At 40.8% G+C, this 57,671-nt stretch carries 48 protein-coding genes, 2 pseudogenes and 1 riboswitch (2 of these 51 running past the window's edge); of the genes and pseudogenes, 44 read left to right on the top strand and 6 right to left on the bottom strand.

Translation table 11 applies throughout. The annotated features are described in order from the left end of the window. The 3 genes from Q4557_RS00740 to Q4557_RS00730 form a co-directional block, all read left to right on the top strand. On the top strand, positions 1–885 hold the 3' portion of the coding sequence (locus tag Q4557_RS00740; protein WP_102531576.1) for a porin. The gene continues 306 nt to the left of window position 1, outside the view; the window shows 885 of its 1,191 coding nt (coding positions 307–1,191); the start codon falls outside the window, past its left edge; its stop codon occupies positions 883–885. 280 nt (positions 886–1,165) lie between these two features. Further along, positions 1,166–2,791 carry a hypothetical protein gene (locus Q4557_RS00735; RefSeq protein ID WP_303410058.1) on the top strand — a complete coding sequence of 542 codons (1,626 nt, stop codon included), beginning with the start codon at positions 1,166–1,168 and terminating at the stop codon, positions 2,789–2,791. A gap of 203 nt (positions 2,792–2,994) precedes the next feature. Continuing rightward, the gene (locus Q4557_RS00730; RefSeq protein ID WP_102438020.1) at positions 2,995–3,588 is read left to right on the top strand and encodes a pentapeptide repeat-containing protein; all 594 of its coding nucleotides are present in this window, start codon (positions 2,995–2,997) and stop codon (positions 3,586–3,588) included. A 99-nt stretch (positions 3,589–3,687) separates the two neighbouring features. Here the strand turns inward: Q4557_RS00730 and bioA are convergent, their stop codons facing one another. After that, the gene (gene bioA / locus Q4557_RS00725; RefSeq protein ID WP_303410054.1) at positions 3,688–5,061 is read right to left on the bottom strand and encodes an adenosylmethionine--8-amino-7-oxononanoate transaminase; all 1,374 of its coding nucleotides are present in this window, start codon (positions 5,059–5,061) and stop codon (positions 3,688–3,690) included. 111 nt (positions 5,062–5,172) lie between these two features. Here bioA and bioB point away from each other — a divergent pair, with 111 nt between their 5' ends. From bioB to Q4557_RS00625, 20 genes and pseudogenes are all read left to right on the top strand, one after another. After that, positions 5,173–6,225 (top strand): biotin synthase BioB, encoded by a 1,053-nt coding sequence (gene bioB / locus Q4557_RS00720; protein ID WP_102438017.1) that lies wholly within the window; start codon positions 5,173–5,175, stop codon positions 6,223–6,225. 34 nt (positions 6,226–6,259) lie between these two features. Further along, positions 6,260–7,444 (top strand): 8-amino-7-oxononanoate synthase, encoded by a 1,185-nt coding sequence (locus Q4557_RS00715; RefSeq protein WP_303410050.1) that lies wholly within the window; start codon positions 6,260–6,262, stop codon positions 7,442–7,444. Then, entirely contained in the window at positions 7,444–8,235 is a 792-nt protein-coding gene (locus Q4557_RS00710; RefSeq protein WP_303410048.1) for a methyltransferase domain-containing protein, read from the top strand. Before Q4557_RS00715 ends, Q4557_RS00710 begins: the two co-directional genes overlap by 1 nt. 45 nt (positions 8,236–8,280) lie before the next feature. Then, positions 8,281–8,997 (top strand): dethiobiotin synthase, encoded by a 717-nt coding sequence (bioD, locus tag Q4557_RS00705; RefSeq protein WP_198589311.1) that lies wholly within the window; start codon positions 8,281–8,283, stop codon positions 8,995–8,997. 143 nt (positions 8,998–9,140) lie between these two features. Then, complete coding sequence (locus Q4557_RS00700; protein WP_303410046.1) at positions 9,141–9,560, top strand: hypothetical protein; 420 nt, start codon at positions 9,141–9,143, stop codon at positions 9,558–9,560. A 521-nt stretch (positions 9,561–10,081) separates the two neighbouring features. Further along, the gene (locus tag Q4557_RS00695) at positions 10,082–10,774 is read left to right on the top strand and encodes a hypothetical protein (RefSeq protein ID WP_303410044.1); all 693 of its coding nucleotides are present in this window, start codon (positions 10,082–10,084) and stop codon (positions 10,772–10,774) included. Then, a complete protein-coding gene (locus tag Q4557_RS00690; protein WP_303410042.1) occupies positions 10,746–11,771 on the top strand; it encodes a hypothetical protein in 1,026 nt (341 codons plus the stop codon). The genes Q4557_RS00695 and Q4557_RS00690 overlap by 29 nt, the downstream gene beginning before the upstream one ends. Before the next feature lie 795 nt (positions 11,772–12,566). Beyond that, complete coding sequence (locus Q4557_RS00685) at positions 12,567–14,816, top strand: TonB-dependent hemoglobin/transferrin/lactoferrin family receptor (RefSeq protein WP_303410040.1); 2,250 nt, start codon at positions 12,567–12,569, stop codon at positions 14,814–14,816. Between the two features lie 656 nt (positions 14,817–15,472). Further along, on the top strand, positions 15,473–16,336 hold the full coding sequence (gene htpX / locus Q4557_RS00680; protein ID WP_102438007.1) for a protease HtpX: 864 nt from the start codon (positions 15,473–15,475) through the stop codon (positions 16,334–16,336). Positions 16,337–16,622: 286 nt separating this feature from the next. Then, the gene (locus Q4557_RS00675; RefSeq protein ID WP_102438005.1) at positions 16,623–16,958 is read left to right on the top strand and encodes a cytochrome c3 family protein; all 336 of its coding nucleotides are present in this window, start codon (positions 16,623–16,625) and stop codon (positions 16,956–16,958) included. Positions 16,959–17,335: 377 nt separating this feature from the next. Beyond that, positions 17,336–20,140 (top strand): nitrate reductase, encoded by a 2,805-nt coding sequence (locus Q4557_RS00670; protein ID WP_102531571.1) that lies wholly within the window; start codon positions 17,336–17,338, stop codon positions 20,138–20,140. Next, positions 20,140–20,997, top strand: a complete 858-nt coding sequence (cobA, locus tag Q4557_RS00665) for a uroporphyrinogen-III C-methyltransferase (protein WP_102438001.1) — start codon at positions 20,140–20,142, stop codon at positions 20,995–20,997. Before Q4557_RS00670 ends, cobA begins: the two co-directional genes overlap by 1 nt. Further along, entirely contained in the window at positions 20,990–22,165 is a 1,176-nt protein-coding gene (locus Q4557_RS00660) for a glycosyl transferase (RefSeq protein ID WP_102476413.1), read from the top strand. Before cobA ends, Q4557_RS00660 begins: the two co-directional genes overlap by 8 nt. Before the next feature lie 4 nt (positions 22,166–22,169). Next, complete coding sequence (locus Q4557_RS00655) at positions 22,170–22,814, top strand: ANTAR domain-containing response regulator (protein ID WP_102476412.1); 645 nt, start codon at positions 22,170–22,172, stop codon at positions 22,812–22,814. A gap of 398 nt (positions 22,815–23,212) precedes the next feature. Then, positions 23,213–25,822 (top strand): nitrite reductase large subunit NirB, encoded by a 2,610-nt coding sequence (nirB, locus tag Q4557_RS00650; RefSeq protein WP_303410037.1) that lies wholly within the window; start codon positions 23,213–23,215, stop codon positions 25,820–25,822. Continuing rightward, positions 25,819–26,142 carry a nitrite reductase small subunit NirD gene (nirD, locus tag Q4557_RS00645; RefSeq protein ID WP_303410036.1) on the top strand — a complete coding sequence of 108 codons (324 nt, stop codon included), beginning with the start codon at positions 25,819–25,821 and terminating at the stop codon, positions 26,140–26,142. The genes nirB and nirD overlap by 4 nt, the downstream gene beginning before the upstream one ends. A 13-nt stretch (positions 26,143–26,155) precedes the next feature. After that, positions 26,156–27,621, top strand: a pseudogene (locus tag Q4557_RS00640) (NarK family nitrate/nitrite MFS transporter). A gap of 72 nt (positions 27,622–27,693) precedes the next feature. Then, positions 27,694–29,568, top strand: coding sequence for a bifunctional protein-serine/threonine kinase/phosphatase (locus tag Q4557_RS00635; RefSeq protein ID WP_303410034.1), 1,875 nt, complete (start codon positions 27,694–27,696; stop codon positions 29,566–29,568). A gap of 171 nt (positions 29,569–29,739) precedes the next feature. Next, the gene (locus Q4557_RS00630; protein ID WP_303410032.1) at positions 29,740–30,294 is read left to right on the top strand and encodes a curlin; all 555 of its coding nucleotides are present in this window, start codon (positions 29,740–29,742) and stop codon (positions 30,292–30,294) included. A gap of 28 nt (positions 30,295–30,322) precedes the next feature. Continuing rightward, positions 30,323–34,054, top strand: a complete 3,732-nt coding sequence (locus Q4557_RS00625; protein WP_303410030.1) for a hypothetical protein — start codon at positions 30,323–30,325, stop codon at positions 34,052–34,054. 798 nt (positions 34,055–34,852) lie between these two features. On the opposite strand, the gene Q4557_RS00620 is transcribed toward Q4557_RS00625, so the two are convergent. Beyond that, positions 34,853–35,023 (bottom strand): hypothetical protein, encoded by a 171-nt coding sequence (locus Q4557_RS00620; protein WP_303410028.1) that lies wholly within the window; start codon positions 35,021–35,023, stop codon positions 34,853–34,855. Between the two features lie 638 nt (positions 35,024–35,661). Here Q4557_RS00620 and Q4557_RS00615 point away from each other — a divergent pair. From Q4557_RS00615 to Q4557_RS00540, 17 genes and pseudogenes are all read left to right on the top strand, one after another. Beyond that, the gene (locus Q4557_RS00615; RefSeq protein ID WP_303410026.1) at positions 35,662–36,192 is read left to right on the top strand and encodes a curlin; all 531 of its coding nucleotides are present in this window, start codon (positions 35,662–35,664) and stop codon (positions 36,190–36,192) included. A 33-nt stretch (positions 36,193–36,225) separates the two neighbouring features. Then, complete coding sequence (locus Q4557_RS00610) at positions 36,226–37,809, top strand: curlin (protein WP_303410024.1); 1,584 nt, start codon at positions 36,226–36,228, stop codon at positions 37,807–37,809. Between the two features lie 123 nt (positions 37,810–37,932). Then, complete coding sequence (locus Q4557_RS00605) at positions 37,933–38,565, top strand: LuxR C-terminal-related transcriptional regulator (protein WP_102439587.1); 633 nt, start codon at positions 37,933–37,935, stop codon at positions 38,563–38,565. Continuing rightward, entirely contained in the window at positions 38,562–39,215 is a 654-nt protein-coding gene (locus Q4557_RS00600; protein WP_241901032.1) for a curli production assembly/transport protein CsgE, read from the top strand. Before Q4557_RS00605 ends, Q4557_RS00600 begins: the two co-directional genes overlap by 4 nt. 15 nt (positions 39,216–39,230) lie before the next feature. After that, complete coding sequence (locus Q4557_RS00595; RefSeq protein WP_102439588.1) at positions 39,231–39,638, top strand: curli assembly protein CsgF; 408 nt, start codon at positions 39,231–39,233, stop codon at positions 39,636–39,638. A 2-nt stretch (positions 39,639–39,640) separates the two neighbouring features. Next, positions 39,641–40,492 carry a CsgG/HfaB family protein gene (locus Q4557_RS00590; RefSeq protein WP_076536135.1) on the top strand — a complete coding sequence of 284 codons (852 nt, stop codon included), beginning with the start codon at positions 39,641–39,643 and terminating at the stop codon, positions 40,490–40,492. A 581-nt stretch (positions 40,493–41,073) separates the two neighbouring features. Then, on the top strand, positions 41,074–41,430 hold the full coding sequence (gene hinT / locus Q4557_RS00585; protein ID WP_102439590.1) for a purine nucleoside phosphoramidase: 357 nt from the start codon (positions 41,074–41,076) through the stop codon (positions 41,428–41,430). A gap of 10 nt (positions 41,431–41,440) precedes the next feature. After that, a pseudogene (locus Q4557_RS19910) lies at positions 41,441–41,824 on the top strand (PaaI family thioesterase); the annotation flags it as partial. Positions 41,825–41,995: 171 nt separating this feature from the next. After that, the gene (locus Q4557_RS19905; RefSeq protein ID WP_347230783.1) at positions 41,996–42,466 is read left to right on the top strand and encodes a PaaI family thioesterase; all 471 of its coding nucleotides are present in this window, start codon (positions 41,996–41,998) and stop codon (positions 42,464–42,466) included. A gap of 88 nt (positions 42,467–42,554) precedes the next feature. Further along, positions 42,555–42,944 (top strand): YcfL family protein, encoded by a 390-nt coding sequence (locus Q4557_RS00575; RefSeq protein WP_102439592.1) that lies wholly within the window; start codon positions 42,555–42,557, stop codon positions 42,942–42,944. A 158-nt stretch (positions 42,945–43,102) separates the two neighbouring features. After that, positions 43,103–43,211, top strand: a riboswitch (TPP riboswitch). Positions 43,212–43,359: 148 nt separating this feature from the next. After that, positions 43,360–45,546, top strand: a complete 2,187-nt coding sequence (locus Q4557_RS00570) for a TonB-dependent receptor (protein WP_303410016.1) — start codon at positions 43,360–43,362, stop codon at positions 45,544–45,546. A 170-nt stretch (positions 45,547–45,716) separates the two neighbouring features. Further along, a complete protein-coding gene (locus Q4557_RS00565; RefSeq protein ID WP_076536145.1) occupies positions 45,717–45,977 on the top strand; it encodes a hypothetical protein in 261 nt (86 codons plus the stop codon). 40 nt (positions 45,978–46,017) lie between these two features. Beyond that, on the top strand, positions 46,018–46,668 hold the full coding sequence (pnuC, locus tag Q4557_RS00560; protein WP_102439594.1) for a nicotinamide riboside transporter PnuC: 651 nt from the start codon (positions 46,018–46,020) through the stop codon (positions 46,666–46,668). A gap of 14 nt (positions 46,669–46,682) precedes the next feature. After that, positions 46,683–47,693 (top strand): phosphotransferase, encoded by a 1,011-nt coding sequence (locus Q4557_RS00555; protein WP_102439595.1) that lies wholly within the window; start codon positions 46,683–46,685, stop codon positions 47,691–47,693. A gap of 44 nt (positions 47,694–47,737) precedes the next feature. After that, entirely contained in the window at positions 47,738–48,586 is an 849-nt protein-coding gene (locus Q4557_RS00550; protein WP_102531781.1) for a DUF6279 family lipoprotein, read from the top strand. Between the two features lie 80 nt (positions 48,587–48,666). Continuing rightward, positions 48,667–49,254, top strand: coding sequence for a DoxX family protein (locus Q4557_RS00545; protein WP_102476402.1), 588 nt, complete (start codon positions 48,667–48,669; stop codon positions 49,252–49,254). A 138-nt stretch (positions 49,255–49,392) separates the two neighbouring features. Next, the gene (locus tag Q4557_RS00540) at positions 49,393–49,941 is read left to right on the top strand and encodes an NAD(P)H nitroreductase (protein ID WP_303410138.1); all 549 of its coding nucleotides are present in this window, start codon (positions 49,393–49,395) and stop codon (positions 49,939–49,941) included. Between the two features lie 187 nt (positions 49,942–50,128). Here Q4557_RS00540 and Q4557_RS00535 read toward each other — a convergent pair whose 3' ends face one another. Both Q4557_RS00535 and Q4557_RS00530 read right to left on the bottom strand, forming a co-directional pair. Beyond that, the gene (locus Q4557_RS00535; protein ID WP_076536156.1) at positions 50,129–50,335 is read right to left on the bottom strand and encodes a hypothetical protein; all 207 of its coding nucleotides are present in this window, start codon (positions 50,333–50,335) and stop codon (positions 50,129–50,131) included. Between the two features lie 202 nt (positions 50,336–50,537). Next, positions 50,538–51,227 (bottom strand): glutathione S-transferase, encoded by a 690-nt coding sequence (locus Q4557_RS00530; RefSeq protein WP_102439598.1) that lies wholly within the window; start codon positions 51,225–51,227, stop codon positions 50,538–50,540. Positions 51,228–51,507: 280 nt separating this feature from the next. On the opposite strand from Q4557_RS00530, the gene Q4557_RS00525 reads away from it, so the two are divergent. The 4 genes from Q4557_RS00525 to Q4557_RS00510 all read left to right on the top strand — a co-directional run bounded on the left by Q4557_RS00525 (position 51,508) and on the right by Q4557_RS00510 (position 55,227). Continuing rightward, positions 51,508–52,512 (top strand): rhodanese-related sulfurtransferase, encoded by a 1,005-nt coding sequence (locus tag Q4557_RS00525; protein ID WP_303410011.1) that lies wholly within the window; start codon positions 51,508–51,510, stop codon positions 52,510–52,512. 225 nt (positions 52,513–52,737) lie between these two features. Beyond that, a complete protein-coding gene (gene yegD / locus Q4557_RS00520; protein ID WP_102439600.1) occupies positions 52,738–54,102 on the top strand; it encodes a molecular chaperone in 1,365 nt (454 codons plus the stop codon). 144 nt (positions 54,103–54,246) lie between these two features. After that, positions 54,247–54,702: a CreA family protein gene (locus Q4557_RS00515; protein WP_102439616.1), complete on the top strand. Its 456-nt coding sequence runs from the start codon at positions 54,247–54,249 to the stop codon at positions 54,700–54,702. Between the two features lie 42 nt (positions 54,703–54,744). Then, complete coding sequence (locus tag Q4557_RS00510) at positions 54,745–55,227, top strand: zinc ribbon domain-containing protein (RefSeq protein ID WP_102439601.1); 483 nt, start codon at positions 54,745–54,747, stop codon at positions 55,225–55,227. Positions 55,228–55,349: 122 nt separating this feature from the next. Here Q4557_RS00510 and Q4557_RS00505 read toward each other — a convergent pair whose 3' ends face one another. Beyond that, positions 55,350–56,831 carry a peptide MFS transporter gene (locus Q4557_RS00505; RefSeq protein WP_303410007.1) on the bottom strand — a complete coding sequence of 494 codons (1,482 nt, stop codon included), beginning with the start codon at positions 56,829–56,831 and terminating at the stop codon, positions 55,350–55,352. A 398-nt stretch (positions 56,832–57,229) separates the two neighbouring features. After that, positions 57,230–57,671, bottom strand: the 3' portion of a protein-coding gene (locus Q4557_RS00500) for a YrhK family protein (protein WP_102439603.1). It continues 275 nt past the right edge of the window; 442 of the gene's 717 nt are visible here — the last part of the coding sequence; its start codon lies beyond the right edge, outside the window; its stop codon occupies positions 57,230–57,232.

Below are 57,671 nucleotides of genomic sequence, written 5' to 3'. Positions count from 1 at the left end.
TACAACGTTGGTCATAATGCAATCTCGCTAAGTGATGGTAGAAATGAGTTTATGTCACTCAGGCAAGGTTTCTTTGCTGCTCAGCACACTAAATGGGGAGAGCTGTCTATTGGTAAAAGAATGGGAGCTTATACGGCCGTCACCTCGGTAACCGATAGGTTTAATGTTTATTCGGCGCTGGCATCATCAACTTATGTATACGGTGATGGTGGCTTAAGTGGCACGGGTCGAGTCGATAACGGTATTTTTTGGAATAAGCCGTTCGATTTCGATAATCATAGTTTAACGGTTAACCTTCAAGGGCAGTTTATAGACGACACCACAGTGCTTAAAGACGATGAAGATATGCCAGTATTAGATGATGACGGTAATGAAGTCACTCTAACTGCTAAAGGCGGTGAAGCGGCCAGTGTTATTTATGCTTATGATGTAGACAAATTCACCTTTGGCTTAGCGTATGTTAATGACGAGGCTGAAGGGAAAGGTATTAGGATCAGTAACCCTAGGGCCATAGCAGCTTCTTTTAGTTCAACCATGGGTGACTGGTATTTATCTGCGGTAGCCGCACATTCAGAAGGCATGTATCAAGACAACAGTAATCAAATTTTTGAAGGTAAAGGCTACGAAATAGCACTGAGCCGAGACATAGGAAATTGGACTCCAATGATCGGTTGGAACCATATCGAACCGGATAATTACGATATTGCAGAGCAGAACCAAGCTAGCCAATATGAGCTCGATTTAATCATCATCACCCTTAATTACAACGTACCGTCACTGGGCTTTTTTGCCTTTATTGAAGGCATGGTTGATAACGGTAAAAACGCCGATGGTAGCAATAGTAACGACGATTATATATCGGTGGGAATGTACTATCCTTTTTAGCGTTAGCGAAGTTTAAAACTTAACTTGAAGGGAAACTTAAATCGTTAGAGAAGGTAATTCATACCAAGTAAGTGTTAAAGGTGGTGGGCTATAGTTGTCTTTTTGTTAAAAGCGGATACAATTTATGTAAGGGAACGATAAAAATGACTTTATGCATCAATTAGGTAGCGCTTATATGGATACTAATAAAAGATCGTTAAACGGAATAACGTTTAATTATGTTCTAGCAAAGGTGGGATTTTTCAGACTTAACAAGGTAATAAAAGTTTCAAGTTTAGTTGTGAGTTCATTGTTACTAAGTAATGTGGCTTTTAGTGAAGAAATTGCTAGTGAAGATATCAATAATTTAGAGTTTATTAGCGTCCCCAAGGGGATGAGTGTATTTGAAAAGTATGGTCTTTCTGATGATCTCCCAAAATTTGGAATGAGCTCATTATCCCAAGGTGAAAACCTGGTTGAACATGCATCTCGAGTCACTGAGTTTGAAGGGAAACAAACAACGTCGGACATATTTTTAGTCCAAAGTACTGACACTAAAGGCAATATTGATTTAAGAATTAAATATGACCCAATTAAGTTAGATAAAGACGAAGATGTCATTGCACGTATCGAAAGTATGACTAAAACCGAGTACCTTTTGCGCCAATACGCTAAAAGCTATGATGAGTCATCAGTTAAGGTGGCAGAAAAGGCTAATGGAGAAGTGGTGATTCGTTTTAACTACTCCAAATACCAACTTCCGCAAAACATTGCTTATTTTCGTTTTATGCAGGTATCCATCACGGCTAAAGACGGCAAGCCAATTAAAATGGAGATTACCAATTCAAAAGACTTCGATTACGAAGGCGTGAAAGTTAAAGACTATTCGCAAACGATTTATTTTACTGAATTGGAAAACGGTAAGCCTTATATCAAAAAGAAAATTGAAATTGCCAAGGGCACTAAAAAAGACAAACCGATCACCTTAACTACAACGGTTACCACAATTGCTTTATATGATAATCAAGATGCCGTGGTGGTGATTGATGCTGACTTACTCGCAACGGTTTCAGATCCGCGCATGCGAGAAGAAAAAGTAGAGCTACAAGCGATGTTCCCAATACTTGCTGACTTGGTGCGTCAACAAGGGATTGATGTGCCATTACCTTACGGTATTTCAGTCGCCTATCGAGATCAAAGTATGGATGTAGGTTTCACTTCATTTGATATTATGGGGTTGGAGTTAGACGAGTTTTTTGACCCAGAAACCACCTTCGGAACCGTAGACGCTAAAAGTGTGTCCCTAAGGGCCGATTTAAATATTTTTCCATTTTGGAATGTGTATGCATTAGTCGGTAAAATTAAAGTCGATGCGGTTATCGATGCCCAGTATACCGGTAATATTCGTGATGTGTTTGTCGATAAATTAGGCTCAGAGTTTAAAGCTGATATTGCTTGTGCCTTTGCTGCTGAAGTCGGAGTACCACTTTGTGAGCCAACCCGTTTTGATGTTCCTTTGGAACTTAATTATGATTTAGTGGGCGCAGGTACCACACTTTCGGTGGGTTATAGGGAGTTTTTTGCTTCAGTTACAGGTACCTATTCGTTCACTAAATTAAGTGGCCAGGATTGGGGCGACGGTATTCTCACCGTGCAACCTATGTTGGGTTACCAGTTACTGGATTACCGTGCTCAGTTTTTTGTTGGTGCAGAATATCAAGCATTAAAAGCTAACATGGAAGGTAATTTAGGTTTTGTTGAAGAGTTGAACCGTGAGTTTACTTTCGATGTAGGTGTTGAGTTGAACCAATGGGCTTATCTAGTCGGCTTTAATAAGCAAATTGGTAAACATTACAATTTAAGTGTGCTGTATAACAAAGGTGAAACCCGTGATGCATATACAGTAAGCTTTAATTATCGCTTCTAAATTAGATAAGTAAGTATTCGGTATCAAGGTAACCGATAGTGAGTAAGTTTTTTACTTAACCACTATCGGTTTTTTTTGCTTATTTTTAGTGAGGCCGTAGCAATCAGTGGGGTCTTAATAATATTTTTGCGCTATTTTCTCTGTTATCAGGGCAAGTGTTATAAAATACGCCTCAAGTTTGAATTATCGAGCATGGGGTTTTAATGAGTCAGATCGTCACACATGAGCAGTACTTTGATAAAAGCTTCAATAAACAACCCATAGACTCAACTGAGGGCTGTGAATTTGAAGAGTGTGAATTTAATGATTGCGACTTTACTGAAGCAGTATTAAAAAATACTAAGTTTTTAAGTTGTACGTTTAATCGCTGTAATTTGAGCTTAATTAAGGTGCCCCATAGCCGTTTTTATGAGGTAGATTTTAATGACTGCAAAATGGTGGGTATTGATTGGACTAAAGCGGATTGGCCGTCATTTCATCGTGATGCACAATTAAGCTTTAGCCGTTGTATTCTTAATGACAATTCATTTTTTGGCTTAGTACTAAATGAGTTAAAGCTGATTGAATGCAAGCTGCATGATGTGGATTTTCGTAATGGTGACTTTGCCAATTCCACCATGACTTTTTGTGATTTTACGAATAGTATTTTTATGAAAACCAATCTACAAGCTGTCGACTTTAGTGATTCAACTGACTTTACTATCGATGTGCTACAAAACCGCATTGCCCAAGCTAAGTTCTCACGTTTTGAAGCGCTAAACTTACTTGAGAGTTTAGCTATCGAGCTGGTGGATTAATACAGAATATAAAAAGCGCTATGAGTACACTCTCACTGTCATAGCGCTATCAGTTTTACACTGCTTTTACGTCAATCAACCAGCTTATTTACACCCCAGCTAACCATTACTAAAGCTATCTGCAGCGGCTTGCTCTTGAGTAATATTTGCGGCAATAGTTTTCATGGCTTGGGTTAGTGTCGTCAGTTGCTCTTTGGTAATAGTATAAGGCGGAGTAATGTATATCACGTTGGCAAAAGGTCTTATCCACACACCTAACTCAATAAAGTCTTGCTGCAATTTAGCCGTGTTAACCACGCTATCCATTTCAATTACGCCTACTGCGCCTAATACTCTGACATCCACCACATGTTGATAATCAATAGCTTCAGCAAGTTCAGTCTTCATTTGCAACTCAACATCGCTGACCTGTTGTTGCCATGCGCCAGTTTGTAAAATACTCATACTGGCACTGGCTGCAGCGCATGCTAGCGGATTGCCCATAAATGTTGGCCCGTGCATAAATACGCCCGCAGGGGAGTCACTGACACCTTTGGCCACTTCATCACTACAAAGTGTTGCCGCTAAACTGATGTAGCCACCGGTTAAGGCTTTACCTAAACACAAAATATCGGCTTCGATATTGGCATATTCATAAGCAAATAATTTTCCTATGCGGCCAAAACCAGTAGCGATTTCATCAAGTATGAGAAGTACATTGTATTGATTACATAAGGCTCTAATGGCAGATAAATACTCGGCTGAATAAAAGTGCATTCCGCCAGCAGCTTGCATCACAGGTTCAATAATTATGGCGGCAATATCTTGATGATGCTCAGCTAAAATAGCCTCAAGCGCATCAGTATCACCTTGCTTTAATGCTTCACCGAAAACAGATAGTGGCGCTGGGGAAAAAAGGTGTTCAGTAACCGCTGCGCTAAACATGGTATGCATGCCATTATCAGGATCGCAGACGCTCATCGCGGCAAAGGTATCACCATGATAACCACGCTTAACGGTTAATAAACGCTGCTTTTGTGGTAGCTGTTTACCTTGCCAGTATTGCATGGCCATTTTAATGGCCACTTCAACGGCAATAGAGCCAGAGTCGGCTAAAAAGACTTTGGTTAAATTGGGGCTGGTCATCGCCACTAATTGCTTGCAGAGGTTAACTGCAGGGGCGTGGGTAATACCGCCAAACATTACATGGCTTAGGGTCGTGAGCTGCTGCTGCATCGCTTCAATAATTTCTGGGCGGTTATAGCCATGAATACAGGCCCACCAAGAGCTGGTGCCATCAATGACCTTTTGACCGCTGCTTAAGGTCAGTTCACACCCATCGGCACTATGGACTCCAGTTACGCTGGCAGCTTGACTCATCGAAGTATAGGGATGCCAAATATGCTGTTTATCAAACTCAAAGTCTATAGCTTGAGAGTCTATAGCTTGAGAATCGATTGTCTGGGATGCTTGCTGATAAAATGAGTTGTTCATATTTTAACCGTTAGTCAAGGTGTAATGCGCGATAGCATTGACAGTTTACGTGCTGAAGGTATCCTAACCCAATATAAAGTGAATATAAAACGAATAACAAAGGATTAATCAATGTCATCATTAGCCATCCGTCATGACTGGACCAAAGCTGAAATAGAAGCGTTATTTGCTTTACCAATGAACGATTTACTGTTTAAAGCCCACAGTATTCATCGTGAGACGTTTGATCCTAATGAAGTACAAATTAGTCGTTTATTATCAATTAAAACCGGTGCTTGCCCAGAAGATTGTAAGTATTGCCCTCAAAGTGCCCGTTACGATACCGGTCTTGAAAAAGAGCGTTTATTGGAAATCGAAAAAGTCATCACCGAAGCCAAAAGCGCGAAAGCAGCGGGAGCATCACGTTTTTGTATGGGCGCTGCATGGCGTAACCCTCGCGAGCGCGATATGCCATATTTAACCCAAATGGTTAAAGATGTAAGAGCATTAGGCATGGAAACCTGTATGACACTGGGTATGCTGTCAAAAGAACAGTCTGACGAACTTGCCAAAGCAGGTCTTGATTACTATAACCACAACCTTGATACCTCACCTGAATATTATGGCGATGTGATCACCACCCGTACTTATCAAAACCGTATTGATACTTTAACCAACGTGCGTCAGTCAGGCATGAAAGTGTGTTCTGGCGGTATTGTCGGTATGGGCGAAAAAGCGACAGACAGAGCAGGTTTATTACAACAGCTAGCTAATTTAGAGCAGCATCCTGATTCAGTACCGATTAATATGTTGGTTAAAGTTGCAGGTACGCCATTTGAAAAGATAGATGACTTAGATCCCTTTGAATTTGTGCGCACCATTGCCGTTGCACGTATTATTATGCCTAAATCTCGAGTGCGTTTATCAGCTGGGCGTGAAAGCATGACTGATGAATTACAATCTATGTGTTTCTTTGCTGGTGCTAACTCTATTTTCTACGGTTGTAAGTTACTGACGACACCCAACCCTGAAGAAAACGATGATATGAGCCTATTTAGACGTTTAGGGCTACATCCTGAGCAAGGACCATCAGCTGACATTGAATCTGACACTGCGTTATTGGCTAAAGCCAATGCAAAAAAAGATAAAGCAACGCAACAATTCTTTGATGCCGCGGCGTTATAAAGCGATGCACATTTGTCAGTAGAAGGCAGTATTCATGGCAAATCACCCAATATCATCACGAATAAGTCATCGTTTGCAGCAGCTGCAAACCGATGGCTTGCTGAGGCAAAGAAAGTTAGCTGAGTTAGACAAGGCATCGGCTAACAACTTAGCTCGAACAATTCCCAATATTATTGATTTCAGTCACAACGATTACCTTGGGCTGGCCAATGATCCTGAGATGATTGCCGCTATTCATGCTGGCGCGATAAAATATGGTGTTGGCAGTAAAGCATCGCCATTAGTATCTGGATACAGTGAAGCCCACCTAAAGCTTGAACAAGGTTTATGTGAGCTGACCGGTCATGAAGCAGGGCTATTATTTTGCTCTGGATTTAGTGCCAATCAAGCGTTAATCAAAACCTTATTTGAAGCAGGCGATGTGATTATTGCTGATAAGCTTATTCATGCATCAGTGATAGACGGTGTAAAAGACAGCGGCGCTGCACTTAAGCGCTATAAACACAATGATATAACCCATGCAGAGCAGTTACTTAATCGATTTCCTAATAGCGCCTTATTTACCGAAAGCGTTTTTAGTATGGATGGCGATCGTGCGCCATTAGATGCGTTATCGAACTTGTGTAAGCAGCATAATAGTTGGTTAGTGGTTGATGATGCCCATGGTTTTGGAATCAATTATGAAGAGCTTGCTAGCAATCGCTTTAACGTCAGCAGAGCGGCAGTTACACCACAATGCGATATTCAAGTCATTACCTTTGGTAAAGCCCTCGGCTGCCAAGGCGCCTGCGTTTTAGCGTCACAGCAAATTATTGATTATATGGTGGCGCAATCACGGCATTACATTTATTCAACCGCACTGTCACCTGCCAGTGCTCATTTAGCGTTAACAGCGGTTAATTTAACTCAGTCGCAACCTGATAAAGCATCAACATTGTTTGCCAATATTGCCTTCTTTAGGTCGCTTTGTAATGCTAAAAACATTGCGCTAACAGAGTCAATAACCGCCATTCAGCCTGTAATTATCGGTGACAGTGAACGAACTTTAGCAATAGCAAAGGCATTAAAGCAACAAGGTTTACAGGTCGGGGCAATTAGGCCGCCAACAGTGCCTAAAGGGCAGGCAAGGCTGAGAGTGACCATTAATGCCAGCCATAATGCCGAGCAAATAACCCAATTAGTTGATGCACTAGCAGTGCAGTTACCAAGAGAATATTAATGAATCTAGATAACCCCGTAGCGGTTAAATTCTCCCAAGCTGCAGCTACCTATAAACAACACGATGTATTACAGCGCATCACGGCTAGCAGGTTAATAAAACTTGCTAATACTGAGTATAATGCCGATAAAAAAACAGGTTTAACCGGGCATTTATTGGATTTAGGCTGTGGCCCAGGTACTGACTTTGAATCAAATCACTGCCAGCTAACTAAGGTCACGGCAGTTGATTTATCGCCTCAAATGCTAAATGTGGTGCAGCAGTCTTTTCCGCAATATCACACTGTTTGCGCCGATGCGGCAAACTTACCTATAACTGCAAATAGCATGGACAGTATTTATTCAAACTTAGTTCTGCAGTGGTGTGATGAATTAACCCAAGTATTTAATGAACTTAATAGAGTCATAAAACCTCAAGGCCAAGCCTTTATTAGCGTGGTGAGTGATGGCAGTCTTTCACAGCTTGAAACCCTAGGGCTAGGCCATAATAGTTTTCGTCATTTAGATGACATTATCGCCGCGATAGATACCGAAAAATGGCAAATACTCTCTGCTGAGACCACTACCGAGCAAGTACATTTTGCCGATTTAAAGGCATTACTGTATTCAATTAAAGGGGTCGGGGCGTCAGTGAATGAATACCAAGATAAAAGCTTAACGGATAAAAAAACTAATCGTTTGCGCGGTCGTAAAGATTGGCTCGCGTTAATGGATAAAGCGGAAAGCTTACGTGAAGCAAACGGCTTACCATTGAGCTATAACATCAGCTATTTACAACTTGGTAAGCGTTAAATTTTTAGACAATTGGATATAAACAGTGAAGGGGTTATTTCGATGATTTATTTTGTTACTGGCACTGATACTGACAGCGGAAAAACCCTGATTTCATCGGCGCTACTTAATCTTGCAACAAGAAAAACGGCTCTAGCTAAAATAACTGTCGCTAAAACCACAGAAGCTAAAACCCTCGGCGTCAAACCTATTGCCTCAGGTTGTATTGAAACAGACGCAGGGCTTAGAAATAGCGATGCGCTAAGCCTAATTGAACAATCAACTATCACGCTCGATTACAATCAAATTAACCCTATCGCATTTAAACCCGCCATTGCACCGCATATTGCCGCAAAGCAACAAGGGGTGAGTTTAACTGCCAGTGGCGTTGTTGATTTATTGCCACTTGAAGCACTAAACAGTGCCGAGTTTGCATTAATTGAAGGTGCTGGTGGCTGGAGATTACCTTTAAGTAAAGGCCAATATTTATCGCAATCAGTACAGCAGCTGGCTCAGCAAAATGATGTTGGGGTTATTTTAGTGGTGGGCATGAAGCTTGGTTGTCTTAACCATGCATTATTAACCCAAGAGGCCATTGAAGCTGACGGGCTTAATATTGCAGCTTGGGTCGCTAACCAAGTTGACCCTGAAATGAGTGAAATAGAAGAGAACTTATCAAGTTTAAAAGAGTTAATGACAGCGCCATTCTTAGGTTATGTGCCGTACTTAAGTGAGCCAACAGCTATAAATGCCGCTGTGCATATTGATAACTCGACCTTATAGAGACTTAAGTTTTGATTTTTAGCCTTTGTCTTTTTGCTTACAAGTAGTTGTTTTAGCATTTGATATTTTCAAGGAGAGAAATCATCGAATTTGCACCAGAGTTTACCAAGGCAGAAAAAATACGCAGGGTGGTATTGTATGCCTTGCTGGGCCTTTTCATTTATATCACCCATCAAAAGTGGCTATTTCCTTTTATTTCTTGGTATACGACTACCGCTCACTGTCACACGCCTTTTGGTTTTTCTGGCATCAGCGTGCTTTGGTATTCAGTGTTTGTTGGCCTTCCTGTTTTCTGCGCTCTTTTGGTGAGTGTTTCACTATTACCATTAGGACTTAAAGGCTTAAAGCATCAACAGTTTCCACCCATAGGCGTTAAAGTATTTAAACCCACATCAATACAGCGAGGCTGGAAAGCTAAGGCAAAATCATTGTCATGCTTAGCTTTGCCCTTATTATTTATTAGTGTTGCAATTTGGGGCTATTTTCAAGCTGAAAAAATGCCGCAACAGTTACCGGCAGATATTGATTACAGCATTTGCGACGGGTCTCGTTTTCCAAAATGATTAATAACGTTTCTAACACATCGTAATGAACTTTAAATAATGCTCTTTAAGTAATGGTCTTTAGATATAGCGTTTTTGATAAATGCTAACTTTCGGATTTATCAGCGATTTCTTGCCCCATATACAATGGAAGAGGTTAAATATTATTTTCTATCCATCGGACTTAAAGTGAGGCTGAATCGAGACCCAATGAAATGGGGATAAAGTTCAGTGGTTATAAGATCTGCATGACCTAGTAATTCTTGAGCCGTCCGAATGTCAGTGCAAAATTAAAATGGCCATTCTAATTCTAGTTGCACTAACGATATTTCTGCCGGGTAAGAATGAAGTAAAGGTGATGAGTTTAATTTGTAACTCTATCATTTTTGACAAACAAGGCTGGAATAACTGTTTATTTTTCTTTAATTATAGTGAGTCACTTTTTTACTACTTTAGGTCTACAAATTCTTTACATTGGCGGGGCTAGGAAATATCATGCTGCTTTAAAGGAATTATATTAAAATCAAAGATAAAGGATTAGCATGACAAATAAATCAGTTCTCATCGTGTTAGCATTTACATCTATAATGCTAGGTGGCTGCGCAGCCAAAATACAACCTCATGTTGCCCTAGATGGCAACGCCCTAAAAAATTCAGAAACTCGGGTTGGTGTTATCACTTCTACAATCCCAGAACCTGAAACAACGATTACCGGTGCAAGCTGTTTATTATGTTATGCAGTCGCATCTGCTGCTAACTCTTCTTTAGATAAGCATCTGAAAACAATTCCAATTGATGATATTAAAAATTTAAAAACAGAATTGACTCAGATATTGATGGATAAGGGAGTAGATGCAGTCGCTCTTGCAGGTGATATTGATGTAAGTAAGCTGAAGAAAAAGAAATCTAAAGAGCTAAATGTCGCACCAAAAGACTATTCTAGTTATAAACAAGATGGGGTTAATTACCTACTCGTAATAGATGTCACTGAAGTAGGCGCTTACCGTAACTATTCTTCTTATGTACCAACAATGGATCCAGTGGCTACTTTTACAGGTATAGCTTACATCATTGATTTAGAGACAAATAAGTACGTTTTATACAAGCCATTTAACAACCGCAAGGCCTCTGATCTTGAATGGGATGAGCCACCAACATTTCCTGGTTTGACCAATTCTATTTATGAAGTCATAGCGACGGGTAAAGATGCAATCAAGTCAAATATTAAACTCTAAATTGTTTAAGGGAGGAGTTTCCTCCCAACTTCTAAGAGCCACTACTATGTTAAGAATCTTAGTTATCAGCTTGCTGTCAATAATCTTATGTGCTTGCAGCACTTATAACCCTAAGGGGTATGTGAAGCATGTAGATAATAGAACTATTTTAAAAGAAAACAGTAAACTGTACGTTAAAGTACCTGATGGTACCGCGTTGATTATAGGTAAAGCAGCGCCTAATTCTGGCAATGTAGATCATATGGGTATGATTTATCCTGCCGTTACCCCTGTTGATTTTTTCGCCGCAATTATCACTCATGCTGCGATTACCGAGTCAGTTAAAAATGACAAAAAAAATAAAGCGCAGGATTTAGCGGATGAGGTAATACTTCCTTATCGTCCTTTTGTTAAGGACATTGCTAATCAAGCTCTTGTCACCCAACTCAATGACATCGCTTTATCACGGGGGTTTGAGTTAGCACGCTTCCAAGATAGTCAATCTGAAGATGACATGGTTCTAGATATTACCCCTATTTATTTACTCAATCAGCAGCAAGATACGCTCACTTTAAGAACACAATTTCTTGTTTATCAGAAGAAAGAGCTGCATATCGCAGCTAAAAAACGTGCTGTTTTTTACCAGAATCAAATTGAAGTTTTATCTTCTAAAATTGAGTCTGAATCACCGCAAGAATATTGGCTAGCGAATAATGGGCTGCGGCTTGTCACAACCATGCGGAGTTTATTATCAAAAACACTCGAGCTAGGCGCTGTACAAGTCAGTTCAAATCGGGAACATAGTCAGATAAATAATCAGCAAAACTTTCGTTATGATGATGGAGACACGACGGCTTTCGAACGAGCAAGTATTATCAGTGATGATTGCGAACGTGTTGTTATTCATACTTTGAGAGGGTGGCTTAAATCTATTCCCATTGAGCGCTTAAAAGACAAACATGTGTGCCAAAAAGGCTTAGAAGCCAATAGCGAAAAGCCTATTATTAACGCATATTAACATTGTAGTTATTACGACAGGTGTAATATTTTGGAATATAGCGAAAGATGAAATTTATTATCTTTGCGGTAATTTTTCGGCGGGTGTAAAAAATCAAGTGTAATGAGACAATTGCAAACCGCTAATCTTCCAGCTATAAGCATACAATTACTGAGAATGGTGCAGTTATTGTGTTTAGTAGCAGACTCTATTTTGTCACTCATCAATGTACGATCGAGTTTGGTAAAAATGACAATGTACTGCTTGCTGTCTACCGATAAACCAAAAAAGTTGCTTAATAATAGACTGGATGGCGTTATTTCATCATCAAGAATTTGATGTACCCCAATATATGGTTGTAGAGGTTGAAGATTACTCATACCCACCAATGTATAGCGTTCAGTTCGCATGGGAGTATTTATATTATACGATTTTAGATTAGTCGTTTCATCAAGGTAAACTTACCCTTTAAACATGTATTTTGGCTTTTACTGTTCACTCCCCCGCATATTTTTAACATCGCTATGATCTTCTCTTTAAAACCTTATGGAAACCCTACGGCATTGGCCAACCGCTTTGGGTGTTGGGATCTTGAGTTGTTAATGATGCTCAACTGTTAATTATTGTTAGCTTTATTTTGCAGCTAATTAAATATCCGTGACCGCTAACAATGTAAAAATAAGAAAACCCTTAAGTCTGAATATCAACAATGAATATTGAGATCATGATCGCTATGTGAAAATTTGTTCATGCTAGAATCCTGCGCCATTAAAGATGAGATTAATTCCTATTAAGGTTTTTTTAAGGATAGTGTTGATGAAGCAACTTTCGATCAAGTTAATTAGTGCCGCGATTGCCGCGGCATTGTCCCCTCAAGTTATTGCGGATACTGGTGAAATTGTATCGCAAGAAGAAATCAAACAATCTATTTCAAATTTTCATGATGTAATTGTGATTTCTGGTTCTCGTATGGAGCAAACACTTGATCAAGTTGCCGGTTCGGTTGTGGTTATTGATGAAGAATCGATAGCGCGTAATATGAGCACCGACTTTGCTTCATTATTTAGAACAGAAGCTGCCGTTGATGTTAAAGGCGGCGCAGGTAAGCCAAGCTCGGTGACTATTCGTGGTATTGGCGGCAACCGCGTGATGATGGTTAAAGATGGCGTTCGGGTTAATAACCAGTATGCATCACCATTAGGCCCAGGCGCTGAAGGCACAGGCCGCGGATTAACTGAAGTTGAAGGCTTAAAGCAAGTTGAAGTGTTAAAAACTGCAGCATCGACCATGTATGGCTCCGATGCGTTAGGTGGCGTGATGGTCATGACCACTAAAGATGCGGATGATTACTTACGTGGCAGTGATTATTATTTCTCTGCAAATGGCGGCTACACAGGTATGAACGATGAGTTCAGCGGTGGCTTTACTAGCGCATTTGCAGCAGGTGATTTTGATAACCTAGTCAGTTATCAACGTCGTAGTGGTGAAGAACAGCAAAACTACTACAACACATTACCAGATAGTGACTTAGTCACTGACAGCTTATTACTAAAAAGTAAGTATCACTTTAATGATGATACTAATCTGCAGTTAACCGTTGATTACATGAACCAGCAGCTTGACCGCTGGGAAAAATATGCTGATAAAGATGAGTCAATTGATTATGACCGCCAAACTCAAGCGTTAAATACCTCATTACGTTTACGCTCAACGAAAGACCGTATCATTCATGACAATGTTGATTTCGTACTCTATTACGGTAAAACCGACCAAAGTGAAAAACGTGACTACTTTAATGGTATCAGTGGCGCAGACCGAGCAATAACGCAGCACCGTGATTACCAGTTTGATGAATACCGTTTTGGTTTTGCCAGTACTTTTAGTAAGGCATTGTCACTACCCGGTCATGACCACAATATTATTTATGGCGTGGATGTAGAGCTGTCTGAAATGAGCCGCCCACGCAGCTATCAAGATATCGATGAAAATGGCAATTCAACGCCATCTGAAACCGATACCTTCTCATTTGCTGATACGAAAAGTTTACGCGCTGGCATATTTGTTCAAGATGATATGACCTTTTTAGACGGCAAACTAAACGGTATTGTGGGGCTGCGTTACGATTACTTCAAAAACACCCCTGATCAACAGCAAGCTGAAGATGCTGGCCGTGATCCTGAAGATTTTGCCGCGATGAGTGATGGTTTTTGGTCACCTAAGCTTGGCCTTGTATACCACATGACTGAAAACGTGAATGTGTATGCCCAATATGCTTACGGCTACAAAATGCCAACCCCAGATCAAAAGTGGGGTGAGTTAGAAGTCAAAGATGGCGCGATGCCATTCCCTGTTATCATTGAGGCAAACTACGACTTAGAGTCAGAATCAAGTAACACCATTGAAGTGGGTGTTCGTGGTGATCATGGCGACACACGATATGAATTTACCACTTTTTATACTCAAGCTGATAATTACATCGATTGGGAATTTGTGGGGTGTGGCGGCAGGTTCGGCTGTGCAATTCCAAGTTCATTAGAATATCGTTATATCAACTATGACAAAGTGACTCTTTATGGCGCTGAAATGTCTATGAGTCATTGGTTTACTGATGAATTTGAACTATGGGGTAACATTGCTTACACCCATGGCGAAGATCAGAACGGCGATTACTTAAATAGCGTAAGTCCATTAAAAGGTAACTTGGGAGTAAATTATTATACTTACCTAGGTAACACTGAAGCTAACTTTGGCTTAACCATGCGCTTTGCTGATCAAATGGATCGTACAACGGATTTAGATATTTTCCCTATTGCACTGCCAGGTATGGATTTCAACGAAGTGTATAACACGGCAGGCTACGCAGTATTTGATTTGACGGCTAACTTCCATGTGAATGATAACTGGACGGTACGCGCTGGCGTATTTAACCTGTTTGATAAAGAATATATTGAGTATTCCGATGTAGCGGGTCAGTCAAAGTTCTTAATGGGTAATATGGGCGTGACTGAAGAGACTTATTCTCAACCAGGTCGCTACTTTAACGTTAAACTGAGCTACACTTTTTAATGAATTAGAGTCAGTTTACTGAATGAGTTCACTGGATTGAGTGATAAAGAAAGCGTTAAATTCTTATGGGATTTAACGCTTTTTTATTGGCTGATACTCTTATGTAGACATGAGTGCTCCACTCACTTAAATGGGTATTTATAAGTTGACGGCATGCTGATTAATGTCAATGACCGGGAAGCCCCATTATGAATGAATAGCCATTAGCTAAACTTAACAGTTAACTCACTCGCAGCGTTCAAGGTAAGGTTATGAATAAAAGGGATACTGGGCTGAATGAGGGTTATAAATTGCTAACTAATTAAATTAGTTATTGTTCTGCTCCTTAGTGACGATATTAACAAAGATTAATCGCCATCTATCCGCTAAACACTAGGCTTTCTAGCAAATGCTGGTTAGATTTAAGTTTCGATTAATACTAGCTGCCTAGACTCTGCCCGCTACTAAGTTAAGCATTTAGCTGAGGTTAGGCTTAGTGTGGTATTTTTAACTAATCTGTCATTTTATGTCAGTTTTTTCTATTAGACGCTTGAAATATCTTTTTTAGGACATATTATGTCGTTAAGTGTTTAATAATATTTTTGCGTTCAAGTCAGCTTGAGCATTGAGCTCAGGCGTTGAGTTTATGTCGGCATGAATGCCAGTTAGGAGTTGTAATGTTACGTATCGGTTTACTAATCGCCACCAACTTAGCCATTTTGCTAGTTGCTTCGATTGTGATGTCTCTGCTTGGTGTAAGCACATCAAGCATGAGTGGTTTATTAATTTTTGCTGCTATGTTTGGTTTTGGCGGCGCATTTATCAGTTTAGCTATCTCTAAGTGGATGGCGAAGAAAACCATGGGTTGTGAAGTTATTACAAACCCTCGTGATAATACTGAACGTTGGTTAGTTGACACCGTTGCTCGTCAAGCGCAGCAAGCTGGGATTAAAATGCCAGAAGTGGCAATTTACCAATCTGAAGAGATGAACGCATTTGCAACGGGCCCAAGTAAAGATAACGCGCTAGTTGCTGTGAGTTCAGGCTTACTTTACGGTATGACCCAAGATGAAATCGAAGGCGTACTGGCTCACGAAGTTAGCCACGTGGCTAACGGTGACATGGTCACCTTGACCCTTATTCAAGGTGTCGTGAATACCTTCGTTATTTTTGCCGCTCGTGTTGTTGCAGGTATTGTGAATAACTTCGTTGCGAGTAATGATGAAGAGGGTGAAGGTCTTGGTATGTTTGCATACATGGCTGTGGTTTTCGTACTTGACATGTTATTTGGTATTTTAGCGTCTATGGTTGTGGCTTACTTCTCTCGTATTCGTGAGTTTAAAGCCGATGAAGGTGCGGCCAAGCTTGCTGGCAAAGATAAGATGATTGCGGCATTAGAGCGTTTAAAAACTGGCCCAGAAACGGGTGCAATGCCAGCGCAAATGTCAGCATTAGGTATTAACGGTAAACGTTCAATGACAGACTTTTTAATGAGCCATCCACCACTAGAAAAACGTATTAGCGCCCTTAGAAATAGTTAATAATGTGATCTTGGTTATAAAAGGAGCTTAATAGCTCCTTTTTTATTGCTTCCCTTTTTATTTTAACTCGTTAATATAACCTTCTTTTCAAGGTGATACATTATGTAACGCTTTTTAGGTGTCAGAGATGATGATTGAATTTTGCCGCTGACTATTTAGTGTTGCTAAATTAACCAGTGTTAGCTAAGTTTATAACTGAGCCTAAAAAAGTCGTTCTGAAAATTGATATCGATTAAAGGTCTCTCTATTAGAGCCTTTTTGACTATCGTAACTGGAGGGTATAATAGTGAGCAATAAAATACTTGTAGCAATGTTTGCAGCAGCTTTAGCTGTAGTAACTTTGTCATCAAATGCATTCGCTGCAGATGAAGTTTTAGCTGATTTCCACGCTGAAATGGGTGGCTGTGAAAGTTGTCATGCTGATGGCGAGCCATCTGCTGACGGTGAGCATGAGTTCGCGCAGTGTCAAGACTGTCACGGAACACTTGCGGAAATGGATGAAAACCATGCGCCACATGATGGCATGTTAATGTGTCAAGACTGTCACGCACCACATGACATGAATGTTGGTGAAAAACCGACTTGTGATAGCTGCCATGATGATGGCCGCGTTGCTAAATAACTGATGATTATTTAGCTTTAAGCAAAGTTTAAAAGCGCTGAAATTCAGCGCTTTTTTATTGCCCCAGTTTTGCTGTTTATAAATAACTTTTATATTTCCGCCGACATTAGCTCAAAGAATAATTCCACATGAATATTCAATTCATGGCTTAGCATTTATCACACTACCTATACGGTATACCTCTAAAGTGGTATTAATTTTCTTTTGTTTTCAACGACATGTGCGTTATTGGTGCGGCTTGGTGCACTTTTGTTGAACAAAAGTAGCGATTTTAAATTTGCCTTATTTGTAAACGGTTTGTAAATCATTAAGTTAGCAATTGGCACGAGATTTGCGACGTTATTGTCATTGAATTTGAGTCAGTGAAGGGAAGTTGCATGTCTAATATCCAATCTAGTTGTGCTTATTGCGGCGTCGGCTGCGGAATAAGTGTAACCCCTAGCAGTCTTAACGACATTGGATTTGAGCTTGAAGGTGATCGTACTCACCCAGCTAATAAAGGTCAGTTATGTGCCAAAGGTGAGCGTTTATTAGAAAGCTTAGTCCAGCCAAATAGTTTACGTTATCCCAAATATAAGTCTGGTAAGTCAGTTGCTTGGCCTGAAGCTATCACGACAATTGCTGACACCTTTAAACAAACTATTGCGCAATATGGACCAGACTCAGTTGCATTTTATTTATCAGGGCAACTTTTAACTGAAGATTACTATGTGGCTAATAAATTGGCCAAAGGCTTTATTGGCACGGCGAATGTTGATACCAATTCACGCCTTTGTATGTCTTCTGCTGTAAGTGCGCACATGCGCGCATATGGAGAGGATGTTGTAGCGGGTTGTTATGACGATTTTGAACAGGCACAAGTAATAGTATTAGTGGGTTCAAACGCAGCGTGGACCCATCCGGTTTTATTTCAGCGGATGATTAAAGCCCGCCAGCGTTATGGCACTAAAATTGTCGTAATTGACCCAGCTAAAACTGCTACGGCAAGCCAAGCAGACTTACATCTTCAAATCGCGCCGGGGACAGATACGTTATTATTTAATGGCTTACTGAATTTCATTGCCAAAAATGAAGCGTTAAATCAGCCATATATTGATGCGCACACTGAAAACTTCACTCAAACCTTAGCACACGTTGCCAGTCAAGCCACTGATGTTGAAACACTTGCCCAAGCGTTATTAGTGCCTATTGCTCAGTTGCAGGATTTCTATCAGTTATTTATCTCTCACGCAAAAGTCATGACAGCTAGCTGCCAAGGGGTAAACCAATCTATTGCAGGCACTGACACTAGCAATGCGATAATCAATTGTCACTTAGCTCTTGGTCAGGTTGGTAAGGAAGGTTGTGGTTTCTTTTCACTTACAGGCCAACCGAATGCCATGGGTGGGCGTGAAGTGGGCGGTTTAGCGACACAACTTGCTTGTCATATGGGGTTTTCTGAGCCGGAGCGTCAAGTGTTAGGAGATTTTTGGCAGTCTGAGGTGATCGCGACTGATAAGGGTCTCACAGCCGTTGAATTATTTGATGCTATGGCAGATGGAACAATTAAAGCGGTGTGGATTATGGGCACTAATCCAGTGGTGTCATTGCCTAATACTGCAAAAATAACTGCGGCATTAGAAACCTGTCCTTTTGTGGTGGTGTCTGAGATAACACAAGACTCTGCGACTGCGCAATTAGCCGATGTGTTATTACCTGCACAGGGTTGGTCTGAAAAATGTGGCACTGTCACTAACAGTGAGCGAGTGATTAGCCGCCAACGTGGCTTTATACAAGCTAAAGGCACTGCAAAAGCTGATTGGTGGGCCTTGGCAGAAGTCGCAAAAGCGATGGGTTTTGAACAAAGTTTTAGCTTTAAAAACAGTGCTGCCGTTTTTAAAGAATTTGCCCAGTTATCTAAGCTTGTAAAGCAATCTTTTCCAGGCAAGCAGTTTGATTTAAGCGGTTTGGCTGATTTAACGGATGAGCAATATGATGAGTTACTACCGACGCAGTGGCCTGCTGCTAACCATGGTGCCATAGGGGGCAATAAGCAAAGATTGTTTGCCGATGGCATATTCGCCACCGCATCATCAAAAGCGCAATTTATTGAAACCACTGCAGATTGCCAAATAGCCCCTTTGCCAGCTGGGCAAGTACGCTTAAACAGTGGTCGCAGCCGAGATCAATGGCACACCATGACCCGCACAGGTCATATTGCGGCGCTTAGAGCCAGTATCCCAGAGCCTGTTATTGCTGTTCATCCTTCGACTTTAGCGCAATTAAAATTAATTGAAGACGACTTGGTAACTTTTGCTGCCCCCAATTTATCAATAACCAATTTTGCCGTGGCAAGAGTGGTTGCAGATGACTCCCAAGCGCCAGACTTGGGGTTTATGTCAATGCATTGGTCTGAGCAGTTCTCGTTAGGTAAGGGCGTTAATACCCCACTTGATAGTCAGTTTGACCCTTACTCAAAACAGCCAGCGTTTAAATGCCAACCCGTGTCGTTAACTAAAGTTGCTGTGACATTGCAAGGGATCGTTTTTGGTCTGCATGATCCACACATGCAAGGCCTGAACTGGAATGTTCAGCAAACATTAACCACTGGCAGTTGTTATCACATCGGTTTTGAAAATACAGATGCAGCATTTGCTTACCAGTCAACGGTACATGCTTTAAAATGGACAATTTCCCTTGCTAGTCAGCAAATTATCCATGTGCATTGCAATATCAGTAACGGCTTGTTGGTATCACTGAAACTGTTAAGTCGCACAAAGGTCGCTGTTTCCCTTGAAGCGATGAATTTGCTTATTGGTCAAACAGTAGATGTTGCATTAATGCGTCAATTACATCAGCTGATTAAAGCTGGTAACAGCCCACTAATTTGCGCCTGTACCGGTGTCACACAAGCCAATATTGAATATGCCATGCTGCAAAAACTTGATAATGCAGTATTCAGTAAACGTGCCTTAGCATCTGATTTTACTAGCGCCACAGCGATTAACACTGATATCACACAAGCAGATTTTGATAAGGCGTTAGATGAAACCCAAACAGAGCTAGGCTGCGGCAGACAATGTGGTAGCTGCCACAGTGAAGTGGGTCAATGTGCCAATGATATTTGGCATATTGCTTTAGCTGAGATAACGACTGAGTTGTCAGAGCAAGAACGTAAATCAGCCCAAGAGGAGGTGGCGTAATGAGTCATACATTGAATAAGCTAATTAACTTTAATAGCGCAGCCGCTAATAATGATTTGATTTCGGGTGATGTCGAAATTGTCGGTGCAGGTTGCGGGCAATTAGATTTAATGACCATTAAAGCCGCCAGAATAGTGTCTCAAGCTGAGGCGCTGGTTTATGACAGCTTGGTCAGCAGCGATATTCTTTCATTAGTCTCTGCAGATTGTCAGCGCCACTTTGTGGGTAAACGTTGTGGTCAGCCAAGTTATAAGCAAGATGATATAAACGCTTTACTAGCAAAGCTTGCCACACAAGGACTCAAAGTTGTACGTTTAAAAGGTGGCGATCCGCATATTTTTGGGCGCGGGGCTGAAGAGTCTCTGTATCTTGCTAAATTAGGGATCGCTAGCCGATTTACCCCTGGTATTACAGCAGCTTTAGGCTGCGCCTCAACCACAGGTATTCCGCTAACGTACCGCGGCATGGCTCGTTCAGTCACGTTAGTCACTGGTACCCGCATTACAAATGATGGGCTAGATCAGGCTCCAACTCATTGGAAAGGCTTATTAGAAGCACAATCTACCTTAGTTTTTTACATGGGCAAGGAGCAAGCAGCAGCAATTTCAGCAGGACTTATGTCTGTTAAAGCTGAGGCAAACTTACCCGTGGCACTTGTCACCAATGGCGGCAGACCTAATCAGTTAATCACTTATGCCAATGTTAGCAATATGGCCAAGCAAGCGACATTAATTAAAGACAGTGGCCCAACCTTAATCATCATTGGTGAAGTGGTTGCAGTGGGTCAAGAATTAGCTGGCTTATTGTCTGATATAAAAGCCAAGCCAACAGATTTTGTGGAGGTGGCTTATGGTTGAGCAACAAACGCAAGATATGCTTAATGCCGCTGATTTTGATAGCCGTAAGCTCATCAAAGCAATGGGCAAAGGGGTTAAAGGTAGCCGCAGTTTGAATTTTGCTGAAGCCGCTTACTTGATTAAAGGTTTTGCAAGTGGTGACATTTCTACTGCGCAAATGGCGGCAGCGATGATGCTTATGCGAGTGCGAGGTGAGTCAGTTGAAGAACTTGCTGGTGTAGCGTCTGGGCTAAAGCAGTTGGTTTCTTCTCAGTGGAAAACTATTAAAGCAGATATTGATTGGCCGGTATATGCCGGTAAGCGCGAGCAGTTACCTTGGTTATTATTAGCGGCAAAAATGCTGGCTAAACAAGGTAAAACCATTGTATTACATGGAGATAGTCAATCATTACCTCATCGTCGTCATGTTGAATCATATATTGCGGCTTTAGATATTCCTAAATGTGACAACGCCGAAACCGCCGCAGAAATGTTAGCGAAAACAGGGCTGATTTACCTTAACAGCGCAGATGTTATTCCAGTATTAAATGATTGCCGCGCTTTACATCAAGAGTTGGGTTTACGAAGTTTTATTCAAATGTCTGTTCGCTGCGTTAACCCGTGTAATGCAGCATTTAGCCTACGCAGTTATTTTCATCCTGGATTAGATAAATTGCATCATCAAGTGGCAGCGCTTTTGGCAAAGGATAGCTGCCAAAGAGAAGCGGCAGATATTGCTATTTTTAAAGGCCTGCAGGGGGAGACAGAAATCAACCCTCGTGTCAGTACTCGGGTAGGTTTACTGCGTTTTAATGGCCAACATGAAGCTAACTTTGCAGAGATTAATCTGCCTACCCAACTTGAGGCATTTGTGGGGGCAAAGCTTGGTCAAGCTGATTTGTCTGCTGCTGTACTGGCGCAACTTTGGCGGGCTGAAGACATTGCTGAGGCCGATTTATCAACGGCACAATTACAGCAAGCGATAGCCAGTGTCACCGCCACGATAGCGCTGGTAAATGTGCTATGTAATAAAGGATTAGCTATTAATGATGCCTTAGAACATGCCAAAAAAGTCTGGTTTGAGCGAAATAAATATGTCATTCAAGACTCAAATGTCATGGGGTCGTCCCTTTGGCAACATATTGAAAATAACGTTATTCCGTCAACTCGTCATGCAGTAAGGAGTTAAGCATATGGTTAATTATATCTATTGTGACCCATCATTTAATAACAATGCATTGCTGACAGATTATAAAATCCAACTAAATCAGTTTCAGGCATGTGTAGAAGTAACAAGCCTTAGCCAACTAGAACAAAATGTGCTTAAAGGAAACGGATCATGTTTAGTATTTCTAACCAATGAGTTACAACCCTTGCAGCAAGCATTTATTGAGCGTTTGTTATCGAATACGGCTTTACCCATTATTGTGAATGCTCAGCATTGGGATGAAAATCATCTAGCCAGTTTGTTACTTTGTGGCAGGGTGACTTTCGTACCCGAGCAGCTGTCAGCAAAACGCTTAAGCTCTTTAGTTAACCTAGCAAAAATTCGCTTTGATAATGCTTCAAATATGCTCGAAAAAGTGAAGCAATTAGATGAGAAATGTGTCGCGATGAAGCTGGTGTCAAAAGCCAAGTCGTTACTGCAATTGCAGGGTATTAGCGAAAAAGTAGCGCATGAATTGATCCAAAAACAGGCTATGAGCAAGGGGGTAACCGTAGCTGAAATGGCAAAAAGTATCATTGCAGCGGCAAAACAAATTGAAGCAAATCAAAGAGGGACGAACCGAATGCAACAATTTGGTGCGAGTGCGCCTGTGGTGACCAGTATAGCCTAGTATCTTTTTAGGCTAATACATTATTTTGTATATTTACAATGACTTACGATTTTATGTTTGTTGGCATAGTCAATGCTTAGTATTTGCTAGATCGTGTGAGCAATTAAGTTGTGTGAAGCATTAGCTGGCATTAATAAATCGCTGTGTAAATAAATAACCGTGGAAATAAAGAGTTTAGGTCAAGCGTTATCATCATGACAAACTGTAGCTTGAATCTCTAACTTCTAAATGCAATGGCGCGTGCACGTAATCGTCGTTAATCGAGACGCTATAACAGTGTAGTTTAAACAGTTTATAGTTAAAATTTGAAGGCTTTTGGCAATGGCGCCAGCTCTGTTAACCCAGAGGCTGGCGCTTTTTTGTTTTTAGGGCTTTAACAAAAATTCAAGGAGCCTTCTATGGCAAATGCAAAATCCAAGCTGGTAGTAATAGGTAATGGCATGGTGGGTCATCACTTTATCGAGCAATTATGTAGTCAAGGGTTGCAGCAGCAATTTGATATTGAAGTGTTTGGTGAAGAGCCCCGACCTGCATACGATAGGGTGCAACTGTCAAAATATTTTGAAACCGGTAGTGCCGATGAATTGATGCTAACTAGCGCTGAGGATTATCAAGATTGGGGGGTAAAGTTGCACCTTGATAGCCGAATTACCGTGCTAGATACCGCCAATAAAACCGTGACCACAGAAGCGGGCATAACGACAGCCTATGACAGTTTAGTCCTTGCAACAGGATCTTATCCATTTGTCCCACCTATTGCTGGTAACGATAGAGAAAGCTGTGTGGTGTACCGCACCATAGAAGATTTACAAGACATTGAAGCTGCGGCGAAAAAATCTAAAGTTGGCGTGGTAGTCGGTGGCGGCTTATTAGGCCTTGAAGCGGCAAATGCATTAATGGCCCTTGGCGTAACAACTCATGTTGTTGAATTTGCACCACAGTTAATGCCAGTACAATTAAATGATAAAGCGGGTGACTTACTTAAAAGTAAAATTAATGACTTAGGTGTATCAGTACATACCTCTAAAGCCACCACCGCCATTATCGATGGTGAGAGCGCACAGCACCGCATGACATTCAACGATGATAGTTTTCTTGAAACTGACATGATTGTGTTTTCTGCCGGTATTCGACCTCAAGATGCATTAGCGAGAAGCAGCGGTATACAAATGGGTGATCGCGGCGGCATTGCAATTGATGATAACTGCTTAACCTCAGCTCCCGATGTTTATGCCATCGGTGAATGTGCATTATGGCAAAACCGCATTTTTGGCCTAGTTGCCCCAGGTTATCAAATGGCGCGAGTCGCTGTGTCGCATTTAGCGGCAGGAGTTGCTAAGGCGCCTGCGCCATCATTGGCATTTACTGGTGCGGATATGAGCACCAAACTCAAGCTATTAGGTGTTGATGTTGCCGCTATTGGTGAAAGCCGCGGTTTCGACAATGCGCAATTTGTGGAGTTATCTGACAATCAATCAGGCATATATAAAAAGCTGTGGTTAGATGAGTCGGGTCAATATCTTAAAGGCGCAGTATTAGTGGGCGATAACAGTGATTATGCCCGTTTACTGGATTTGTATTTATCGCAAGATGCAATTGAAGGCAATGCGGTTGAATTATTAATGACGGGTGATGAAACGGCGCTTGAATTAAAAGACAGCTCAATAGTTTGTTCTTGTCATCAAGTGACTAAGGCTGATATCGCCACTTCAGTGACCAAAGGCAATCATACCATTGCTGAAATCAAGACCTGCACCCGAGCCGCATCTGGCTGTGGTGGTTGCGCGCCATTGGTGAAGAAAATCATGGATGAAGCGCTCGTAGCAGAAGGGGTTGAGTGCAATACTGGCATTTGTGAGCATTTTGAACAGGATAGACAGTCTTTGTATCACTTGTGCCAAGTTGAAAACATTACTGACTTTGAGACGTTAATTACTCGCCATGGTAAACACGCTGGTACCAATGCTGGGTCGACGTTTGGTTGTGACATTTGTAAGCCCGCAGCAGGGTCAATTTTTGCTTCATTGCAGAATAAATATGTTTTAAACCAAGAGAGCAGTCATGTTCAGTTGCAAGATACTAACGATGCCTATCTTGGCAATATACAAAAAGATGGTACTTACTCTGTGGTGCCGCGAATTGCAGGTGGTGAAATTACCCCTGATGGTTTAATTGCCATTGGCGCCGTAGCCAAAGAATATGACTTGTACACCAAAATCACTGGTGGTCAGCGAATCGACTTATTTGGCGCAAAATTATCAGAGTTACCGAGTATTTGGGGCAAATTAATTGCTGCCGGGTTTGAAACCGGTCATGCCTACGGTAAATCGCTGCGTACGGTTAAATCTTGTGTGGGTAGTACTTGGTGTCGTTATGGTGTTCAAGACTCTGTGTCTACAGCCATTGATTTAGAGAACCGCTATAAAGGCTTACGTGCGCCCCATAAAATTAAGTTTGCAGTCTCGGGTTGTACTCGAGAATGCGCAGAAGCCCAAAGCAAAGATATTGGTGTTATCGCAACCGATAAAGGTTGGAACTTATATGTTGCTGGGAATGGCGGTATGCGCCCACGTCATGGTGATTTATTTGCTACCGATTTAGATACCGATACCTTAGTCAAATATATCGACAGAGTTCTGATGTTTTATATAAAAACCGCTGATAAATTACAACGCACTTCAGTGTGGATGGAGTCGTTAGAAGGCGGGTTAGAGTATCTTAAGTCTGTGGTTATTCAAGATAGTTTAGGCCTTGCTGCAGAGCTTGATAATCAAATGGCAAAAATTGTTGATACTTACCAGTGTGAGTGGAAAACCAGTCTTGAAAAACCAGAGTTTTTAGCGCGCTTTAATGAGTTTGTAAATCCTGATGACAAGCCAGAAGGTGAAACACATCTTTATCATCGCGCACGTGAGCAACGCTTCCCTGTGGCTAAATCAACAGGTGCAGGCAACATTGCGATTAAAGAACTTGAAACAGAATCAGCAACTGCGGAGGAATTAGTATGAGTTGGGTGAATGTATGTAATGAGTCCATTTTGCCGCAAGGTACTGGTATCGCCGCCTGGGTTGCAGGTAAAGCCGTTGCCATTTTTGATTTAGGCAAACACGGTTTATTTGCCATCGATAATGTTGACCCTGCAACAGGGGTGAGTTTGTTAGCCCGTGGGCTAATTTGCGAAGTTGAAGGTAAATTATGTGTTGCTTCTCCGCTATATAAACAGCACTACAGCTTAGCAACAGGTATCTGTCTTGAAGACAATGCTTTGGTTGCCTCGCCATACGAAATTAAAAAAGAAGCAGGCCAGGTATTGGTTTTAGCTAAATAAAAGGACGTGCAGTATGAGTTCTCAGAAATTTAATCTATTTTCGTTTTCGGGCAAGATGAAAGTCTTGACCTGAGTTGGGTAGCATTTTTTATCACTTTTGTGGTGTGGTTTAACGCCGCGCCTTTACTCAGTGTTATTGCTGACAGCTTAGGATTAACAAAGTCACAAATCAAAACCTTACTTATTTTGAATGTGGCGTTAACGATCCCAGCTCGGGTTATTATCGGTATGGTGACCGACAAATACGGCCCGAGACTGACTTACTCAGTATTAATGGGGGTCTGTTCCATACCTTGTTTTATGTTCGCGGTTGCCGACTCATTTGAGCAATTAGCCATGGCTCGGTTCCTGATTGGCTTTATTGGTGCGGGTTTTGTTATTGGTATTCGTATTGTCAGTGAATGGTTTCCAGCTAAAGAGTTAGGCACGGCCGAAGGTATTTATGGCGGTTGGGGCAACTTTGGTAGCGCAGCTTCAGCGTTCACTTTGCCTGCGGTGGCCATTTACTTTGGCGGTGAAGATGGCTGGCGTTATGCCATTGGTCTTACCGGTTTAATGAGCTTCATATTTGCTTTTGTTTATTACTTTAACGTCACCGATACCCCAAAAGATTCGACTTACTTTAAACCGAAAAAAGCGGGTGGCTTAGAGGTAACCAGTAAAGGTGATTTCGCACTGCTGATTTTTATGAAGATCCCGATGTATGCCACGCTTGCATTACTGGCATGGAAGTTATCTCCAGCAGGCGTGAGCATGCTTGAGCAACAAATGACTTACATCATTTATGTTTCATTAGTGCTAATTTTCATTTTTGATGTTTATAAAACCTATGAAGTGAATAAAGATATTTTTGTGAAAGAAGTGCCTGAGTTTGAGCGTTATAAGTTTAAACAGGTGGCTGTACTTAATGTGCTTTATTTTACGACGTTTGGATCAGAACTCGCCGTAGTATCAATGTTGCCACTGTTTTTTGCTGAAACATTTGATTTAGGGATGGCGCAAGCGGGTATGGTTGCCTCAAGTTATGCCTTTATGAACTTAATGTCTCGTCCTGGCGGCGGTTGGTTAAGTGATAAGTTTGGCCGTAAGACAACATTGATGATTTTAACTGCCGGTCTAGCTGTTGGTTACTTCGCCGTAAGCCACATTGATGGTACTTGGTCATTACCTTTAGCTATTGTGGTGGTAATGGCGTGTTCATTCTTCGTTCAAGGCGGTGAAGGTGCTGTGTTTGCTGCAGTGCCACTGATTAAACGTCGATTAACAGGGCAAATAGCAGGCATGACAGGTGCTTATGGTAATGTCGGCGCGGTGTTCTTTTTAACGGTCTACTCTATGGTACCGACACCCGTGTTCTTTAATGTTATTGCTGTCAGTGCGGTGCTAGGGTTTATTACTTTATTCTTCATGACTGAACCCAAAGGCCATATCGCTGAGGTGAATGAAGAAGGTGAAGTTACCTTGATTAGCGTTAACTAGTTTATATTATTGGTTATGACTTAATATAAATAATGCTAAACGCTATTGTTACTAACCCTGAAAACACCGCTAATGAATTTAGCGGTGTTGTCGTTTTTATTAAAAGGTGGACATTGGGTGATTAATGCTAATTTTGAGTCTAAATTAGGGTCTGAACTTAAGACTGAATCTAATGTAAAGCTGCATGAAGAAAATAGAACCCAAGACCAACTGCCTATATCGGGTGTGTTGGAAGTAAAGGCGGGTCAAGTCTCAGATAAAGGCAGAAAAGCGGAAAATGAAGATGCTATAGGCATTAAAATTCCTTCAGGTTTAATGTTAACCACCAAAGGTATTGTGAGTGTTATCAGCGATGGGGTTAGCGCAGCTGAAGGTGGTGCTAAAGCCTCTGCCATCAGTGTGAGTAACTTCATCGCTGATTACTATTCAACGCCAGAATCCTGGAGCGTTCAAACATCCAGTACCCGTGTTCTTACGGCGTTAAATAGGTGGTTGTATGGCTTAGGGCAAGATTATCGCGATGCCAGAAAAGGCTATGTGTGTACGTTTAGTGCATTGGTTTTCAAGTCTTGCTCGGCGCATATGCTGCATGTTGGTGACTCACGAATTTATCGTTTTCGCGATGGTGAGTTAATGAAGGTAAGTCGTGATCACAGCACTTCAGTTAATCAATTTTCCAGTTACCTTACCCGTGCTATTGGCATGGATGTAAAGTTAGATGTTGATTATAAGCAGGTTAACCTTGCTTTAGATGACATGTATTTACTGACGACGGATGGTATCCATGATGTGGTGACCGATCATGAATTGTCAAAAATGTTGATTCATCTACAACAAAGCCATGCTGAAATTACCGATGAATTATGTGAAGCATTTTGTCAAAAACTGGTCGATAAAGCCTATCTGTTAGACAGCCAAGATAACCTCAGTGCGCAGTTAATTTCAATCTCACAGCTGCCAACCCAAGCTATTGACGATGTTTATCATAAACTCGCCAGCCGACCTTTTCCGCCGCCACTATCAATAGGGATGAAGTTAGATGGCTATGAAGTGACGGGGATTATTCATCAAAGTCAGCGCAGCCAAGTTTATGTGGTAAAAGACAAGCAAGGTATTGAAAAATGCATGAAAACGCCGTCGGTAAATTACATTGATGACGGGGCTTATATTGAGCGTTTTATGCTTGAAAGCTGGATAGGGCACAGAATAAACAGTGTTCATGTGGTTAACGTTGTCGACCATCAGGTGCCAAAGTCAGCGCTGTATTATCTCACTGATTATTTACAAGGGTTGAGCTTAGCAGATTGGATGACGCAACATCAACGCGGCCCGGTTGAAGATGTTTTGCAGCTTTTAAAACAAGTTGAGGCGGGTATTCGCGCTTTTCATCGTAAAGAAACCCTGCATCAAGATTTAAAGCCGGACAATATTTTTATCACTCGAGAGGGGATTGTTAAAATTATCGATTTTGGCGCCTGTTACATTAAAGGTATTGCTGAAATCACCACCCCGCTCAAACGCGATACCATTCTGGGCACCGCAGATTATACTGCGCCTGAAGTCATACTGGGTTATCAATCTGATGGCCGTGCCGATTTATTCTCTTTTGCTGTTATCGCTTATGAGATGTTGGCCGGTGAACAACCTTTTAAAGGTCAATTAGGTAAATGCTTAACTCGAAAAGATTTTGAAAAACTGGTTAATATTCCTGTTTATGCAACCAACCCTATGGTGCCTGAGTGGATGGATAAAGCATTAGAAAAAGCATTAGCAATAGAACCCGCTTGTCGTTTTGCCGATAGTAGTGAATTTTTACATGCGTTAACGACTCCTGCCTCAACCACGTCAAAAACGTCTATTCCGTTTATTCAGCGTAATCCCATTAAGTTTTGGCAAACGCTGAGCGTGACATTATTTCTTTGGTCGATGTATTTATTATTTAAATAAATGACTCAGCCAGCATTGTTTCTCCTCTTTTTATCGTCCTAAAGTTTTGATTTTAACTCAAGGTAAGATTTTAATACTAGGGGATGATTCGAACAAAAAATAGTCAGTCCATACTCTTATTATGAAGGTATTGAAAGAATAACGTCTTTCATTCTAATAAGGATATGAAGCATGGATATGCACCCGCCAATAATAACAACTCATCGAAAAAACCGCCCCAGAACACATTCTACTATATTCGCCGCGTTACTATTTTTGGTGATGAACCTCGTGAGCCTACCGAGCTATAGTCAGCCAGATTTGAGTCACTTTAATGAGCTTTCTGGCTTAACAAATACGACTCAAGTGAGCCAAGATGGTTTTGATCATGATTTAACACTGGATCAATCAGGTGTTGGCCACCAACTTTATGCTCAACAATTGGGGCACACTAATTCCATTCAAGTTAACCAACAAGGGTCGCAACAATATTCTGCTGTTTATCAGTCTGGTGCCAATATCGAAGCTGAAATTTTGCAGATGGGGGCCGGTAATGTGCTGGTGTCATATCAAGATGGTGACAACCTTTATGTGGATATTATGCAAACAGGCACTGCAAACGTGGCGTTGATAAAACAAAGCGGATTCGATAATTCAATTGGCATAAAACAGTATGGTTCAGGCCTTGCCGTAGGCGTGCTGCAATGGGGTAATGGGCAAGATGTTGCCATAACCCAAGGAAAGTAACAAACAAAGCGTAAAAGGAAATACCACGATGAAACAAACATATATAGCGATATTGATTACAGCAACCTTGGGTTTAGCTAGCGCATTTGCCAGTGACAGTAATACGGCCATTGTGGAACAATGGGGCCAGGATAATGCCGTTACAGTGACCCAGCAGCTTAATAGCGAAGGTAATACAGCGATCATTGATCAAGATGGTTCATTAAATACCGCAGATATTGCCCAACAAGATACCTCTGAATCTTCAGCAACCATCATTCAAAAAGGTGATGAAAACCACGCTGAAATTGATCAGCATCATTCAACAGAAACTGCATCGGCAGTAATAAACTCCGAAGGTAACGGTAATAGCGCTGAAATCGAGCAGCAATATTATAATGGCTTAAATGCAACCGCGACGGTGAATCAGCTGGGTGATAGTAATAGTGCTAAAGTCATGCAAAATAATGCTGATGGCGCGCTATCTACCATTAATCAAACGGGTAATGGCGATAGTGCCGAAATCAGAAACTATGTGTCAGACTTTGCCGATGCCACTATTAATCAATCGATTGGCAGCGGTAATGATGCTTATATTAATCAAGATAATTCCGATGGCGCATCTGCCACCATAACCCAAGCGGGGATGGACAATTCAGCAGAGATTTTCCAACAAACGGGTGATTTAAGTGACTCTGTCACTGAAGACACCGTCGCAGTGATAACCCAAACCGGTGAGCGCCATAACGCCTTTATTAGTCAAATCGGTTTATCTTCAGATGCTGTCATCACTCAAACGGGCACAGAAAACCACACCGATATCGAACAAACTGGCATCAATAACACGGCATTAATCATTCAAGATGATGCTAGCAATATAGCCAATGTAACCCAAGCTAACATGGACAATGCTGTATCAATTAATCAGAGTGGCTCTTTGGTCGGTATGGGTAATACGGCAATGGTGCAACAAAACGGCATTAATGAAACCATCAATATTGTCCAAGTGGGTAACTCAAACATTGCAGAGGCTCTTCAATACCATTCAACCGTAGGTAACCTTGTTGATATTGAGCAAATCGGCGATAGAAACTCAGCAAGTACCGTCTCCGCAGAAGATTTGGGGCTTTCAAGCCTCAATAGCCAGTCACTGGTTAAGCAATATGGTAATGATAATCGAGGGTTTGCTGACACTTGGGATAGCGGCGGAGTTGTCAGCATGACTCAGCAAGGTAATGATAACTTTGCAACTGCACAAAGTTATGGCGAAAGTACCATTGATGTTGAGCAAGTCGGCCAAGAAAATTATGTGTATGCTACTTCTGGACCCGGTAAATCTAGCCATGTTCAAATTAGCCAAAATGGAGAGTTTAATGCAGCTGAAGGAGGCTGGATAGATGCTACTGATGAAAGAACAGGTGCAGTTGTGAACATAAGCCAAGTAGGCAGTCAACATTTTATCAGCTTTGAAGCTATTGGAAATAATAGCCTTGTATTCGCTACTCAAAAAGATATCTATAACAGATCATACATTCTCGCTTCTGGCAACGAAAATTCTGCAATATTGGATCAATCCGGTATGGATAATACAGCAGACCTTTTTGTGCGAGGAAATTACAATACCGGAACAGTGACTCAAAGTGATAAAGATAATGATGTGAGTGCGTTCATATATGGTGAAAACAGTACATCAACGGTAAGTCAAAGTGATGTAGATAATAGAGTCAAGTTACGTTTATATGGAGAAAATAGCTCAGTGATTGTTACACAAAGTGGCTCAACTGCTGGTAAGGGGAATTTTGCCGACGTTGAGCAACATAATGCAGATAACAAGGTTTCAGTTGACCAATCTGGTGAAATGAATACCGCGACAGTATTGCAGCCCGCAACAAGCTTATGGGGTTCAGATTCTGGTAACAATATTTCAGTCGAGCAGACGGGTAGCAGTCATACAGCAACTGCTCGCACCTATTCTGGGGGAAATAGTAGCATTGACATTACTCAGCTAGGTGCTTCAAATACTGCTAGGGCATTAACTTATGGAGAAGGGGATATTTCAACTGTTTATCAAGATGGGACGGGAAATCGAGCAACAGCACAAAGCTGGTATGATGGAAGTACGGCGGTAATAAATCAACAAGGTGATGATAACGTTGCACGGGCTTTTACTGGTGCTTATCGCTCTAATGCTAATATTGAGCAAGTGGGTGTAAGTAACTCTGTAATTGCTCGTACTTACGGATTGGCTGATGAAATAATTATTAGTCAAGTTGGAAAAGATAACAATATTATTGCAAACCTAAGTCATCAAAATGGGGTTGATGGTGGTAATAATGCTTCAATTATTCAAAATAAGATGGACAATTTAGCTGTTGTGTCATCGTATGGGTACGCTAACACTTCGATAGTCGATCAAGATGGTTCATTAAACAGGGCTGATATTGTTCAGCAAAATACCTCTGAATCTTCTGCAACCATTACTCAAAAGGGTGATGAAAACCACGCTAAAATTGACCAGCATCATTCAACACAAACTGCATCGGCAGTAATAAACTCCGAAGGTAACGGTAATCGCGCTGAAATCGAGCAGCAATATTATAATGGCTTAAATGCGACCGCGACGGTGAATCAACTGGGTGATAGCAATAGTGCTAAAGTCATGCAAAATAATGCCGATGGCGCGCTATCTACCATTAATCAAACGGGTAATGGCGATAATGCCGAAATCAGAAACTATGTGTCAGACTTTGCCGATGCCACCATTAATCAATCGATTGGCAGCGGTAATGATGCTTATATTAATCAAGATAATTCCGATGGCGCATCAGCCACCATAACCCAAGCGGGGATGGACAATTCAGCAGAAATTTTCCAACAAACGGGTGATTTAAGTGACTCTGTCACTGAAGACACCGTCGCAGTGATAAGCCAAACCGGTGAGCGCCATAACGCCTTTATTAGCCAAATCGGTTTATCTTCAGATGCAGTGGTCACTCAAACGGGTACAGAAAACCACACCGATATCGAACAAACTGGCATCAATAACACGGCATTAATCATTCAAGATGATGCCAGCAATATAGCCAATGTTACCCAAGCTAACATGGACAATACTGTATCAATTAATCAAAGCGGTTCTGTCGTCGGCATGGGTAATACGGCAGTAGTGGAACAAGTCGGTATCAATGAATCCATAAATATTGTTCAAGTGGGTAATTCAAATATGGTCGATTTTTTTCAATTTAATGTGACTACGGGCCTTACAGTAGAGGTTGAGCAATTAGGTGATAATAATGTCGCCCGAGCGATTTCCGCTGAAGCTACAGCTAATTCAAGTCGCAATAGTCAGTCATTAATTATACAACATGGTAATGGTAATAGAGGGTACGCAGGCTCTTGGGACCGAGGCGGCATCGCCAGCGTGACTCAAATTGGTAATGATAATTCAGGTACCGCTCAAAGTTTTCTTGAAAGTAGCGCGATTATTGATCAAATCGGTAATGGCAATGATGCTCATGCATTTTCAAGATATGGGGAATCTGACATATATATCAGTCAAGTTGGTGATTTAAATGAAGCGTCAGGTGTTGCTCATTATGGTGAAGGTGTTGGTAGTGATATCGATATAATCCAAATCGGTAATGAACATTACGCTCATGTATCAGCAAGTGGAAATGCGAATATTATCGCGGTGACACAAACAGACATGGCGCAGAATGCAAATGTAAGCATAAATGGAAATGGTAACTCTGTAACGATTAACCAAGGATCTGGTATGTAGCTCATACGCTTATTAAGAGGCATAAGCCTCTTAATAAGCGCTCTTAATTCGAGCCTCTTAAATGATGTTAGAGAGTGAACTTGTATATACCATTAGCTGAAATGCAGATAAAAGAAATAGCAGTGGCTGAGCAGCTTAATAGTGAAGGCAATACTGTAATAATTGACCATGATGGTTCTTAAACACTGCAGATATTGTCCTGCAAGGTACTTAGGTTCTTCGGCAACCATCACACAAAAGGATGGTAAAAATCCCGCTGCAATATATCAGTAACTCTGTAGCGTAAATGCACTTGCGCTAATAAACGCCAACGGTAAATCTATCGAAAGCTAGCCATATAGCAAAATCCGCTAGAAAAGTGCTAATGGAGCGTTAGCTGCGATCAATCAGTGCTCGATAGTTTTCAAGCTGAAATTTATATTTCTAGCGCGACAATAAATTAGAGTTGTGAAGCCCGTAATGATGCTTATTATTGATAAATTTTTTCATCGCGTCCTTTCAGCATCCCCCCTTTTACATGGATTAATCAAATTTAAATGGGCCATTTGGCTGATATTTTCCAGAAATAAGCTGGTAATACCACATATGTAGATCAGTTTGGTTTCAAGGGGATTATTTCTGTTTATCAGCCTGTTTATCAAGTCGGTTTATCAAATCAGATCGATGCTGATCAGCCTAGCGCTCTATTTGTATAGCGTCATTATTATTGATTAAATTAGAGGATAATAATCGAGCTTAGGCCTTAATCTGATGGCGAAAAAGCTCAGGGCTAAGAGGTCGCCGTAACCCCGTAGATACCTAGTCGAAATGGATGAGGCTTAAGGCTGCGGTTCTGCGAATATTGATAACGCCAGAAATAATACAGCGATAGCATAGATAAGCCATCACTGCACAGTCAGTATTGCAGATACAAGTCACTATGGCGCTAGCGATAACAATATCAGCAGTAGACAATCGCGGCTGAGGCATATTTTACACATCCCAATAAATGGCTCATGAAATTCAGTGGAAATTATCCAAATAGCGATATTTAGTGCGTTATTAATTAAATTATGAGAATTGTTTTTTAGTATTACTTTGCTTTCTAAAGTTTAATTATTATTGATGAATTTAAAAATGACATTAATTGAGAGTAGAGCCGTTGTCATTTCTATGTTTTATAAGGCTGTAAAAATGTATTGAGTAGAAAGTATTTATATTGTTAGTTAAATTTATTATTTCGAGCCTTTTATTTTAATCTTCATTAAATACACCAAAAAATCTTCATTAAATCTAATTCAAAACGAATAATTCTCACATTGTTTATGTCAGTTTCCATGTTTTTTTAATTTTAATTGCAATTTTAGCACATACAACCCCAAAGAAAGTACAAAATCTTCAATGTGAAGTTGGGTTTAACTACATGTATTTACTCATTAATTCAATTATAAATGTTGATATTTCGATTTAAGGAATAGTACTAAAGTAGGGGGGGCGATGATTTTTTACCTATTAGTCTATGCAGTTTTAATACTCGAGGAGGATTCAGAATAAATATTAATCATCAATACTTTACACACTGAAAATGTGAAAGGAAATCTCCTTTCAGTATGTTAAAGGCAGAAAGCATGGACGTATTAAAAAGTAAGTATTTACATCGCTTAACTAAGATACTAGCAATTTCATTTGCCTTTGTCGTCTGTCTAGCTTCTTTTCCTACTTTCAGTCAGTCTGATTTAAGTGATTTTGATGAACTTGCCAGTGGGGCTAATTTAGCTCTAGTTTCACAAGATGGCAGTGATAGTTCATTAAGCTTATATCAGTCTGGTAGCGCTAATCGTTTTCAATCTCAACAATTCGGTTTTAATAATTCAATAAATGTTAATCAGCAAGGCTCGCATCATATTGCAGGCCTTAGGCAGTCTGGTGCCAATATTGAGGCTGAAATCTTGCAGATGGGTTTTGGAAATGCGGTTGTTTCGTTGCAACGCGGAGAAAATTTATACCTCGATGTGATGCAAACAGGAACTGGGAACCTAGCTTTAATTAAGCAAAGTGGTTACGACAATTCGATAGAGATCCAGCAGCACGGGTCTGGAAACGCAGTGGGTGTACTTCAATGGGGAAACTCACAAGATGTTGTGATCACCCAAAGATAATTTATCTAACTAAACGTATAGGGAAAGACAATAATGAAACATTCAAAATTAGCTTTATTAATTTCAGCTGTACTATTTGCTTCAACTAGTGCGCATGCTAGTGATAGTAACATGGCAACTGTGGACCAAGTTGGTAATGATAATTCTGTCATGATTACGCAGCAAGTCAATAGCGAGTCAAATGCAGCAACAGTATCACAATCTGGTGATGAGAATTCTGCAGAAGTGACTCAAGCTGATACTTCAAATACAGCAGCTTTTATTACTCAAGTGGGTAATGGGAATGAAGGGGCAATCTCTCAGCATAATTCAACCGCTACAGCATCAGCGACTATTGATACTGAAGGTAGTTTGAATAAAGCGAATATAGTGCAGAAATATTACAATGCCCAAGCTGCAGAAGCGGCAGTAAATCAAGTGGGTGACAGTAATATTGCAACTATTACGCAAGAAAATGCCGATGGCGCATCATCGACCATCAATCAGTTAGGTGATGGTGATACTGCAGAAATTAACAATTATGTGTCTGACTTTGCCGATGCCACCATTAATCAGTCTGTTGGCACTGGTAATGATGCCTACATTGAGCAGGATAATTCAGATGGTGCAGAAGCGACCATATCGCAGGCTGGAGCTGGCAATACAGGTAGCATATTTCAGCAAACAAATACGCTAACAGATAATGCTTTGGAAGAGACAGTCGCGGTAATTGATCAATCTGGCGATAATAACTGGGCAGATATTGTACAAACAGGCTTGTCGAATGATGCTGCAGTGATGCAAATGGGCAATGGTAACGAGGCATTTGTTACTCAATCTAATTTGAATAATGAGGCTGATGTTAACCAGTCTGGTGATAGCGGTTTGGCTACTGTGATGCAAAGTGGTGTTAATGGTCAAGCTACTGTGGAGCAATCAGACTTTAACCAAACTACAACCGTAACTCAGTCTGGTGACGGTCAAATGGCATTTGTCAATCAAAGTAATGCCAATAATACTGCCACGGTTACCCAAAGCGATATGAGTAACTTAGCGACAGTCAATCAAGCTGGTAGCGGTGATACTGCAACTGTTGTTCAAGCAGGTATTTCAAACGAGGCATTGGTTACTCAATTGCCTGATAGCGTAACAAATACAGTATCTGTATACCAAACTGGTGATGATAACTATGCTGGTGCAAAAACAGGATATAACGCCAACAACACTATTACTATTACTCAAACCGGTAATAGAAACTCTGTGACTGATAACGACAATGCAACTAATTCTTATGGGACCGGTTTTGGTGCGGGGGCATGGGGAAGCAATAATGTTGTCAATGTGACGCAAACTGGTGATGATAATAGCGCTTATGCCGACGGTGCAAGTACTGGCTCTATGGTTGATATTGTACAGGTAGGCAGCTTGAACGAAGCTATTGGAGAGTCTTGGTTTGGTTCAACTAATGACCTTGATATTAGCCAAACGGGCACAGAGCACTTTGCTGATGTTTATATCATTGGCAGTACAAATGTTGTTGCAGTAACACAAACTGATATGGGTAATAATTCGTCAGTAAACACCTTTGGTAATGGTAACTCTGTGACCATTAATCAAGGCGCAGTGATGATGCCTTAATAGTACAAAAGTATATTTAAAATAATTTAAACACTCTTTTGGCTAATAGTATCAGTCAGGTTGGCTTGCTAACCTGACTTTATTGTTTCAGGACTGTTTTACATTAACATGGAGTGAAGGGTGATGTTTAAAGTTATCAATTGGATGATCGTTTCTCGTTCGCAATTGCTTGTTGACCTACTTGATTGTCGTTGGCCCCAAGAGTTTTTGGTCAAGCTAGCTAAAGCAACTCCAGCAACTATGAGTACTAAATTAAATTCACATGAAATCTCTTTAGTGGTGTTTGATTTAGCTACCATAGATTTACAACAAGCTTATCAATTACAGCGTTTAATCGAACGCGAACACAGCTCGGTGAAAACGGTATTTATTAATTTCCCCAAACAAGTTGATGCAAAATTTTTGATCCACCCAGCTACAACGTTTGGTGTATTTTACAGTGATGCTGAACTTACCGCTATTAGCAGTGGATTTAACGAAATACTTAAAGGTCGCAGCATTATACCACATGATTTACATAAATCAGTCACTGGTGATGAAGCTGACGATGATAGTGAGCATTTAACCATACGTGAAAGAGAAGTACTTCAAGCGTTACTGGCTGGCAGTACAAATTTGGATATCGCCAATCAATTGTTTGTCAGCGAGAGTACAATTAAAACTCATTTATATCGCGCTTTCAGAAAAATTGGGGTATCCAGTCGCGGTCAAGCAATAGCTTGGGCACAGACTCACATGCATGAGGTTAGAGTATGAAAAGCATCTTATTGATGTTTTTTCTGTTCATCTTTTCAAGTCATGTCATTGCCGCTGGTAATTCAGTAACAAAACCTTTAGTTACTGAATCAAGGTTATCTACAGAGTCAACACTAGATATTAAATCAACTTTAGTGACTGAACCTTCTTTAAAGCAAATCAGCACTAAAAATAAACCGCCAATAGATCAAAGCCACGCAGAAAAGCTTAAGAATGCCAAAGAGCCAACAACGTCAGCGACAGATAAGAATATTCAAAAAGCTCCCAAAACTAAGCCTATTAATATTAATGATGCCGTCCCTAAGGATGAAGCTGATTTAATTGATGGGTTAATCTTAAACCGTGCGATGACCCGACTCGGCCATCGCTTTTACCGTGAATTTGTTGCGGCATACAGAGATATTGGTGGCGAGTCTAAACATACCGGGCTCACCGTTATTGAACAAGCTACAGCAAGAAGTGGTAGCAAAATATTAATACAACAAAACAGAAAAACCGTTTTTGTGACTTTTGTGTCGCCTATTAGTCGGAATATAGATGACCAAGCCAATTATGCCGCTAAACGCGTTAACTCTGCGGTAGTTAAGCAAAATGAACAAGCCGTTTTAGGAGCGTTGTTTGACCCAGATCTCGCACCTGACGAATTCTAAGCATGGAAAGCCAAAATGAAAAAAATAACATTTACTTCAATATTGCTCATTCTTTCAGTTGATTGCTTTGCCACTCAACTTATTTATCAACCAGTAAACCCAGCCTTTGGTGGCAGCTATTTAAATGGCTCATATCTACTGGCTAATGCAGCTGCGCAAAATGACCATGAAAGTAGTGGTGGCTCAGGTTATGTGGCCCCAACAGCATTAGAACGTCTCTCAAGTTCGTTACAGTCTCGGTTGATGAGCCAACTTTTTAATGATGCCGCCAATGGGGGGGAAGGTTATCTATTAACTGATGATTTTGAAATTAATGTCGTTAATGAAGACGGCTCATTGATTGTTCATATTACCGACGTATTAACCGGTGAAACCACCATTATTGAAGTTGGCGGTATTGTTGATGACAGTGTCGGGGGTTAATAATGAAAAAATTAATTATTAGCTTGTGCCTACTATCTTTAACAGCTTGCTCATCAATTGATGAAGAATTTGAAAATATAGATGCCACTTCAAGTTTAATGCCTAAAGGTGAAACTTATTACGATCTAACCAGTTTACCTTTTCCACAAGGTGCGATGGTTGCTGCAGTATATGATTTTCGCGATCAAACAGGACAATACAAGCCCATTCCATCAAGTAACTTTTCAACGGCAGTGCCACAATCCGGTACGGCATTTTTAGCCCAGTCACTTAATGATTCAGCATGGTTTATACCCGTTGAGCGTGAAGGACTGCAAAACCTATTAACAGAACGTAAAATTTTACGGGCAGGACTTAAAGGTGATGCCAGTAAATTACCGCAACTTAATAGTGCGCAGGTATTAATGGAAGGTGGCATTGTTGCCTATGACACAAATATTAAAACGGGCGGTGCTGGAGCACGGTATTTAGGCATTGGCGCTTCAGGTCAATACCGAGTCGATAGCATTACCGTTAATTTACGCGCTGTGGATATTCGAACTGGCCGATTACTCAGTAGTGTTACCACCACCAAATCGGTGATATCAAAAGAAATTACCGCGGGTGTATTTAAGTTTATTGATGCACAAGATTTGTTAGAGGCTGAAGCGGGTTATACTTCCAATGAGCCTGTGAGTTTATGCGTAGTCGCAGCCATTGAGAGCGCTGTTGTGCATCTTATTGCCGATGGCATTTGGAAAGGGGCTTGGAGGCTAGGGGATGCCACTACAGGTTTGCAAAATACTACCTTGCAAAAGTATTGGTTAGAAGCCCATAAAGAAGCGCAAGTCAGTGCCAGAATTAAGCGTGGCTAATTATCCGTCCTGAATAAATAGCCCCTAATTAACAGTCCCTTATGTTTCAATCACGATAAAGGTGCCAATGGCGCCTTTTATGTTTTCTGGGGGTAAACTTCTAGATACACAGACGCAGCCCTTAAGGCGATAACCACATAAGCAGCTTAGCTTTCATTATGGTTAAGTTAATCCAAGCTTTCATTATGTGGTGATCAAAAAGATGCCTAAGAAGTCTAATTGCATAAGGTTTAAAGGTAACCACCAAGAAATATAGCGCTTTTTTTAGCGACTTCAATGTTAATTGCTGGGGATACTTCAAATAAATCCCCTTTAGCATTGATAACAATGATGTGATAATGCCTAGATAAACTCTAAGTAAGTGAGCGTTGCTATAGTTAATCGAGCTGTCAAAATTGGCTTGATAGTGCCAACAACATTCAACAGTGATTAATAGCAAAGTGTTAAACTTGCTTGGCTTAAGTGACAAATGCAGCAGTAGCTATTATATAGTTAAGCAAGCGCTTAGTTGGCTGCTTGATTAGCGCATTCAACAATGATTTTCACTACTTCGATTATAATAACCAAAAGGATGATCAATCATGGCTGAAGAAACCATTTTCAGTAAAATTATACGCCGAGAAATTCCTGCCGACATTTTGTTTCAGGATGAGCTCGTCACCGCTTTTCGCGATATAAACCCACAGGCACCAACACATATTCTGATTATTCCAAACCATTTGATCCCCACAGCCAATGACGTAAAAGCATCTGACGAACTGGCATTAGGGCGAATGATGACAGTTGCGGCAAAGCTGGCTGATGAAGCGGGTATTGCACAAGATGGTTACCGCTTAATCATGAACTGTAATAAACACGGTGGCCAAGAGGTTTACCATATCCATATGCATCTACTTGGCGGTAAGTCACTTGGGCCAATGCTAAGTCGGTTGGATTAATACTAATAACATGAAAATAAACAGTGATTTTTTTCCGTTAACCGGCGTAGCAAGCCGATTTGTTAATCAGCTTGCCCATTGCCGTCGATTGAATATTAGTGCGTTAGAAGCCAGTGAACATCACGTATTACTGGAGTTGCCTTATAGCCAAGATATCATTGGTGACCCAGATACTGGGGTGATACACGGCGGTGTGGTGACTACGATCATTGATACCGCATCCGGCACTTCTGTTGTATGCGCTATTTTAGAGAAGTATAAATCCTTAGAAATATCGCCAACCTTAGATTTACGGGTTGACTACATGAAACCGGCTGAGCCAAACAAACCGCTGTATGCATTTGCAGAATGTTATCGTTTGTCGGCCAATGTGGCGTTTACCCGTGCGATTGCTTATCAAGACAGTATTGATGATCCTATTGCGCATGCTGTTGGCTCATTTATGCGTATTAGTCCAGAAATGGTGGGTGAAGAGTTTAGACAAGCTTTGATGGGCTGCGCTGATGAAGCAAGTGCAGTCAATTCAGCTGCTAATAACCAGCCTGATACTCAAAGTGTTGAAGTTATGCAGGCAGGCAATGCCAGTTTAACTGTGGGCGATATTAATGTTCATGATGTGGTTAAGCGGGCCATTGATTTAAATGACTATAGTTATTTATTAGAGAAAGTCCCTTATACCCAATTTATCGGGATGAGTGTTGATCGCTTTGGTGATGAAATGGTATTTAAGCTGCCAACTAAAGATGACAACATTGGTAATCCTATTCTGCCAGCCATACATGGCGGGGTTATTGCTGGCTTTATGGAAATGTCGGCGATTGTGCAGTTAATGGTATTTATGCAAGCTAAGAAAGTGCCAAAAATTATCGATTTTTCAATTGATTATTTACGTGCGGGTTTACATCAAGATACGTTTGCTGAATGTAAAATTACTCGTCAAGGACGCCGAGTTGCTAATGTTAGCATTAATTGCTGGCAGAAAAATCGTAAGCAGCTAATTGCTACTGCGAGAGCGCATTTCTTGCTTGATCAGTAGAAGTAACACACAGTTGATGCATAGATGAGCAAGCTGTTTGACACTGAGCCGACCATTTATTTTTAATACTTAAAAAAAGGAATTAATGATGACATTAAGAGTAATAATGATATCGCTAGCGTTAATGCTATCAGCCTGTGCTAATCATACCGCGGGAGTCATGGTTAGCTCTAATAGCGAAGTGAGAGTTGATAATAATTCTTTTGCGAGTAAAGTCGCTGTTGAGCAAGTCAATGTCAGAACGCAAGCGGATTTATTGCAAGGTTCTGCATTAATCATTAGCAAGGTGTCAACGGATTTAAGGCTGCAATATAAGTTTACTTGGTTTGATGTTGGTGGCTTTACCATTGAAGATGAAGCAAGCAGCTGGAAGTCATTAAAGCTACATGGCAAACAACAAATGCAGGTTAGCGCCGTTGCCCCTAATGCCAATGCAAGCCGTTTTGAAGTATATGTAAGAGAAGCATTCTCTAACTAAGTGTATCTTTTAAAATATAAAACACGCTTAATTGCGTGTTTTTTGTTTTATAGGCTTAGCTAATCATAAAAATATCTATGTGATAATTTTTTGTACTTAAATAGTTAATAAAAAGTGCCTGTTAGTGCTGTTGCACAGATGAAGGATAGTTTATAATCCGCCGCGCCAAGGGGTGTTTATCGTGTTGATAAACTGAGATGTCTAAAGACAAACCCTTAGAACCTGATCCGGCTCATACCGGCGTAGGAATAGGCTGCATGCTTTGCCGTAAATGTTAGTCATTAACTCAGTCATAAACCAAGTCGTAAACGAAAAACGACACCAATTTAATAACTGATAATTGTAATGACAGTCATGGATGCACATAACTAATTCACTATGCTTGCCGGATCTCAAAATTATAATTTGAGGTCCTATGTCTGTAATAAAATCTAAATCGCCACTAGCGATTGCCATTCTTGCCGTTTTATCCACTTCCGTTGTCGCTCAAACAGAAAATGTTGAACGCGTGGCGCCCGCTGCTGAAAAAATGGAAGTCATAGTGGTTAACGCTGACTTTAGTAATATAGCGCTAGAAAAAGTGCCATCCAGTGTTACCGTCATCGATAGCCAACAATTGCAAGATGAAGGCGCTCAACATTTTGAAGATGTATTAAACTCTATTGCTAATTTTAACTGGTCTGGCGGCAGCTCTCGGCCAAAGTATTTCCAAATTCGTGGTGTGGGTGAGCAAGAAGAATATCAAGGCGCGCCAAATTCTTCTGTTGGCTTCATTGTTGATGATATCGATTTATCTGGGATCGGCATGGTGTCGAGCATGTACGATATACAACAGGTTGAAGTTCTTCGTGGCCCACAAGGTACACAATATGGTGCCAATGCGTTAGCGGGTCTTATATACCTTAAAAGTAACGATCCCACCGATGTGTTTGAACATGGCGCACAAGTCTCTCTTGGGGACGATGACTTACAAACCTTCTCCGGTTTTAGCTCTGGCCCAATAACTGACTCTGGTAAGCTACTTTATCGGGTGTCTTTAGAGCAGCATTCACAAAATGGCTACCGCGACAATACTTACCTTGAACGTGAAGATACCAATGGCCGTGATGAATTCACTGCCCGTGCTAAATTGCGTTGGTATGCTGCAGATGATGTGCAACTGGATTTAACCTTTTTACATGCTAATTTTGATAATGGCTATGATGCCTGGACGTTAGATAATAATGGCTTTGAAACTATTACCGATAAGCCTGGTGTTGATGCGCAAAAGACCACTGGTGCTGGCTTAAAAGCCACATTCAGCAGTTTTGAAAAGTTCGAACTCACCTCGTTAACTTCATTTGCACAAACCGATCATCACCATAATTATGACGGCGATTGGGCCAACCCTGATTACTGGGATTCAAAACAGTGTACCGCGTATGATGACAACTGGAATGAAGTAGGAACAGAACCTTGTGTTTATGATTACACCTGGGATAAACAGGGTGAACGTAAAACCGTGTCACAGGAACTTCGTATCAGCTCAAACGAAGCTGGCCGAATTTTTAACGATTCGACTGATTGGTTAATGGGCTTATATGGCATGAACCTTCAAGAGGATAATGACTTATATTCTGAATACAATGGCTGGCCAGATGAAGTGCTGCAATCGGAATATGAAGCGACCAACTATGCTATTTTTGCTCAAACCGATACCCAGTTTAGTAATGGTTATGTATTTTCAGCTGGGGTTCGTTTAGAGCGCCGAGAAAGTGAATATTCAGACAGTAATGGTGATAAATTCTCACCTAGCGAAAACATGTGGGGTGGTCATTTAGCGCTATCTAAACCCATAAACCAAGACCATAATACCTATCTGCGTATTGCTCGCGGTTACAAAGCGGGTGGCTTTAACATGAGTTTGCCAGCTGAATTAGCCGATAAAAAAGAGTTTGATACTGAAATCTTATATAACTACGAGTTAGGGCTCAAATCTTCGTGGTTACAAGGTCAATTAGATACCAACTTGGCATTCTTCTATATGGATCGACGCGATCAGCAAGTGGCGGCATCACAACAAGACCCTGATGATCAGCAGCGCTTCATTCTATTTACCGAAAATGCAGGTAGTGCTGAAAACTACGGCGCCGAAATCGACTTTACCTACTATGCCACCGATAACATTCAATTCTACGGTAGTGCAGGTTGGTTAGAAGCCACCTATGGTGATTATCAATACAAGGATAAATATGGCAATGTCGTAGATTTAACAGGTCGAGAGCAAGCCCATGCGCCAAAATTTACTTATAGCGCAGGCATGAGCTATGTCAGTGATTCTGGCTGGTTTACCAATTTAAATGCTAGCGGTAAAAGTGATTTTTACTACTCTGATAGTAACGAATCAAAGTCAGACGCTTATACTATTTTCAATGCTCGAGTGGGTTATGAAACACAAATGTGGTCAGCGTATTTATGGGGCCGCAACTTATTTGACGAGCAATATGGCACCAGAGGCTTCTACTTTGGTAATGAACCAGACTTAGATTGGGCCGATAAGCAATATGTACGTTTCGGCGATCCACGTCAGCTAGGTATTACCTTAAACGTCAAGTTTATGTAGCTTGGCTGCAAACTATGTTAATTAAAGGGGGCTGTTAACCTGTTGGGTTACAGTTGATTTATTTAATAATAACAATACTTAACACTAAATTGCCGTCATGTTTTGAAAAGTTTTTTACCTTAAACTTTGATAGACTATGACGGTATTTTTATCACGATTAAGGAATTTCCATGAAATTGACTGCCGAAATCAGCATGTATCCATTTAATGAAAACTATTTAGACCCGATAAAGTGGTTTATTGGCCGAGTAGATAGCTACCCTAATATTGAACGTAAAACCAATGCGATGGCGACTCAGGTGTGCGGTGAATACGCAGATGTGATGGCCATGCTAGCAACCGAAATGGAAGCGGCCCATCAAAAATGGGGCAAAGCAGTATTTGTATGTAAATTTATTGGTGGCGAGCTTGATTTAAGCCACACCGAATAACCTGTAAATTCATCATAGTAATGAAATAGTAGCCAACGTTATGTTATCTGAGATCGTTCAATCAATACAAATTGCCATTACTGAAGTGTCTGTAATGACAGGCTGGGAAGCTGTTGCAGTGATTCTGGCAATTGCGTATTTGATATTAGCCATGAAAACCAATATTTGGTGTTGGGCGGCAGCCTTTGCCAGTACTGCCATATACACAGTGCTGTTTTGGAATGTGTCATTGTTGATGGAATCAGTGCTAAATGTATATTACATGGCGATGGCGATTTATGGCTTTTGGCTGTGGCGCTATGGTGCTGACAGTCGTCATCAAACTGAACTGCCAATTATTAGTTGGTCTCTAAACAAACACTTAGTGATTATTGCCGTTACTAGTGGTGTATCCTTGATTGTGGGCTACTTAATGGCCACAAATACAAGTGCTTCGTTTCCATATCTTGATGCATTAACAACCTGTTTTGCGGTGATGACTACTTATCTAGTGGCGAAAAAGGTAATAGAAAATTGGTATTACTGGATGGTGATTAATTCGCTATCAATTTACTTATACCTTCAAAAAGGTTTAATGCTAACTTCTGGTTTACTTATCCTGTATTTATTTATGGCTGTCAGCGGTTACTTTATGTGGCGTAAAAAAATGCTGCAAAATCATGCACCAGATGATGCAGCCTTAGCAAGCTAATGGCTATTTAGATAATGAGTCACTTTAACCCATGGCAATGGCTACCTGCGGATATTAAACGCCAATTACCGAATATATTAGCCGATAAGATTGAAGCAGATTGTCATGGGGTTAAAGTGTTATCTGATGGATTAAGTAACCAAAACTTCCATATAGCCTTAAGTGATAGCGATTGGGTATTACGGGTTAATCAAGATAATGCCCCGTGGTGTGAACGAGACAACGAAGTGAGCAGTTGGCGCTTGGTTGAAGCCATTAATCGGGCGCCTAAATTAATTTGGCTTAGTGATGATAAACGTTTTTACCTAAGTCAGTTTATACCTGAAAATAATCACTTATGGTCAAATTATGTCGCCGAGTTTAGTTTTTATGATAACAAGCGCCCACAGCAGTCGGTGTTTGCGGCGCTAGACCCTGTTGCTCACCTACTGGGGTTATTAACCCCGCTATCAAAATTACCTTTGCCGACGAAACAAATTACCATGACTCAGCAATGGCAAGTTTATGTAAACTCATTATCTGACTTAGGCAACTCAATTGCTGATGCAAGCGTCGCAAACAAAGGCGATGCTGATGAAACTCAGGCGTTAGTGACATGGCAGCAGCTTTATCGAAAATTAACCAGTAAATATGCCCAAATGGCTATTTGGCTTGAACAACTAGAAACCTGCGTGATTTCGCCGCAGTTCTGTCACCGAGATTTGTCGCCGTATAATTTACTGTTTGATGGTAAACAACTTAAGTGTATTGATTTTGAATATTGCGCTGCCAGTCATCCGCTGTTTGATTTAGTCGCCGTGGTGGTGACGCATCAATTAACTCAAGAGCAAGTAAAACAACTGACGGAAAAATATCTACAACATCAGCTGAATTTGACTCATGATTGTACTGACTACCTCGCTGAAATGGCTCATTGCTTTTGGCTATTTGCCGCAGCTTGGGCTTTAATGATGGCAGCTAACCAGCAATTATCTCCTCAGCAATATTTTAACTTATTCAACAAATACCTATCTTTAGTGCCATAAGGCTATTATTCTTAACTTATGCTGTTTGTAGGGGAGAATGACCGTTGAAAAAGCCATTAATTCCAATATTACTTGTTATCTTTTTAGCAGGATGTTCCACCAAATTTAGTTACTTCTTTCTCGACTGGGCCATTGAGTGGCGCGTTGATGAATATGTAGAATTAGATAAATCTCAACAAGCTCAATTTGATAAGCTGCTAGATAAGTTTTTGCTTTGGCATCAACAGCAAGAATTGGCTCGCTATAGCGAGCAGCTGCAGCAACTTTCCGACAATATTAATAAACACACGCTCACCATTGAAATTTGGGAGCAACAAGTTACTGCAGCTAAAGCCCATTGGTTTCGTGTTTTTGAATTTTTACTACCCGATTTACTACCTATTATTACTAGCTTAAGCGATCAACAAGTTAAATCTATTATTACTCAGCTTAAACTTGATAATGATGAATTAAATGCCAAGTATGCAGGAAAAAACCAACTAGAATTAGTCGCCGATGCCAACAAAAGAACCATCAATCGGGTTGATGATTGGTTAGGAAGCACCACAGCAGAACAAGAAGTGTTAATTAAAGCGTTTAATCAACAGCGTTTAGCAACCCTTGATATGTGGCTAGAGTATCGACTTGAATGGTTACGTCAGTTTGAAACTGCGCTGAGTCAACGAGATGATACAGCCTTACTTGAGCAGAGAATGCGGTTATTAATGACCCAGCCAGATGAATTAAAATCGGCAATCTATCAGCAAAATGCAGATAGAAATACTCGATTGTTTGGTCAGTTAATGATTGAAATTAATCACAGTTTATCCAGCAAGCAGCGCCGTCATTTAAACAAAAAAATAGTCACGTTAATTGAGGATTTACAAGATCTGTCTGACGATGTGGAGCGTTAATTTATAGCTGATGTAAATAGATGAAATAAAACTTGTTATTCCAAGGTCTAATGATGTAATTATCGCAGCAAGGTTAAGGAATTATCATGGTGAACCTATATCAGCAATTTTTAAGTTTATTAAGGCACATTGAAGGCATAGCACCACTGGCTTTGCGACTTTATTTAGCCCCAGTATTAATGCAAGCAGGTTATAACAAGTTATCTAATTTTAGTGACACAGCGGCTTGGTTTGGTAACCCTGATTGGGGTTTAGGTATACCTATGCCTGAAGTCATGACCGCATTAGCTGCCGGCACCGAATTATTTGGCGGAGCGCTACTGCTGATAGGCTTAGCTACACGTTTAGTGGCCATCCCTATGATGGTAACCATGTTAGTTGCGGCGTTTGCGGTGCACATTAATAATGGCTGGTTGGCCATTGCTGATGCCAGTTCCTGGCTTGCTAACGATAATGTCACCGCTTCTGCTGAAAAGCTTGCTGCGGCTAAAGCACTTTTACAGCAACATGGTAATTACGAATGGCTCACAAGCTCAGGCAACTTTGTTATTTTAAATAATGGTATTGAGTTTGCCATAACCTATTTCATCATGTTGCTTGCGCTGTTATTTATGGGCGGAGGCCGATATACCAGCGTGGATCACTTTATTGCCAAGCGTGCTAGCTAGCGATTAATAACCTCATCTAACAATTTATCATGACATGTAAAAATCCCACTTTAATGTGGGATTTTTGTTAATATTCTTGAGAGATTAATTATCGGCGTGGACATGTGTCTGCGCAATGAAAAGACAGGGATTTTGCAATTGGACGCTTCAGAATTATTACTTACTCGCCAGTCAACACCTCGTTTAACAACGCCTGCGCCGAATGAACAACAATTGGACTTCATTCTTAATGCTGCTGCCAGAGTGCCAGATCACGGCGCTTTAACCCCTTGGGAATTTATTATCGCCACTGATGCAGGGTTAGAGACCTTAGCAGAGATATTTGTTACGGCGGCTAAGTCTAAAGGGGCGGATGAAACCTTTTTAACCAAAGTGAAAGGGATGCCACACCGAGCGCCAATGGTCATTACTGTCGTCGCCAAAAGTCAGACACACCCTAAAGTGCCATTATTAGAGCAGCAGTTAGCCGCGGGCTGCGCCACCATGGCAATGCAACAAGCAGCGTTTTCTTTAGGATTGGGCGCAGTTTGGCGTACTGGTGACTTTGCTTTTAACGCGATGGTTAATCAAGGTTTGGGTATTGCCGCTGAAGATCAAATCGTGGGCTTTTTGTATATCGGCACCCCTGCGGTTAAAGCGCCGCTTAAACCGTTAAAACCAGGCCGACAATTCGCTCGATATTTATAACCTGTTTCTATGAAGTGGGCTTATCAACTTAATTGCTGAGCTCGAGAACAGTGCTAATTATAAAGGCGATCAAAAGCGTTAATAAAAATATAGTGACTCCAGTTGTGGAATCACTATATTTAATATTTTTAAATAAAAATGTTTGAGTTACCTAGGTCGGTGACTTTGCTCGTTATAATTAAATGTCTTAGTCGCTTGGGTCTAATGCATCTAACGGCAGCAAGTTCTGATATAAGTAATAGCCTAACGGGCCTAAAAATAGGCTTATTGTTCCCCATAGATAACGTTTAACGTTATCTATCTTTGCTGCTGTGTTAATCGCGCGGTAGCAAAACATAATATGCAATACGATTAACAGTGGTATGAGCACAAGCACCAAATCCATTTGTTCCATGTCTACATCCTTGGTCACTGCATGAGAGGATTACCTAAGCTTAATCCTATTTTGGAGATTAGCTGCTTAATCACTATAAAATCCATCTTATAGTTGACTTAACATAGCGCATTTACAGTACTTTTATCAATCATATATATGAATAACTATACAAAAGATTGATCTGTTGTTGCTAATATAAGCAGTTAGTAATATATCGACGCTATTTGAGGTAATGTTGCTGGGTTAAATCATCTAACCAGAGAGAGTGTTTTTTCATAACCATTTTAAATAAATCACTTTCTAGATGGATTTTGAGCCATTGTTTTACATTTTTATATGGGCTTTGCTGGAACCAGAGCTTATTAACATGTGCAAATTGTCTTACAAACGGAAAAATAGCGTAGTCAGCCATCGAGGGTGAGTCTGACAGCAGTTGTTTATTATCAGACAGCTTTTCTTCTAAAATTTCAATGAATTCACAGGCTTTAATGCGGTAATACTCTTCAGGATACTCAAGGTGTCTATCAGCATACTTGTATTTGTCTAGCCAAGGTTTAAATTGAAAATCATTCAATTCAATCAGATCAATTGCTGCTTTATCGGTTATAGAGCAGACTAAGCTTACATAAGCACTGTTGCATAAATATTCAGTATCAGCACAAGAATAATGACTTAATACATACTTGAAGATATCAATGCTTTCGTCTAATACTTTAGGACGATTAATTTGCGGATCATTCAGTACTAATACTGGTACTGTGCCTTTTGGCGACAGCTTTAGCATTTCTGCAGGTTTATTACGTAACTCAATTTCTCTTAATTCAGGATTTAACGAACTTAAATGCAAGCCTATACGCGCTCTCATCGCATAAGGGCAGCGCCTGAAGGTATAAAGAATAGCGGAAGACATATATAACTAGACCTTGTTATCGTGAAGTAAACAATGAGTGAGCTTATTCTATGTTTTTTATCTGTGGGTGTGTGAACTTTTTGCTTAGGTTGTCGGTTGGTTTTGCGGGTTTGTTGAAACATATGTGTTTACTGACACGAACTGAAGACGCTGCATTACGCCTAGCTATGGTTGTGTGATTAAGTTACAATTTCGCGCCATAATTTGAGGTTGATCACTCTTTTGTGCTTAATCGTTATTAATTGCACTGGAAATTAAGTTCCAGCTAGCGGAGATATTCATGTCACAAGTTGTCGTTTGCGCGTTATATAAGTTTGTTGCTTTACCGCATTTTGAATCAATAAAAGCGCCATTATTAGCCCATATGGAGCAACAAGAAATTAAAGGCACTTTATTACTGGCCAGTGAAGGTATTAACGGCACAGTAGCAGGCTCGCAACAAAGTATTGATAGCCTGTTAGCCTGGTTGGCGTCACAAGATGGCTTAAATGAAATTGTGTATAAATTATCCTTTGACGACAACATGCCATTTTACCGCACCAAAGTGAAACTCAAGAAAGAAATTGTCACTATGGGGGTTGAAGGGATTGATCCAAGGGAAGTGGTAGGGACATACGTTAAACCAAAAGATTGGAACAAACTGATCTCAGATCCTGAGGTGTTATTAGTCGATACCCGTAACGATTATGAAGTACAAATCGGCACCTTCAAAAATGCAGTTAACCCTGTAACTGAAACCTTCAGAGAGTTTCCTCAATACGTCAAAGAAAACCTCGATCCAACTAAGCACAAAAAAGTCGCCATGTTCTGTACCGGTGGCATTCGCTGTGAAAAATCCACCGCTTACCTTAAAGAGCAGGGTTTTGATGAGGTGTATCACCTTGAAGGCGGGATTTTAAAATACCTTGAAGAAGTGAACCAAGAGCAAAGCCTGTGGCAAGGTGAGTGTTTTGTATTTGATAATCGGGTGGCGGTAAATCATGATTTAGATAAAGGTATTTACGATCAATGTAATGCTTGCCGCATGCCAATCACACAAGAAGAAATGCAGACCCCAGCTTTTGTTCAAGGCGTCAGTTGTCCACACTGTATCGATAAAATTTCAGATGAGCAGCGTCAACGTTTTATTGAACGTGAAAGACAGGTTCAACTGGCTAAACAGCGTGGCGAAGCCCATATAGGTAGTGAAGTTAAACAAGTTATTCAGCAAAGACGTCAACATAAAGAAAGCGTGAAGCTAGCCCAAAATGAAGCTAAAGAATTAGAGTCACTAAAGGTCGATTAAGCCAGTTTGATGAAAGCATCCATTGTCATGTGGGTGCTTTTTTGTATTGATTTTAGCTTTTTGAGGCCGATGTTATTTTTACTGTGCCTAAACAAGTCATTATTATAAATGAAACAGGTTGCTGGATTTAGCAGCGAAAGATTTGTTATTGCTAAAGTGAATAACAAATCTTAATCAGCTTATGTTATTTTTAGCATTGATCTAGAAATATAAAGTTGGAAGTTAATGTTTATTGGTTTTGATTACGGCAGTGCAAACTGCTCAGTGGGTATCGAGCAAGATGGTCAGGTGACACTTATTCCGATTAATGGTGATAGTTGTTTCTTATCTTCAACCTTATATGCCATGGATAGAGAACTTATCGCTGAAGCTGTTTATCACCGCATTGCGGATGAGTTAAAACCACAATATGGCCACTTGCGTTCATCGCAATTAAGCCGCGCCAGACAAGTCCGCCATGAGTTGGATATTTACCCAGACGAGCAAGTGGTATTTGTTGGTCCAGAAGCAATTGAAGCCTATTTGGAATTACCCGATGAAGGTTTTTACGTCCGGTCACCAAAATCATTTTTAGGCGCTAGTGGTTTAAGGGTCGATCAAGTGGCGTTATTTGAAGATATTGTCACCTTAATGATGCTTGAAGTGATGTCTCGGGCTAAAGCAGTAATTAAAGAGCCGATCACCAAGGCTGTCATTGGCCGACCTGTTAACTTTCAAGGTGTTGGCGGTGAGGAAAGTAATCAGCAAGCACAAGCTATTTTAGAAACAGCGGCTAAAAGAGCAGGCTTTGAACAAGTAAGCTTTTTATTTGAACCTATGGCTGCTGCGATGGATTATGAAGCGTCAATGACGTCCCACAAAACCGTACTAGTGGTTGATGTTGGCGGCGGTACCACCGATTGCTCTATGGTAAAAATGGGCCCAGAGTTACAACATAAAACCGATCGTAGTGATGATGTGCTTGGCCATAGTGGTCAGCGTGTTGGCGGTAACGATCTTGATATTGCCGTTGCCATGAACTGTTTTATGCCGCATTTAGGCCTAGGCTCTACATTAAAAAATAACCTTACAGTACCGCGACAACCATTTTGGAATGGCGTTGCTGTTAATGACATTAGTGCTCAGCGAGAATTTGGCTCTATTGCGACGGCTAAATTAATTGACGAACTCATTAAAGATGCCGAGCAACCAGCGCTTCTTAAACGACTTAAATCATTACGCTTGCATCAAATGAGCTATCAATTTGTTCGTCAAGCAGAGCAGTGCAAAATTGGCCTGTCACAGCAGACAGATTTTGATACAGATTTATCCTTTATTGAAGCGAACTTTGAGATTAATGTCTTACAGGATGCCTTTGAAGCTGCAGTTCAGCAACCTGTTAGCAAATTAATCACTATTATGAAGCAAGCTGTTGAGTCAGCAAGCGCCGAGCCTGATGTGGTTTATGTCACTGGCGGCACCGCAAAAAGTCCGGTGATCCACCAATGTATTTCAAGCCAATTTAGTGAAGCAGAAATTATTGTCGGCGACCATTTTGGCAGTGTAACCAGTGGTTTAGTGCGTTGGGCGGGTAAAGTTTTTCAGCACTAATTTTTTTAGCTGTGATTTAACTGTAAGCATTTAAGCATAAGCCAGTTACAACAGGTGTTATTAATCGTGTTGTAGCCAGTAAGGATAAACATCAATATGGTTCGAGCAATGATTCAAAACACGCCGGTAAATAAAATAACTGCAATGGCATTAGTGCTAGGGACTAGCTTATTAACCATGAGTTGCAGTGACGATGTTGGCAAGGTGAGTTTAGGGATGTTTACCACCAAAGACATTAAACTTAATAAGATGGTTGACCCACTAGTACCTGGGGTAACTTGTCATGTTGCCAGTATCGAAGCGGATTTAAGCTTTTCAGATCCATCCGATTCATCTATTTCATGTCGTCAAACCGGTGAAATTACCTCGCAAATGATCGACGCTATTGATAAGTCGGCATCAGGTGAGATTGTATTTAAAAAGTCTAAAAGTATTTTCTTTAAAACCATGAAAATCAGACGTATTTTAGATGCAGAAAATCAAACTCTGATGTATGTGTCTTATTCGACCAAGGAAACATCGGGTAGTTACAAACACAGCTTATCGACGGTGCCATTATGGGGCACTAAAGCTTATCAACAGCCACAAGCGGCGTACTAGTTTTTAAGCTAACTCACACGATTATTAGCATGAGGAGGGTAAATGGATTGTCCTTATTGTAAACAACAGCTTCATGTTGACGCACTAAAGTGTTGCCATTGCTTAGAATATCTATCTGATCATATTTGTCCAGATTGCCACAGTAGCTTGCCTAAAGATGCTGTGGTGTGCCGCCATTGTCATTATCGATTCAGCCAAATTTCAATCAGTGCGACTGAATTAACCATGGCATTTAAAGCCGAATTATTGGCATCGGTTTTATTTCGATTTAGATTGTTACCCCAAGAAATCGAAACTGATGTGGATAAAATTTGCATCAATGCACCGGGGCTATTTCGTTTGTGGAATAACACCGATGAAGTCCCGTGGAATAAAGTTGCCGGATTTAATTATCGCAGCGGCATTATTTGGGACCGCATCGAAATTGAAACCCGCGGTCAAAAGCCCAGTGTCATTTTGGGCTTGTCAAAGCACAATAGTGAGCAGTTACGAAAATTACTGCAATCTATTGTTAATGCTAATTAATTTTCTACTCGTCACATTATTATTAAGCGTGTTCAGATAATAATGTGACGGGGTTAAAGTGAAAATTGACAAGCCTCTCCATCCATAAGCAATGTTTTAAATTGCCGCTAAAAATGCATCCTTTAAACTGTCGTCTCTACTTCAGGGTGATTTACAGCATCATGTTGCTCTGCTCTACGTAGCATTAGCGCAATCACTTTAGAACACACTAAAGCCACTGCGACCATCACTACCGCCATGATAGTTAACATTTGAAAATAGTCACCATACATGTTTTGGGCGATGTCTTGGGTCAAGACTTGTCCTTTTTCAAGGGCAATATGAGTTGATAGCACTGCGCCCACAATCCCACTTAAAGCGATTGCCACTGAAAATAGGCTAACAGAAAAGTTTTCAATATGTGCGGGGGCAACAGACAAAATAAATGCCACTACCATTGAGCCGACAATCACTTCAGCAAGCGCTTGAAAAAAGTGCACTGCAAAAAAGACTTCAGGTCTAATGGTGACATCTGGGCCGATGTTTGAGATGAAATAGGTTAATATCCCAAATGCGATAGCTGTCATCACAAACGCCACCGACACCTTGGTTGCAGTCGACAGGTTAATGCCTTTTTTCTCTAAGGCAGAAAAAGCCATGGCGACCACAGGACCGCCAACCATACACCAGAGTGGGTTCATCGCCATTGCCGCTTCTGGTTGCAGTGGAATAAAGCCAAACAAATTGCCGCTCAGGGTATTAATGGCAACAATGTTCATTGATGTCATCATTTGTCCGTAATACACGAAAAAGCAGGTCGTTAAAAAAGTGGCAATTAAAATGGTGCCCATTCTAAGTTTTTCTGCGTGACCTACCTGAAACATCAAAGCAATGAAGTAACCAATTGCCATTAAGCCAATGGCATAAACGATATTTTGTCCAATTTCCATATTTGAGAACATGAAAAACACTAGGCCAACCATGGCGAAAGAAATAACAGCAAAGCCAAACCAGGCTTTAATTGATAGTGATTTTTGATCGATAGGTTTTCCTAAAGCTGAAAAAGGCTTTTTGAGCACCACAAGAACGAATAGGGCAACAGCTGCCAATATGGCAGAAAGCATGAAACCGCCAGTAAAACCAATATAAAGAATTAACATCGGGAACAAATACTGCCCAGCAAAGGCGCCAATATTATTGACCGAGTAATTGATTGGGAAACCTTGTTCAAACTCTTTTTGAGAGTTAAATGTTCTTCTATAAAGGCTTGGGTAAGATGGCGACATTAACCCGCGGCCATAACTAGCGAGTGCTATACCAGCCATTGCGGTAGGGACATGTAATGAGGATGCGCCCACGACCAGTAGAATATAACCGGTAACAAATGCAGCATAACTAATGGTGAGTGAGCGATAAGCACCGAGTAATTTATCGGCGATAAAACCGCCTGCAATAGCAAATAATGGCCCGATAGCGGCGAATGCGCCGACAACCATCATGGTCTCGGATTCACCGTAATTGAGTTCTTCTAGAAAAAAGCGCGTAAGGCTGACGAGCACGCCATAAAAAGATAAGCCAAAAAGCATTTGGCAGACCATCATCGACTTGTTGAGTTTATTCCACATTTTTTAGGCCCTGATATTTGTATGTCGCTAACGACAATTGCCCACGAGCACTGTGACTCATGAGAGAAAGGTCGTTGTTCACACCTTGATTGCAGCAAGGGAATTGAGGGAAATTAGCAATTGTTTGATGAACTTCTGAATCGCTTATGTAGGACGCGATCCTACAAAAAGGGCTAAGGATTTTGATGCTGACGATCCAAAGTGATTGGCTTAAAATAGCGTATAGGTTGATTAATTCAGCAGTGACGCCATGGGGGCATTATAAAACAGTCACATAAGCTATTTTCATTGAGATATTTACTGACGATAAATCTGCTTGATGCCATAAAGCCGCACAGCACAGAGCACCTAGGGTATTGAAGCAAGCTTAGATATTTGTTTGATTAAATTATTAGGCTTTACACGTCTGGATGATTTTTCAGCGCATTTTGAACCAGTAAGTAGGCGCGCCAGTAATTAAATATGCCGCCTAATAAAAATAGGATACTGCCCAGCATATATTGCCAAGCAAGAAAGTTGAGAATAAGCAGGTGATCATTTGGCGATTCAAAAGCCCACAGATAAGGGATAGAGGCCATACCATAGAGAACTGAGCCGACAATAAAGGTGATTGCTGTTAGGTTCATCAATTGCAGTAATTGCACCGATTCAGCCTTGATAATCAGTAACACATTGGCTGCAGCGCCAAGCACAAACAATGTGCTGCCAATGATAAACAACCAAGTGCCGAGGATCAGATCATCAACCGCAGGGAAATAAGATATTCGGCCAAAAACAAAACATAGGGTACCCAGCAGATAACTGATACCTGCAAAATATTCTAATTTTAAATCAATCCCG

Source organism: Shewanella sp. 5_MG-2023 (genome assembly GCF_030547465.1).
GTDB lineage: Bacteria > Pseudomonadota > Gammaproteobacteria > Enterobacterales > Shewanellaceae > Shewanella.
The sequence above is the reverse complement of the archived record's forward strand: the minus strand, read 5'-3'. Positions and strand labels throughout refer to the sequence as shown.

Bases quoted from the DNA above. Each gene is read 5' to 3' on its own strand.
- Q4557_RS00730 (WP_102438020.1), top strand. From the start codon at position 2,995: ATGAGTCAGATCGTCACACATGAGCAGTACTTTGATAAAAGCTTCAAT.
- bioA (WP_303410054.1), bottom strand. From the start codon at position 5,061: ATGAACAACTCATTTTATCAGCAAGCATCCCAGACAATCGATTCTCAA.
- bioB (WP_102438017.1), top strand. From the start codon at position 5,173: ATGTCATCATTAGCCATCCGTCATGACTGGACCAAAGCTGAAATAGAA.
- Q4557_RS00715 (WP_303410050.1), top strand. From the start codon at position 6,260: ATGGCAAATCACCCAATATCATCACGAATAAGTCATCGTTTGCAGCAG.
- Q4557_RS00710 (WP_303410048.1), top strand. From the start codon at position 7,444: ATGAATCTAGATAACCCCGTAGCGGTTAAATTCTCCCAAGCTGCAGCT.
- Q4557_RS00695 (WP_303410044.1), top strand. From the start codon at position 10,082: ATGACAAATAAATCAGTTCTCATCGTGTTAGCATTTACATCTATAATG.
- Q4557_RS00690 (WP_303410042.1), top strand. From the start codon at position 10,746: ATGCAATCAAGTCAAATATTAAACTCTAAATTGTTTAAGGGAGGAGTT.
- Q4557_RS00685 (WP_303410040.1), top strand. From the start codon at position 12,567: ATGAAGCAACTTTCGATCAAGTTAATTAGTGCCGCGATTGCCGCGGCA.
- htpX (WP_102438007.1), top strand. From the start codon at position 15,473: ATGTTACGTATCGGTTTACTAATCGCCACCAACTTAGCCATTTTGCTA.
- Q4557_RS00670 (WP_102531571.1), top strand. From the start codon at position 17,336: ATGTCTAATATCCAATCTAGTTGTGCTTATTGCGGCGTCGGCTGCGGA.
- cobA (WP_102438001.1), top strand. From the start codon at position 20,140: ATGAGTCATACATTGAATAAGCTAATTAACTTTAATAGCGCAGCCGCT.
- Q4557_RS00660 (WP_102476413.1), top strand. From the start codon at position 20,990: ATGGTTGAGCAACAAACGCAAGATATGCTTAATGCCGCTGATTTTGAT.
- Q4557_RS00655 (WP_102476412.1), top strand. From the start codon at position 22,170: ATGGTTAATTATATCTATTGTGACCCATCATTTAATAACAATGCATTG.
- nirB (WP_303410037.1), top strand. From the start codon at position 23,213: ATGGCAAATGCAAAATCCAAGCTGGTAGTAATAGGTAATGGCATGGTG.
- nirD (WP_303410036.1), top strand. From the start codon at position 25,819: ATGAGTTGGGTGAATGTATGTAATGAGTCCATTTTGCCGCAAGGTACT.
- Q4557_RS00635 (WP_303410034.1), top strand. From the start codon at position 27,694: ATGAATTTAGCGGTGTTGTCGTTTTTATTAAAAGGTGGACATTGGGTG.
- Q4557_RS00630 (WP_303410032.1), top strand. From the start codon at position 29,740: ATGGATATGCACCCGCCAATAATAACAACTCATCGAAAAAACCGCCCC.
- Q4557_RS00625 (WP_303410030.1), top strand. From the start codon at position 30,323: ATGAAACAAACATATATAGCGATATTGATTACAGCAACCTTGGGTTTA.
- Q4557_RS00620 (WP_303410028.1), bottom strand. From the start codon at position 35,023: ATGCCTCAGCCGCGATTGTCTACTGCTGATATTGTTATCGCTAGCGCC.
- Q4557_RS00615 (WP_303410026.1), top strand. From the start codon at position 35,662: ATGGACGTATTAAAAAGTAAGTATTTACATCGCTTAACTAAGATACTA.
- Q4557_RS00610 (WP_303410024.1), top strand. From the start codon at position 36,226: ATGAAACATTCAAAATTAGCTTTATTAATTTCAGCTGTACTATTTGCT.
- Q4557_RS00605 (WP_102439587.1), top strand. From the start codon at position 37,933: ATGTTTAAAGTTATCAATTGGATGATCGTTTCTCGTTCGCAATTGCTT.
- Q4557_RS00600 (WP_241901032.1), top strand. From the start codon at position 38,562: ATGAAAAGCATCTTATTGATGTTTTTTCTGTTCATCTTTTCAAGTCAT.
- Q4557_RS00595 (WP_102439588.1), top strand. From the start codon at position 39,231: ATGAAAAAAATAACATTTACTTCAATATTGCTCATTCTTTCAGTTGAT.
- Q4557_RS00590 (WP_076536135.1), top strand. From the start codon at position 39,641: ATGAAAAAATTAATTATTAGCTTGTGCCTACTATCTTTAACAGCTTGC.
- hinT (WP_102439590.1), top strand. From the start codon at position 41,074: ATGGCTGAAGAAACCATTTTCAGTAAAATTATACGCCGAGAAATTCCT.
- Q4557_RS19905 (WP_347230783.1), top strand. From the start codon at position 41,996: ATGCAGGCAGGCAATGCCAGTTTAACTGTGGGCGATATTAATGTTCAT.
- Q4557_RS00575 (WP_102439592.1), top strand. From the start codon at position 42,555: ATGACATTAAGAGTAATAATGATATCGCTAGCGTTAATGCTATCAGCC.
- Q4557_RS00570 (WP_303410016.1), top strand. From the start codon at position 43,360: ATGTCTGTAATAAAATCTAAATCGCCACTAGCGATTGCCATTCTTGCC.
- Q4557_RS00565 (WP_076536145.1), top strand. From the start codon at position 45,717: ATGAAATTGACTGCCGAAATCAGCATGTATCCATTTAATGAAAACTAT.
- pnuC (WP_102439594.1), top strand. From the start codon at position 46,018: ATGTTATCTGAGATCGTTCAATCAATACAAATTGCCATTACTGAAGTG.
- Q4557_RS00555 (WP_102439595.1), top strand. From the start codon at position 46,683: ATGAGTCACTTTAACCCATGGCAATGGCTACCTGCGGATATTAAACGC.
- Q4557_RS00535 (WP_076536156.1), bottom strand. From the start codon at position 50,335: ATGGAACAAATGGATTTGGTGCTTGTGCTCATACCACTGTTAATCGTA.
- Q4557_RS00530 (WP_102439598.1), bottom strand. From the start codon at position 51,227: ATGTCTTCCGCTATTCTTTATACCTTCAGGCGCTGCCCTTATGCGATG.
- Q4557_RS00525 (WP_303410011.1), top strand. From the start codon at position 51,508: ATGTCACAAGTTGTCGTTTGCGCGTTATATAAGTTTGTTGCTTTACCG.
- yegD (WP_102439600.1), top strand. From the start codon at position 52,738: ATGTTTATTGGTTTTGATTACGGCAGTGCAAACTGCTCAGTGGGTATC.
- Q4557_RS00515 (WP_102439616.1), top strand. From the start codon at position 54,247: ATGGCATTAGTGCTAGGGACTAGCTTATTAACCATGAGTTGCAGTGAC.
- Q4557_RS00510 (WP_102439601.1), top strand. From the start codon at position 54,745: ATGGATTGTCCTTATTGTAAACAACAGCTTCATGTTGACGCACTAAAG.
- Q4557_RS00505 (WP_303410007.1), bottom strand. From the start codon at position 56,831: ATGTGGAATAAACTCAACAAGTCGATGATGGTCTGCCAAATGCTTTTT.